The organism is Bacillus sp. FJAT-29937 (genome assembly GCF_001509555.1).
Classification (GTDB): domain Bacteria; phylum Bacillota; class Bacilli; order Bacillales; family Cytobacillaceae; genus Cytobacillus.
In genome coordinates this window covers 297,864-347,732 of record NZ_LMAS01000005.1, presented here as the reverse complement: position 1 = coordinate 347,732, position 49,869 = coordinate 297,864, and the positions used below count along the sequence as shown (strand labels likewise).

Genomic DNA, 49,869 nt, shown 5'->3' with positions numbered 1-49,869 from the left:
TATAATTATTTTGCCCGATATTATTTGGGCGATATTCTTACAACCCTGATAAAATTTGGATTAACAAATTCCGCCCAAGCTATTGACAGGATACAACTCTATACGGCCGCAGTTAAGCTGGGCATTGAATCTAGTCGTTAAGGCGCGCGTTGCATTAAGACCGATATACCAGTCAGCTTCTGAACGTGCGACAGCGGAAGCATATAAATTTTCATATGCTTTACCCGGCTTTAAATTAGCAAAGCCGTCTTTTATCGCTTTATCTGTAACGGATGAAATCCATAGCCGCTTAGTCGGTTTATTGATTTTCACCTTATCTATTATCCAGCGTGCGACTAATTCTCCTTCTCTTCCAGCGTCTGTAGCGATGATGATTTCATTGACTTCCTTTCTAGTCAGCTGACTTTTTACAGCTTGAAATTGCTTTCCAGTCTGCTTAATGACTGTCAATTTCATTCGCTCTGGCAGCATAGGCAGATCTTCTAAATTCCATGTTTTATATTTCACATCATAGCTTTCTGGGTCAGCAAGTGTAACAAGGTGGCCCAGCGCCCACGTAACAATATATTTATCGCCTTCCAAAAATCCATTTCCTTTTTTATTACACTTCAGCACACGTGCAATATCCCGCGCAACAGAAGGTTTCTCAGCAATTACAACACTTTTTGCCATTTTTAAAACATCCTTTCAAATTACGTATGTTAACTATAACATATAGGCTGTTTTTCTGAATAACTCATTGTGAGATACAGCTCTTTATGACAAAAATAGGGATCGTTCACTACTAAGATTAAAAATAGGGGGTTCATGGTGAGCATTTGTAGTGGATTTTTTCAAAACGCGCACTATGAACCATTCATAGTTGGCATTTATGGAGAATTTTTTCCAAAACACGCACTATGAACCTCTCATAGTTGCTTTTATGGGCGATTCTTTCTAAAACACGCACTATGAACCTCTCATAGTTGGCGTTTATGGGCGATTCTTTCTAAAACACGCACTATGAACCTCTCATAGTTGGCGTTTAGGGGGGATTCTTTCAAAAACACGCACCATGAACCTCTCATAGTTAGCGTTTACAAAGGATTCTTTCCAAAACACCCACTATGAACCTCTCATAGTTAGCGTTTAGGGGGGATTCTTTCAAAAACACCCACTATGAACCTCTCATAGTTAGCGTTTACAAAGGATTCTTTCTAAAACACCCACTATGAACCTCTCATAGTTGGCGTTTACAAAGGATTCTTTCCAAAACACGCACTATGAACCACTCTCACCACATCCCCCACAACAATAAAAAAAGAAGCCGCCCCTTAATCCCATATTCCGATTAATAGGCAGCTTCTCAATATTCATTATTTCAATACATCTTCTCTCAAAATAAACTGGGCCAATTCTTCCATTTGATCCGAAATAGCACGGTCGCTTTCTAACGGCGGGCAAATGGCTCTAACTTTTTCTAGGTATTCTCTAGTTGAAGGAGCAAGCTGGCTTTCTGCTTTTTCTAAATAGATGGCTTGGGAAGCACAGATCATTTCAATCGCTATAACTCTAGCAGAATTGTGAATGATTTCCCGCGCTTGGCGGGAACCGATTGTACCCATGCTCACATGGTCCTCTTGGTTAGCAGATGTTGGAATCGAATCGACACTTGCTGGATGAGCTAAAACCTTATTTTCAGATACTAAGGCTGCTGCAGCATATTGTGCTACCATCAGTCCACATTCTAGACCAGGATCTGGAGCTAAGAATGGAGATAAGCCGCTCAATTGCGGATTTACTAATCTTTCCGTTCTGCGTTCTGAAATATTTGCCCATTCTGCTGCAGCCACTTTCAAGAAGTCCATTGAAAGAGCAATTGGCTGTCCGTGGAAATGGCCTCCAGAAATAACTTCACCATTTTCTAGCACGATTGGATTATCCGTAGTGGAATTCATTTCAACCCTCAGGCGCTCATCCACATAGTTAAAAGCTTGCCATGATGCACCATGCACTTGCGGAATACAGCGAATGGAATAAGCATCCTGAATGCGGATTTCTCCTTGTCGCGTAATCCGTTCACTGCCTTCTAGCCATTTTCTCATCCGTGAAGCTACAAACTCAAGCTCAGGATGTGGACGTACAGCGAGTAATTCACTATCAAAAGCGGAAATGACACCATGAAGAGCTTCCATCGTTAAGCATGCTGCCATATCTGCTGCTAAACCGACTCTCTCAGCCTCATTAAGGGCAACAACTCCAACTCCGGACATACACTGTGTTCCATTGATTAATGCAAGTCCTTCCTTTGCTTGTAAGGTAACCGCTTCTAATCCAGCTCTTTTTAAAGCTTCGCCCCCAGGTAGAATCTCACCCTTGTATTCTGCTTTCCCTTCACCCACTAATACGATTGCAATATGAGAAAGTGGCGCTAAATCACCGCTGGCCCCAACAGAGCCTTTGCTCGGTACGACTGGATGCACCCCTTCATTGATCATATCAACAAGCAGTTGAACAGTTTCTTCTCTAATTCCAGAAAATCCGCGAACTAAAGCATTTGCACGCAATGTCATCATTGCTCTTACAACAGGAGTAGGAAGAGGTTCGCCCACACCTACAGCATCTGCTCTTAATAAATTTAATTGTAATTTCTCTATGTCATCAGGCTCAATTTCAATATCACTAAGCTTTCCAAATCCTGTATTTACACCGTAAAGAATTTTTCCGTCATTAAGCTGCTTTTCAATGCGGTTACGGCTGGCACGGACCTTTAGACGGTTTTCCTCTGGGATTGATACTTTTGCTGTACCTCTAACAATCCTTTCTACCTTATGACGATCTAATGTAACTCCATCAAGTTCTACTACATCTAATCCTGCAATTCCACTGTTGCTCATAAGTTGTCCACTCCTCAATTTTAAATAACTAAAAATTCAGTCTCCAAAAAGTATTATAAAACTAATGCGGCAATGACGCCAAATATAAATAATGGGATATTGTAATGAATAAACGTTGGTACACATGTGTCCCAAATATGATTATGCTTTCCATCTGCATTTAACCCAGATGTAGGACCAAGAGTACTGTCTGATGCTGGTGATCCTGCATCTCCAAGTGCTCCTGCTGTTCCAATTAAAGCAGCAGTTGCTAATGGGCTAAATCCAATGGAAATGCAAAGCGGGACAAACACTGCCGCTAATATAGGAACTGTTCCAAAGGATGTGCCAATTCCCATCGTTACCAACAAACCAATAAGCAGTAGTACAATAGCTGCAATAAACTTGCTGCCTCCTACCACAGTATCAACTGCCGTAACCAATTCAGTAACTGCACCAGTTTCCTTTAAAATAGCTGCATACCCTGATGCGATAAGCATAACGAAAGCAATCGCTCCCATTAATTTTACACCATCTTGGACAATCTGCTCCCCTTCACCTAGCGTTACAATTCTGCCAGCAAACATGATAATAATCCCAGCTAACGCTCCAAGAACTAGCGAGCCAAATTGTAATTGCACGATTAATGCCGCAACGACAGCCCCAATTGTAATAAAATCCTTTAGTTGCAGCTTACGGGAAGGCGTTTCTGTTGCCGCACTCACCTCAGCCAAAGCCATCGCTTGATCCTCACCATAATCTCTTGGCTTTCGGTAGGAAATAAAGATGGCAATAAATAGACCAACAAACATACCTATCGCTGGAATGATCATCGCAAGCGGAATTTGTGATTGAGCAATATCAAGTCCACTCGCCTTCATTTCAGAAACTATAATCCCATGAAAAATAATTCCGTATCCTGCAGGAATGACAATGTACGGCATTTTCAGCCCAAAAGTGAGTGCACAAGCCACCGCCCTGCGATCCATTTTTAAATAATTTAAAAATAGTAATAACGGAGGAATTAAGATTGGGATAAACGCAATGTGAACCGGAATTAGCGTTCCTGATAAACAAGCAATCACCGCAAACATCAACAATAGTAAGATTTTGCTTTTCTTCTTCATGGCAAGCAGCTTATTAATAAGAATGGCTGTAATTCCAGAATAAGCTATCATCGCTGCAAATATCCCGAGAAGGATATAGCTTAAAGCCGTTGAAGACTGCCCACCCATTCCATTTATTAATGAATTGATTGTATCTGTTAAAGATAAATTTGCAGTTAATCCTGCAACAATGGCGGAAATTAATAGGGCAAAAATAACATGTACTCTTGCTAGACTTAGAACAGATAAAACGATAACAGATATTAGTACAGGATTACTTAGCATAAAAATCCACCTCTGTTTCTAAAAAATCTATAACTTCATAATCGAATGAATTTCATAGTGCATTAGATGTTGAATACAATATGAAATTTACTCAATTATTAACCTTTACCGCTATTCTTGACTTAACAAGAAACAAGATATAGCGGTAATATATTTTTCGATTATGTTACTTCAAGGCGCAGTCTTTCTATGGATCTATGACCCAAAGTCTCTTAACCTATTTATCTTTATGATTGATATACCATTGTTCGATTAAAGCGGCTGTAAGTCTGCCAGTGTTGACTAGGTTTTCAATACTAATGCATTCTCTGAAAGAATGGATATTTTGGAAGCCCAATCCAAGCGTTAAGCATGTTAGACCGTTTTCATTCAGAACATTTGTGTCTGCCCCGCCGAGTGTTTCTGTTAAATATGGCTTTACATGAATATTTCTTGCTGCTCGTTCTGCATTTTTTACGAGAATATCGTTTTCTGGGATATCAAATCCACTGTATTTCTTTTCAATTTTCACATTTACTTTTCCGCCTTTTTTCTCAGCGGCTTGTTTCATTGCTTCAGCCATAGATCTTAGCTGCTGATCCAGCTTTTCCTTTGAAAAGCTACGAACCTCCCCTGCAACCGTCACACTTCCAGGAATGATTGAAGTCAGTTCTCCACCTTTAATTATTCCAATATTGGCTAGTGTCTCCTCATCAATCGTCCCTAGCTTCATATTTGTTAATCCTTCTGCCGCTATTAAAAAAGCACTATTTCCTTCTTCTGCATTAAGAGCTATATGTGCTGCATTTCCTTCAACTTCCATCCAGATCCGGGAGCTGTATGGACCTTTTAGAATAATTTGTCCTACATCCCCGCTGCTGTCGAAAATATAGCCGGTTTTACTCTTTGCTTTCGAGTAATCCATATATCTGGCACCAACTAAGCCTGGCTGTTCATTTACAGTTAAGATGAACTCTATTGGACCGTGTGGAATCCCGCCTTCAATAATGGCTCTCATTGCTTCCAAATAGGCTGCTAGAGCTGCACGATCGTCAGCGCCTAAAATGGTTGTTCCATCAGAATGGATTACCCCATCTTTTATTACCGGCTTAAGTCCCTCAGTCGGGAGAACGGTATCCATATGTGTTGAGAAAAATAATGGGGGAATGGATGGGTCAGTGCCTTCATGCCAGGCAACTAAGTTTCCAACTTCCCCATCAAAGTTTTTGTGTGCCTCATCAAACTCTACTGTAAAACCAAGCTCCGGCAATGCCTTCACTAAATAATTAGCTACAAGCTGTTCCTTCGTGCTTGGTGCATTTATTTTTGCTAACTCAAGAAATAGTTCCTGTAATCGTTCGGCATTTACAAATTCTGCTGCACTAGAAGCGTGTTTCGTTGTCATTTATGAACCCTCCCATTGTATGAATCTATTGACTAGCGGCTAATGACGACTTTTCCCTTTTTAATGACCGTTTCAACGATATTTGTTCCTAGCTCATAAGCGATATGCTTGTAGGTTGGAACATCCCAAATTTGCAAGTCTGCTAGTTTTCCTTCTTGAATCACTCCACGGTCATCTAAATCAAGTGCCCTCGCTCCGCCATATGTAGCAGCTTTAATCGCCTCTTCAACTGAGAATTTATATAAGCGGCATGCCAAATTAATAACAAACTGCATCGATTCTGTATAACAAGCTGGGCAAAGGTCTGTGGCAAGCGCGATTTCCATTCCTTTGTCTAGCATTTGGCGTGCATCGAAAGGCCGCTTATGGCCAACAGCAAAATCTAAAGCCGGCATTAACACCCCTGTCACTTTTGCTTCAGCTAGCTTTTCCATGACTTCTTCAGGTGTATAATTCAAATGGTCAATCGAAACCATTTTCATTTCCGCTGCTAAATCAGAACCGCCGATATAAGAGTAGGCATCGGCATGAATCTTAGGCTTCATTCCATATTTTAAGCCTGCCTTCAGGACTATCTCAGATTCCTCAGCCGTAAAATAGCCTTCATCACACCAAACATCACAGAATTCTGCTAGTCCTTGCTCTCCAACTTTCGGGATCATATCATTGACGATGACATCCAAATACTCACTTTTCGTCAGATCCTCCGGAAATCCATGTGCACCTAAAAATGTATTTAACACATCTAGCGGAGTTTCATTGTCCAGCCTTCTGCCTACCTCTAAAATTTTAATCTCACTATCTGTCGTTAATCCGTATCCGCTTTTGCTTTCAATAGTTGTGATACCGTGCTCAAGCATGGTCATGACGCGTTTTTTGGACTGCTGGAATAATTCTTCTTCTGGTTCATTGCGTGTAAGCTCCACCGTTCGGCTCGGGCCTGTTGTAATTTTTAGCTGCTGCAGTTTTTCTGGTTTCCCAGTCAGTTTAGCCGCATATTCCTCTACCCGTGTTCCGTAGAAAACTAAATGGGTATGTGAATCAACAAAGCCCGGAGCGACCACTTTACCTTTTGCATCGATAAAGGAAGACTCTTCTAAATCAAAATTACTTTTTACCTCTGCCTCTGTTCCAACCCCAACAATTTTTTCATCCTTAATCGCAATCCATGTATTAGTCAGGACACCAATTTCCTCCATCCCCTCACCGATACATGTAATGACCTCAGACGCATTGCTGATCACAATGTCCACTTTTAACTTGACCTTCGTTTCAGACACTTCGCAAAACCCTCCTTTTAGTTAAACAAGCTGTACTTTATCTAAAAAGAATGAGGGCTCAAAAGGGTTTGACCCTATGAGCCACCTGTTTATATTGAGAAAATGATTAAGCTTTCACATCTTCTTTTTCTAAATCCTTAGGACCAAATGTTGCTTTTGGAGACCACCATAATGGGATTTTGATGCTTTCCTTCGTTAATTTTCCTTTTCCGTTCGCAACATCTTGTGCGATTTCATAGCCAGCCTGTGCATGGCGGACAACCCCAATACCAGAGTCTACAGTCATTGCTACTTCAAGTCTCATATCAGACTCATCTGTTCCATCTGCGATCATTGTTACACCAGTGTGGACTGCTTCACCCATTGAGTAGTTCGCTTGAAGTGCGATTAAGTCGCACATACCAACTGCGTTCAATAGGCCATTCAATACCGGCCAGTCAGAGATTAGGTCAGAGCCATCCTTCATGTTTTCAGATTCAAATGTTGGGTTCACAATGGACCCTGAGTCTAAGTTGTCACGAGAGAATGCAACTGGTCCGGAAAGCTCGCCGCGGCGGATCATATCGTTTACTTCTAGTGCAAATGCTTTACGCTGTCCGAAGCCCATGTAACAAATACGAGCTGGAAGGGCTTCAATCGGAATATGTTTCATCGCTAACTTAATCCAGCGAGTTACTAGGTAGTCATCTGCAAATTTTTCTAAAATCATTTCATCAATTTTTCTTAAATCTTCTGGGTCCCCGGATAAGCATACCCAGCGGAAAGGTCCGCGGCCTTCGCAGAACAATGGACGAATGTATTCTGCTACGAAACCTGGAAGACGTTTTGCTTCCTTAGGATCAAAACCGGCATCAACACATTCTTTACGGTGACTTGTGCCGTATTCAAAGGAGTGAACACCTAAATCCATAAATTTGATTAGCGCTTTCAATTCACGGATCATTGTTTCGCGTGCTTTTTCTAAGTAAAGAGTACGATCTGTGTCACGAAGCTTTTCTGCTTCTTCCACCGTGTAGCCTGCTGGTAAGTAAGAAATTGGATCATGGCCTGGTGTCATGGAAGTTGAGATGTCTGGCAGCCAGCCTTTTTCAAGAACTTCTTCGAAAATATCTGCCGCGTTTCCAACTACCGCAATACCTAGTGGCTTACCTTCTGCAGCCGCTTGTTTCGCCATGGCAATCGCATCATCCAATGAATCTGCTAAAACATCAATAAATTTCTTTTCAATACGGCGCTTAATGATTTCAACGTTTGAGTCACATAGAATCGCTACTCCGCCATGCATCGTCATTGCTCTCGTTTGGTTTCCGCCCATTCCGCCAGCACCAGCTGTTAAAAGGATTTTTCCAACAAGAGAATCATTGTAATGAAGGCGTGCGATTGCTGATAACGTTTCAAATGTACCTTGGATAACTCCTTGTGTACCGATATACTCCCATGGAGCTGCTGTGTAGTTCGCATACATCGTTAAGTTTTTATCTTGTAATTCGTAGAATGTTGGCCAGTCAGCCTTCATGATATTGGTTGTCGCCATAACAACTGTCGGCGCATATTTATGAGTTTTGAATACCGCAACCGGCATACCAGATTGAACAACTAAAGTTTCATTATCTTCAAGTTCTTTTAAGGATTTTACAATCGCATGGTAAGATTCCCAGTTACGGGCGGCTTTTCCAATCCCACCATAGATGACAAGTTCTTCTGGCTTTTCAGCGTTTTCCATATTATTTTCAAGCATCCGCAGAATGGATTCCTGTCTCCATCCTTTACAACGAAGCTCTGGTCCTCTTTGTGCTTTAACGGAATATAAGATTTCTGGTTTCGACATGTGTATTTCCTCCCTGAATGTTTAATTTAAATTTCTTATTCAATACTGTTGCAAGTACCGTGCCAAAAAGGTTAGATAGGATGGAATATTCAATAAAATCAAGACAAGGAAAGTTATTTGACCTGTTTCACACGATAAACTTATTAATAATACTCCTTTTTCTTCCAGTTATAATTAAATTCAAGCAATCTATCGCAGATGAATTTTGCAGATATTTGTGTAAACTTGTAATGTTATCGGTAAAACCCTTGAAAACGATTTCATTTATTCCGTGCAGATGGATTTTGCATGGAGCAGATATCTTATCCATTTCTGCAAATAAAAACATCAGCTTTGCTCAGCCGATGTTTTTAGTCTTATAAAACTTTGCTTAAAAAGGCTTTCGTTCTTTCATGCTGCGGATTTTCAAAGATTTCTTTCGGGGCATTTTCTTCTACAATGACACCTCCATCCATAAATAAAACGCGATCTCCCACCTCTCGGGCAAATCCCATTTCATGCGTTACAACAACCATTGTCATTCCTTCTTTAGCCAATTGTTTCATTACTTCAAGCACTTCTCCAACCATTTCCGGATCTAGCGCTGATGTCGGCTCATCGAAAAGCATGATTTTTGGCTTCATCGCTAGCGCCCTTGCAATCGCAACCCGCTGCTTTTGCCCGCCTGATAATGAATCTGGATAGACATCTGCTTTTTCCTCAAGTCCGACTTTTTTCAGTAGCTCAAGGCCTGTTTTCCTAGCTTCCTCTGCAGATATTTTTCTCACTTGCATTGGAGCAAGCATGATATTTTGAATGACCGTTTTATGAGGAAATAAATTAAATTGCTGAAAAACCATTCCGACTTCAGTTCTTACTTTATTAATATCTGTTTTTTTATCGGTTATATCAATTCCCTCAATCGTAATATGACCACCCGTTATCGATTCAAGCAAATTAATGCATCTTAAGAATGTCGATTTTCCTGATCCTGATGGACCAATAACAACGACAACTTCCTGTGGTTGGATTGAAGCATTTATATCTTTTAAAACTTCATTTTGTCCGAATGTTTTTTTTAAGTTCTTCACTTGAATCATTCTGTCGTCAACCTTCTTTCAAGTCTATTCAATAAGAAGCCTAATGTTGTTGTTAACACAAGGTAAATGAGCGCAGCTGTAAGATATGGCTCCCACACACGGAAAGTTTGACTTGCTAATGCTCGTCCATAGTACATAAGTTCAGGTGTCGCCACGATTGCTGCGAGGGAGGACTCTTTAATAAGGACAATGAACTCATTCCCAAGAGGAGGGATCATTCGTTTGAAGGCTTGAGGTAATATGACATGTTTCATTGCTTGAACATGTGACATGCCGAGAGAACGGGCTGCTTCCATCTGTCCTTTATCAATGGACTGAATACCAGCACGAAAAATTTCTGCAATATAAGCTCCTGCAATTAAGGAGAGCGCAATAATACTAGCCACAATCCCATTCGTATGCCCAATAAATAATGGCACTACCCCGAAATGAATTAATAATATTTGAACAAATAAAGGCGTCCCGCGGAAAAATATAATATAGCAATTAAAAATAAAGGCAAGTGGCTTATTTTTCACCATTTTCCCTAAGCCGATAAATAATCCGAGAATGGTTCCAAAAATAATACCTATAATTGACAAACCAATCGTTAATAATGTCCCCTTTACAAAGAAAGGTATATATTCTACTATGATGTCTATCTTGAAATCCATTGCCCTTCCCCCTATGTAAATCAAAATTGCGTAACCTTTCTTTCTGCGTTACGCAATTCTGATTTAATTATTTATTTTTGCTGAGCTAAAATGGTCTCTACATCTGGTTCTACTCCGAACCATTTCTTATAAATCTCAGTGTAAGTTCCATTTTTCAAGATCTCAGTAACAGCCACATCGAAGTCTGCTTTTAATTCACTGCCTTTTGGAAACATAAGGCCGTAAAATTCATTTTCAAAGCCTTCCTTGTCGCTAATAACATTTAGCTTGTCGTTTGGATTATTTTGGGCATAAGCCTGAACTACTGCATTATCGGCAACGACTGCATCAGCACCGCCACTCGTTAATTCCAATATCGCTAAATTATTATTATCAAATTTCTTGATGTTTTTATTGTTTAAGCCTAGTATTTTCTCAACTGCAGCTTCTCCAGTTGTTCCTCCAAGAACTGCCACTACCTTGTCTTTCTTTAAGTCAGCCGCACCCTTAATATCACTGCCCTCTGGAACTAGAATCTCATTCGTTGACAAATAGTATGGTACTGAAAAATCATATGTTTCTTTTCGCACATCATTAATTGTAATCGCACAAATCCCCATATCAGAAAGCTTGTCTTTTACCTCGACAAATAGAGGATCCCAGCCGACATTGACCATTTCAAACTCATATCCAGCTTCCTTTGCAACAGCATTCATGAAGTCAACGTCAAACCCTTTCATTTCACCTTTATCTAAAAATACAAATGGTGCATAGTTTGCCTCTGTTGCGATTTTAAGTTTTTTCTTGCCTTCACCTGAAGCTGTACTATCACTGCTGCCCTCTGAAGTCTTTTGACTCGTACCGCAAGCTGATAGAATAAGAGAGAAAATCATTACAATAGCAAAAATTGTAAACCTTTTCATTTCATTGCCCCCTTTGGATTTAATATTTTGTCTCACAAAAACTTTCCGTAAAATCTAGTCAGCTATTTACTGCTATCTTTTCAAACAGGAGATTAATCCTTTGAAAGATGCCTCTCTCCTCTCCTAAATGATTTTTTCTAATCAATTAATACCTTTTGCAAGGATTGTGCCAAAATGACTAACCTAATATAATTTCGCATTACAAGGGCTTCTTAAGCCTCATTTTTACTAAATATTCCCTTTATTCAATAAATTCAACGAATAATACTGCAGATGTTTTTTGCTGTTTTATTATTTGCAAGAAGCTTTTTCGTCAAATTCTCTTATTTAGCTATTCTTTAATCATGCAGGTAACTTTTGCATCAGAAGAATAAAATAGCGAGCACTTTAATGAATTTTTGTAGATTATCCGAGAAAATTGATGAAAAGTGTGAATTGGCTTCATATTTGACAAAAGAGCAAAATGTGCAGATGTTTTCTGCATTCTTAACATCTTCCTATAAAAAACAGCCCACTCCTCCATCCAAGGGAAAAGCAGGCTATTTAACTAATTAGACAAATGTAGGTAGGGGAACCTAATTAGAATTATGATTATGCCTTTACTTCTTCTTTTTCTAAATCTTTTGGTCCAAATGTTGCCTTTGGTGACCACCATAATGGGATTTGAATGCTTTCTTCCGTTAGTTTACCTTTTCCGTTCGCAACGTCTTGAGCGATTTCATATCCAGCTTGTGCGTGGCGGACAACTCCGATTCCAGAGTCAACCGTCATCGCTACTTCAAGTCTCATATCAGATTCAGCTGTTCCGTCTGCAATCATTGTTACTCCTGTGTGAACAGCTTCACCCATAGAATAGTTAGCTTGTAGTGCGATAAGGTCACACATTCCAACTGCGTTCAATAGACCGTTCAATACAGGCCAGTCAGAAATTAAGTCAGACCCATCCTTCATGTTTTCAGATTCAAATGTAGGGTTCACGATTGAACCAGAGTCTAAGTTGTCACGAGAGAACGCAACTGGACCTGCAAGTTCACCTTTGCGAATCATGTCATTTACTTTTAACGCAAACTTTTTACGCTGACCGAAACCCATATAACAAATACGTGCTGGCAATGCTTCGATTGGAATATGCTTCATCGCTAACTTGATCCAGCGAGTAACTAAATAATCATCAGCGAACTCTTCTAGAATCATTTCATCAATTTTGCGTAAGTCATCTGCTTCACCTGATAGACAGATCCAGCGGAAAGGTCCACGGCCTTCGCAGAATAACGGACGTAAATATTCAGCTACGAAACCAGGAAGACGCTTTGCTTCCTTTTCATCAAATCCCGCATCGATACACTCTTTGCGATGAGAAGTTCCGTATTCAAATGAATGAACTCCTAGATCCATAAATTTGATTAGCGCTTTCAATTCACGGATCATCGTTTCACGTGCTTTTTCTAAGTAAAGCGTCCGGTCCGTATCACGAAGCTTTTCCGCTTCTTCAACTGTATAGCCAGCTGGTAAGTATGAGATTGGGTCATGGCCAGGTGTCATAGAAGTTGAAATATCTGGCAGCCAGCCTTTTTCTAGAACTTCTTCAAAGATATCGGCAGCGTTTCCAACTACTGCAATACCAAGTGGTTTGCCCTCTGCAGCAGCTTGCTTCGCCATCTCAATCGCTTCATCCAATGAATCTGCTAAAACATCGATAAATTTCTTTTCAATACGGCGATTAATAATCTCAACATTCGAGTCACATAGAATCGCTACTCCGCCATGCATCGTCATCGCTCTCGTTTGGTTACCACCCATTCCGCCAGCACCAGCTGTTAATAGGATTTTCCCAACAAGTGAGTCATTGTAGTGAAGACGAGCAATCGCTGATAATGTTTCGAAAGTTCCTTGGATAACACCCTGTGTCCCTATGTATTCCCAAGGTGCAGCTGTATAGTTTGCATACATCGTTAAGTTTTTATCTTGTAAATCGTAGAATGTTGGCCAGTCAGCCTTCATGATGTTAGTCGTTGCCATTACTACTGTTGGCGCATATTTATGTGTTTTAAATACCGCAACAGGCATACCTGATTGAACAACTAGAGTTTCATCATCTTCAAGCTCTTTTAAGGATTTCACAATAGCATGGTAGGATTCCCAGTTACGAGCAGCTTTACCAATTCCGCCATAGATTACTAGCTCTTCTGGCTTTTCAGCATTTTCCATATTATTTTCTAGCATTCTTAGAATTGATTCTTGTCTCCAGCCTTTACAGCGAAGCTCTGGACCTCTTTGTGCTTTAACGGAATATAAGATTTCTGGTTTCGACATGTATAATTCCTCCTAGATTGAATAATTTCTGACACTCATTATTAGATAATGCAAGGAGCGTGCCAAATAAAAAACGAGTTATGGGGTTTTCCTAATTTTTCATTAAAAAAGCCGACTCTATCAAGTTTTTTTACAGATTAAAACCCTTTTTTGCTAATTGGAATGTGGAGCTTTACAAATAACTTTCCGTAAGGCTCCGCAGATAGATCTTGCACCTTTTTACTAAGACCTTGATTTACACACAATCAAGTGCAATCTAGTTTAATTTAAAAGGATGCAGATAAATATTGCATGCAGACTATTTTAAAAATTGAAAATTAATGTTATATTCAAAAATAGCTATTGAAAGTTTAATGAGTCAGGAGGAGAAGATTTGATTGCAGCATCACTTGGTTCACTAATGAAAGGTCAGGCGGATGGCGTAGTAATTTTAAATGAAAATTACGAAATACTTTGGCAAGACCTAAGCGCAATTAGCTCGTTTGAATTTACTGAAGGCGGGCATATTTCTAATTTTATCCCCTGTGAGCATGTACGATTTATGGATAATGAATCTTTTTCAGTTACACTCAATCAGAGAAAATTTTCTGTTGAGGTTAAGGTGTTTTCTGCCGATCACCCTTATATCATTCTTTGCTTTGAGGATATTTCTGACTTATTAAAGAATCCGAAAATGAGATTATATTGCTTGGAAAAAATTATCGAAACATTAGGTGAAGGGATTATGATGAGCAATCAAAAGGGCGAAATTGTTTTATACAATCTTGCTCAGGAAAAAATGGAAGGGCTGAATAGGAATGAAATTATCGGAAAGCATTTGTGGTCTGTTTATAATTACAATCCGCAAAATTCCGAGCATAAACACACCTTCAAAACTGGGAAGCCTATTTTTTCAAGATATAGAGCTCATTCGACTATTAACGGAGTGCCAAAATATGTGAATTACAGCACATTTCCTATCCAAAAGGATGGAGAAACAATAGCCGTTTATTCCGTTAGTACAAATGAAACTAGACTCAAAGATATGCTCTATCAAACGATTGAGCAGAAGCGAAAAATTACTAATTCTGAAAAAAGCGGATCGGATTCAAAAAATGGCACTACATATACGTTTGAAAATATTAAAGGAAACAGCCTCTCATTAAAAAATTTAATCAAAGAGGCACAAAACATTGCGATTCATAACACCGATGTGTTAATTGTCGGAGAAACAGGAACAGGCAAGGAGCTGTTTGCACAAAGCATTCATAATCATAGTCCAAGAGCAAACAGCCCATTTATCGCGATTAATTGTGCAGCCATACCAGAAAACCTTTTAGAAAGCACCCTTTTTGGTACAGTGAAAGGAGCATTTACTGGTGCGACCAATCAAATTGGTCTCTTCGAACATGCAAAGGATGGCACTTTATTTCTAGATGAAATCAACTCTATGCCCATGACACTGCAATCTAAGCTTATGCGTGTTTTACAGGAACGGTTAGTCAGACGAGTAGGATCAAATGAGGTAACACCCGTGAAATGTACTGTGATTAGTGCTTCGAACGAAGATCCGGAAAGACTTATTTCTGAAGGTAAAATGCGTCTTGATTTATTTTATCGAATTGCACGCACGAGTCTTTTCATTCCTCCTTTAAGAGAGAGGACAGAAGATATTCATTTCTTTATAGAGTATTTCTTAGAATCGTATCAAGACAAGTTTAATAAAGAAGTGCCCAATCTGTCTAAATCATTGCAAACTACTCTACTCCAATACCACTGGCCAGGAAATACGAGGGAGCTTGAGCATTTAATTGAGAACATCATTATTAGAGTGAACGAAACAGATCAATCCATCGAAGTGGATCACCTGCCAACCTATATTAGAAGAAAAATATTTTCCCAAACAAAAAATAAATCGAGTGAAATGAAAGAATTAGAGAAAAAGCCAATAAAGTCTATTTTTGCCAATTCAAAAGAACATTTTATTCTAACAACACTAGAGCAAACGGATTGGAATATCTCAAAGGCAGCCAGAAAACTTGGGATTACCCGTCAAAGTCTTCAATATCACATTAAAAAATACGGGATTGAAAAGCCTAGCTAAGGGTAAAGAATCTTGCTATTCTAGAAGCATTGCAGCAATTGTCTTCTCTTTATCTTTTAAAACTTGTATCTCCTTCAATAAAATGGTAATATTATTTAGTTATTTTGAAGGGAAAATGAGGATACAACATGAGAATAAGAGATTGGGATTCAAATTTAAAGGTACGGTTATTTGGGGAAGCAGCAATCAACATCACCTTTTGGATGTTCTTCCCTTTTTTGACGATTTACTTTGCGGGAGAATTCGGGAAGGATAAAGCGGGATTGCTGCTAATTTTTTCTCAAGTTTTTTCAGTTCTCGCCAATTTAATGGGCGGCTATTGTGCGGATCGGTTTGGGCGGAAGACGATGATGGTTTTATCAGCCTTCGGGCAGGGTCTTAGCTTTCTAGTCTTTGCGCTTGCTGATTCTCCATGGCTGAATTCACCGTGGCTTGGATTTATTTGTTTTGCCTTTGTTGGCATATTCAGTTCTTTTTACTGGCCAGCCAGTCAGGCAATGGTTGCAGATGTTGTCGAGGAAAAGCATCGCAGTCATGTGTTTGCGGTCTTCTATACATCGATTAATATCGCGGTTGTCATCGGGCCAGTATTGGGCGCCATTTTTTACACTAAATACCGCTTCGAGCTTCTGTTAATTGCGGGTATTATCTGTATTATTTTAGCAGTGATTTTAGCAAAAATGACGAGAGAAACTGTGCCCCATCAATCCCATCTAGTTAATGAAAATGATAAATGGTACTCCTTTTTAACGAAGCAAGTGAAGGATTACGGGATTATTTTTAAGGATAAAGTTTTCCTTCTATTTATCATTGCAGGGGTACTGGCGGCACAAACATTTATGCAGCTGGATTTATTAATTCCGATTTATACGAGCGAATTTATTAACAATCAAACACTATTGAAATTCGGTGATTGGGCCTTTACGGTCAGCGGTGAACAAGCTTTTGGCATTCTTCTATCTGAAAATGGCTTTCTTGTCGCCCTATTCACAGTAGCTGTCACGAAAATTATGATTAAATATAAGGAAAGAAATGTTTTTGTGATTTCCTCCCTTACGTATGCGGCTGCCATTTTCATGTTTGGACAAACGACTTGGATTTGGGGTTTAATCATTGCAATGGCACTCTTTACGTTTGGTGAGCTTATGACAGTAGGCATTCAGCAAAGCTTTGTTTCAAAAATCGCCCCTGAGCATATGCGTGGGCAATATTTTGCGGCGGCAAGCCTGCGGTTTACTTTCGGCAAAACGATTGCCCCCATCTCCATTCCTTTGACTGTATGGATCGGGTATGACTGGACGTTTTTAATTTTAGCCGGACTTGCGGTTTTAAGTGCAGTGCTTTACTGGCTCATGTTTTCCATTTCGGAAAAACCAAATACAGTAGTTGCCAAAAAGGGATCTGTCTAGGATTCCTTTTTGTTTATTATTTCTTCAAAGTTTCTTTTTCCAAATAAAAAAGTTACAATTAAAAAGAAGATTTTGGTAAAGGAGACTACATAATGAGTGATTTTCAAACGAATTTAGAGAAATATGCAGAGCTAGCTGTAAAGGTTGGCGTTAATATTCAACAAGGCCAGACTCTTGTGGTCAACACAGCCCTCGATTCGGCTGATTTAGTTCGTCTTATTGTAAAGAAGGCGTATGAGGCTGGTGCTTATAATGTTGTAGTGAATTGGAACGATGATATTGTTTCCCGTACGAAATATGAACTCGCACCTGATGAGGCATTCAATGAATATCCGGAATGGCGTGCAAAGGAATCTGAAGAATTGGCCAAAAACGGTGCTGCCTTCATGTCCATCGTTTCGGCAAGCCCGGACTTACTAAAGGGTGTTAAATCCGAGAGAATCGGTAACTTTCAAAAAGCTGCGGGAAAAGCACTTTCTAATTACAGAAAAATGATGATGGCAGACAAAGTTAGCTGGACAGTAATTGCCGCTCCATCCCCTGCTTGGGCCGATATGGTATTCCCTGATGCACCCGCAGAAAGAAGAGTGCAATTATTATGGGATGCGATTTTTAAAGCCACACGTACAGATGTAGAAAATCCGGTGGAAGCTTGGAAGAAGCATGATGAAACGCTGCATGAGAAAGTAGATTATTTGAACAGCAAACGCTATAAAAAGCTGCACTATAAAGCACCTGGAACTGATTTAACGATCGAGCTTCCTGAGAAGCACCTTTGGGTTGGTGCCGGCAGCATCAATGAAAAAGGGCATGAATTCATGGCCAATATGCCTACCGAAGAGGTGTTCACTGTCCCTCATAGAACTGGTGTTAATGGAACGGTATCCAGCACAAAGCCATTAAGCTACGGCGGAAATATTATCGATCAATTTTCATTAACATTTGAAAATGGCCGTATTGTTGATGTTAAGGCAGAGACAGGGGAAGAAATTCTTAAACAGCTTGTCGAAACAGATGATGGCTCACATTATCTTGGTGAAGTGGCGCTCGTTCCATTCAATTCGCCAATTTCCCAATCGAATCTGCTTTTCTACAATACTTTGTTCGATGAAAACGCATCAAACCATCTGGCAATCGGAAGTGCCTATGCATTCTGTTTAGACGGCGGAAAGCAAATGTCGAGTGATGAGTTAAAGGAGCATGGCCTCAATGAAAGTCTTACACATGTGGACTTCATGATTGGTTCAGCCGAAATGGACATTGACGGCATTACAGCTGATGGAAACACAGAGCCTGTCTTCCGCAATGGGGATTGGGCATTCTAAAAAGAAATGCGGAAGCGCCTTGCCCACCCCCGACAAGCACAAGACGAGCCTCCCGGAAAGGTGTGCTCTTTACCTTTCTGGGAGGATTGGCTTGTGACCTCGAGGGGGTAGGCGCTGAAGCTAGACAATAACAAATGGTGAGAGGCTGTCGACTTTGTCGGCAGCCTTTGTTATGTTTATTTTTTTGATAAATAAATATTTTTCACCTTACCATTCTCATCAGACGAAACTTCTACAACGTATTTATCTGCATTGTAGACAACGCGAATCTCCTTATCCTCATTGATCCCCTCTTGCTTTGGATCTCCAAGTAATTTCTTAATCTCTTCTAAAGTTGTTTTCACCCGCTCGCCGGGAATGGAGACAGCTGTCACCGACCCAGTTGAACTTTCATAATAATAGGTAATTTCCGGGTACATCAAATAAGAGGTACCTTCTCTTATCCCTTCTTCCATAAAATTAGGCTCGGATTTCTTGATGTTAGCAATATTCGTTCCGATTGGATACGGACTTCCTAAAGGGATTCCTTGCTTCGCCTTTTCAACCATATCATGGCTAAGATCTATATTATGGAAAGGGTAGTATAACTCTTTCTTTTCACTCCATCGTTTATGCCATTGTTCACTTAACTTTTCATTTAAAGCAGATTCATCTTTTTTGCTGATTTCCAAAGTTTCATCATTAAATTCCCATGTGACAAACTTCCAAACGTTATTTTCCTGTAAATGGGCGGTTTGCAAATATTTTTGATTAATCGTCTTTATTTCTGTACCCGTCATTTCATCAATTCCGTCTTCTGGTGATACCTTCACAATCTCTCCATCTTTTATGGCATACAAATATGGTTGAAAAGTACCTTGTCCCCTTGGATCAAGTGCAACAAAAACTGAAGTTTTCCCTAATTTTACTGAATAGGCTTGGTTTAAAGTTGGATTAAAATTGAAAGGGCCCCCATTGCCTAGGGCTGCATGTTTATAGGCTATTGATGAATCCTTGTCTGCTAAATAAAAGAAATACATTCCGGTGAATAATTGATTTTTCCCGCCAGAACCGTTCTCCTCTTTTACTGCATTGTGCTCATCCTCCGCATAAAGAAACACCGAATAATCGTTTGAGCCTTCTGACGCTTCAAACTGGTAAAGGGCTTTTTCCTTTAGCCAAGCTGTATCCTTTGTCCCCATCTTATCAACAGATGTTTGTAATGCAGAAGCTTTAATTTGTGTATTCCCTGTAGTATTTAAGGCATTTGTTTCATTTGAGCAGGCTGCTAATATTCCTGATAACATCATGAAAGTAAGTATATATAGATAATTTTTCATTAAAATCTCCCTGTAAATAAAAGCAAAATTTGTATAAACAAGTATTATATTTTCATTACAAAAATGACAAACTCTTTTTGTATGTTAAAAGTGTAACAAATCGCTCGCCATTCTACAAATCTCCCAATATACCCATTTTTCGAAAAACTCTCCTCCACTTATCGGATTATCTTCTGCTTTAAAATAAAAATAATACGCTCATAACTGGCGATTTGCCTAAATAACATAGTATAATTAACGTTAATTTTGTAAGAGAAAGGTGATTTTTCAATCTATGCTAAATGAATTTAAGAAATTCGCATTAAAAGGAAATGTGTTAGACCTTGCAATCGGGGTCATTATCGGAGCTGCCTTCGGAAAAATTGTTTCCTCCCTCGTGGAAGATATTATTATGCCGCTAGTAGGGCTGCTTGTTGGCGGAATTGATTTAACAAAACAGCTTGTTATAACAGTCGGAACGGCTGAAGTAAGGGTAGGGGCTTTTGCTCAGACTATTTTAGATTTTCTTATCGTTGCATTTTCAATTTTTATTTTCGTCAGAATGATCAACAAACGCTTTAAAAAGCAGGAGGAAGCGAAGCCGGCAGTCGATAAGAAGGAAGTTCTTCTTTCGGAAATTAGGGATTTATTAAAAGAAAAATAATTTTTTTTGAAACTCTTTTAATGGACAAACGTATAATTAGTAAGAAAAAATTTATGAGGTGAAGCATAATGTATATGCACCAAACAGCAAACCACAGTTATCTTCCTGCTGTTTTAAGAACATTTGCGATTTCATTAGGAATTGCTTTTATTGGCACAATGGCGGGTGTTTTTGTTCCACCAGCTATGTTTTTGCCGCTCATTATTCTTGAAATTGGAATGCTTCTATTTGCATTTATCATACGAAGAAGAAAGGCTATGTCGTATTCGTTCCTTTTCGCCTTTACATTTATTTCAGGAATGACGACATACCCGATTATTTCTCACTATCTTGCGACAATTGGTCCTAATCCTGTGTTGCTTGCATTAGCCACAACGACTACCGTATTTACAGGCTTAGCGATTTATGCTTCAACAACAAAGCGTGACCTGACTTTCCTAGGCGGCATGCTAATGGCTGCTTTGTTTGCACTGATCGCCATTTCGATCTTTAATATTTTCTGGCCGCTTAGCTCGACTGGAATGCTTGCTTTCTCCTTTATTGGAGTACTTGTATTTAGCGGATATGTTCTGTTTGACTTTAACCGAATGAAGAAGTACGGTGTATCGGCTGAAGAAGTGCCGTTAATGGCTCTAAACTTATATCTTGATTTCATTAACTTATTCATTAATATTCTGCGTATTTTCGGCATCCTTGGAAGCAGAGACTAGGCAGAACAAATCCCCCATCTACGTGCCTGATGGGGGATTTTACCATTTATCCTATATGCTCCTCTTTTAAAATACTATAATAAGTTATATCTATAGGCTTCCCGTCTTTAACAACATGATTCCGGAAAACTCCCTCGTGCTTCATCCCGCATTTTTCCATGATTCTCCACGAACCAGAATTGCTTGTAAAAGCCGCCGCATAAATCCGATTCAGGTTTAATATTTCAAAACCGTATTTAATAACCATTGTCGCTGCTTCCGTTCCATACCCTTTTCCCCAAAATGGCTTGCCAACCCAATAGCCAAGCTCTCCGCGGCGATGTTCCATGACTGGTCCTATACTAATTAACCCTATTAACCCATAATCCTCCTTGCTGACAATGGCAAAAGTGATGGCTTTCCCATTTTGTTCTGCCTCCAGAACCTTGGCAACAAAATCCCTTGCAGAACCTTTCGGATACGGATGAGGAATATATAGAGTTGTTTTCGCTATCTCGTAATCACTCGCATATTCTTCAATCTTTTCCGCATCTTCCAGTGTCAAAGAGCGTAAGATGATTCGTTTTCCGTCTAAAAGCTCCATACTCGTACACACCTTTATTCAAGAGTTACTTAATGCCTCTTATTCTACTGTTACAGCCAGTTCCTTAATTAATAGAGATGGCGACCCAATATAACCTGGAGCGACAAAAGAGAACGAAAAGTCAAGATCAGATCCAATTTGCTCAATGCTATTTAATAGCTCATAGAAATTCCCGGCGATTGTCATCTGTTTGACAGCGAACTGAATTTCTCCATCCTTTACATAATACCCTTTGGCCGCTAAAGAAAAATCACCGGAAACCGAGTCTGCCCCAGAATGCAGCCCTTCCAAATCCGTTATGATGATCCCTTCCTTTAATGATGAAGTTAGCTCATCTAAACTTTTAGTGCCAGGGGTAATATAGAAATTCGTTGGGGAAACAGCTAGAGATCCTTTATAGGAAGATTTATAGGCATTCCCGGTTGACTCGACATTTGCTTTCTCTGCGGTTTTCCGATTGTGAAGAAGAGTAACAAGTTTCCCATCTTTGACAATTTCCTTTTTAGCTGTTGCCACTCCTTCACTGTCAAAGGTTTTGCTGAATAGCCCATTTTCCAGAAACGGGTCATCTACAATTTGTAATGCCGGAACCGCAATGGCTTCTCCTACCTTTTCTTTTAAAAGGGACTGGCCCTTTTGTGCGTTTTCGGCAGAGAAAATCGGCGAAAAGGTTTGCAGGAGACTTCCAGCTGCGGTATTTCGTAATATTACCGGATAGCGTTTACTAGCTGCTGTCTTCGCATTTAACTGAGAAAGAGCCTCTTCAACCGCATATTTGGCAATCTCTTCTGGAACTAAAGAGGAGAAATCTCTTGTCACGTTTATATATAAACCGGTTTTAATTTCATCCCCCTGCTTCACAACAACCGAAATAAACAGACCGATATGGTTAAGCCTTTCCTTAAGTGAGAGACCCTTGCTATTTATGATTGTTCGCTCTGAATCTGAGCTTTCCAGCATAAAGTAATTCGTCCCGGTCACTCTTTCATCATAATCATAAATATGCTTTTCGATAGTCTTTAGCAGTTCTACTTTTTCCGGAATCGTTACTTTCTCCAGTTCATTTGAATAAAAACTTCCTTCATAATAGGAGTCGCTTCCAGCAAACATCTCTTCCTTTATGTCTTCCTCAGAAATTAGGGCATTTTCCTTTGCATTTTCTATTAAAAATAATATGGATTCTTCATCTAACTTCTCTGTAAACGCGCTGCCTGCCTTACCATTAAATAGGCCCCGAAAAGAAACTCCAGCGATTTCAGAGCTTTCATAGGAATCAAGCTCTCCTTTAAACAAGCTGCAGCCAAATTTCTCTTCCTTCTCATAATAAAGCTCCATGTCGGAAAAACCATGCTGCTCACCAAGTGAAAAAAGCTTTTGCTTAAAATCCTGGATCATCATCCTTACTCCGCCTCCTTACTGCCGCCAACCGTCATTTCACTTACACGAACCATTGGCTGGCCAACATTCACTGGGATGCTTCCGCTTAAAGAGCCGCACATTCCCGCACCGTGAGCTAAATTATTGCCGACCAGATCGACAAGCTTTAATGTCTCGGCACCGTTTCCAATTAATGTAGCCCCTTTTAGCGGTCTGCCTAGCTTCCCATCTTTCACTGTATAGGCTTCCATTACAGCAAAGTTATAATCACCAGTTGCTGGATTAACGGAACCCCCGCCCATATATTTAGCATAAATTCCATGCTCTGTATTGGCGATAATTTCTTCTGGAGTAGATTTTCCTTCTGCAATATACGTATTCGTCATTCTGGAAGTTGGAGCAAAGCGGTAGGATTGCCTTCTGCCAGAACCTGTTGATGGCATGCCCATTCTTCGGCTGTTAAATTTATCAATCAAGTAACCTTTTAATATCCCATTTTCAATGAGAACATTTTTTCGTACTTTTTCACCTTCATCATCGATTGTAATCGATCCCCACTCGTTTCCTAGTGTGCCGTCATCAATATATGTAACGGCATCTGAAGCAACCTTTTCACCTATCCTATTCGCAAATACAGAGTTATTCTTCGCAACCGATGTAGCCTCAAGTCCATGACCACAAGCCTCGTGAAAAATAACCCCGCCAAATTCATTATCAATAATGACCGGGAACTTTCCGCTTGGACATGGTTCGGCACTTAGCATTGTCACAGCAATCCGAGAGGCTTCCCTCGCATAATGCTCAAGATTTAGATTTTCAAAAAATTCAAATCCCTTGTGGGCACCCGGACCGTAGAAGCCAGGCTGAATTTGGCTGCCTTCAGAGGCAATGGATTGGATGGCCAATCTGCTCCTCACTCTCTTATCCTCTACAAATTTCCCGTCACTATTGGCAATCAGTACATTTTGCTCTTCATCTATATAACGAATCAGAACCTGCTGAATACTTGAGTGATAGTTTTTTGCTATCTCATAAGCTTTTTTCATCACGTCCATTTTGCGGAATTTTTCGGTATCTTTCGGATTGATCTCGATTGGATGGGCACACTTAATAATCTCTTTATCGAGAGGCTGCGGCTGGACCATCTTATCTCCAGTAATGGCGTGGGCTGCATTTCTTGCTGCTTTTAACAATCCTTCTTGTGAAGCATCGGTTGTATACGTATATACACTTTGTAATCCTTTAAATACCCGGATTCCAATTCCAAAATCTCTGCCTGACAAACTATTTTCCATTTTGCCGCTCTGAAGTGTTAGATTGTTTGTATACCGGTCTTCAACAAATACTTCAGAAAAATCACCGCCGGTTGCAAGCGCAGCGGCAAGCACATCCTCAATGACAGCCGTTGAAAGCATGATACTCCCCCTCTTTAATCAGATTACTCTAAACAATCAAACAATTAAATTATACTAGTTTTTTCCTGTTTTTACTACTATTGTAGTTATCGATATCATAGTGGTTTGCTTATTTTTCCTAAAAAAAAGACTGCCCAGCAAGCAGGAATAATCGACTTACTGGACAGCCTCCCTTATAAAACCCCTGAGAACAGCCTTGCAAAAGACTCTTTCGATCTTTCAACAAAGCCTCTTTTGAAATATTGAACTGGACTGATTTTTTCGCTATATTCCATATCTTCTTCGTAATGGGCAACGAGGTCGCGGATGGAACTCGTCCCATACAGGAATACATTGACTTCAAAATTCAAGTGGAAACTGCGCATGTCCATATTCGCCGTTCCAAGCGATGCAAGATTGCCATCAATAATAATAATTTTCTGATGCAAAAATCCTTTCCTATATGAATAAATTTCTGCCCCATAACGAAGCAGTTCAGGGAAATAGGATCTGCTTGCATATTGGGTAAGGAAACCATCATTTATTTCAGGAACCATGATTCGAACCTCTATTCCTTTTCCAGCAGCAACTCTTAATGCAGTCCGAATGGCTTCATCAGGTACAAAATAAGGACTCGCAATCCAGATTGATTTAGTAGCAGAGGAAATCATGGAAAAATAAAAATCACTCATAAGTCCCTGCTGAGTATCTGGACCACTAGCAACAATTTGTACTGCACCGTCCAGGACATCCTCTTCTATTTTTGATTGAAATGACGTATATTTTCCAAGAAGCTTTTCCCTGCTGACATATTCCCAATCAAGTAAAAAGACGGTATGAAGGGAATACACAGCCTCCCCCTTAAGCAGCATATGAGTATCACGCCAAAATCCGATCGATCTATCCTCACCAAGATATTCTACCCCTACATTCAGTCCACCTACAAAGCCAACCTTTCCATCGATCACAATAATTTTACGATGATTGCGAAAATTAATCTTTTGATTGAAAAAACCGTACTTTAATGGGGAAAATGACTTTACTTTTATCCCAGCCTTCTGCATAGCCTGTAAATCCCCTGCATCCATTTTTCTGCTCCCGACTGCATCGACCATAAACAAAACCTCTACATTGTTTCGCGCCTTTTCAATAAGAATTTGAATAATTTCCTTACCAAGACGGTCGGAACGGTATATATAGTACTCCATATGAATAAAAACTTCCGCTTCACTCAGTCTTTTCTTAATTTCGGAAAAAGTTTCTTCTCCATCTTTTAAGATTATTGCCCGTGAGGCTGTACTTATCGGAGTAGGAGATGCATTGCTTGCATACTTTAAAAAAGAATGCTGGGTGTCTTGCAAAAATGAAAAATCAGGGGAAGATTCCTGCTGCAAAAGCTTCTTCCATTCATCCCGATCCCTTTTTCGTTTGCTTTTAAAAAGATACCCTTTTAAATAAAGCTGTCCGGAAAATAAATAAAATAAATATCCAAACACCGGAAAAAACACGAGAACATATACCCATAGAAGAGTATGCTGGGGAGAACGATTCTCGAGCATTAAAGAAAATACACTAATCGCGAGCGCAGAAAAATATAACAGTGAAATCGCGGCTTTAACTTCCAAACCGTAATGGCCGAAAAGGATCATATATAGGGAAAGTATTAAAACAAAAGCAATTAAAAACTCAAGCCGGCGCTTTCTCATCTCATCGCTCTCCATGACTCAGAAATAGTTAAAACCGTATGCCTATTATTTCCTATATACCCAAAATTAAATATGAAAAAACTTGGGATTAATGTACACTAAATAGAATTAGAGTTCGCGAGGTGAAGTTATGAATATTAGGCTTTTAAATCCAAATGATGCTGTGGCTTATCGTGATTTAAGATTAATTGCATTAAAAAATCATCCAGCCGCTTTTGCTTCCAGCTATGAAGAAGAGAAAGACCGTCCTGCAGAAGTATATGGAGAAAGATTTCAATCGGGGGATTCCTTTACTTTCGGTGCATTTGAGAATGAAGCTTTAATCGGTTCAGTAACATTGTTTAAAGAATCGAAGTTGAAGCTTAAACATCGGGCAAATATTTTCGCCATGTACGTTTCACCTGAAAAGCGTAAAATGGGAATTGGAAAGCATTTAATGGCTTCAGCATTAAAAAAGGCTAGGGAGTTAAACGAAATCGAACAAATTTATTTAACGGTTGAGGCAACAAATGAACCTGCAAAAAAACTATACCAATCCTTTGGTTTCGAAACATTTGGAAGAGATCCAAAAGCGTTAAAAATCGAGGATGTGTATTTTGATGAGGAGCATATGGTGTTGTATTTGTAATCGACTAGTTGTCCATTACAATTTGATCAAATCGTTATAATAATGGCGGACTTTGCACAGCTGACCTATTCGGTCTAAGGAAAAAAATCGTTCAAATATTTTTTCCATCGAACAAACTTTACAATGAAAATAATGAGAAGCAAAACCGTGCATACTTATATTTGATACAAATTGTATTAACATTTTTTAAAAATAAACTTAAAACAGTATTAAAATTTTGTTGTTATGATTAATCTTGTATATATCAGATCAGATTTATAGGAGGGCAATATGGAAGAGTCAAAAAAATGCAAGGATTCATTTGTAGTCAAAACTAGTATCGTTTTGCCGCCAGATACAAATGCTTACGGGACGTTGTTTGGCGGAAAATTAATGGCGTACATAGACGATGCAGCCGCGATTTCGGGCATGCGGCATGCAAGGAAAAATGTTGTAACAGCTTCAACGGATTCGGTTGATTTCCTCCATCCCATTCATCAAGGTGATGCAGTTTGCCTAGAAGCCTTTGTCACATATACAGGAAGATCCTCTATGGAAGTATTTGTAAAGGTTATAGCAGAAGATTTATTAACAGGGGAAAGCAATGTTTGTGCCATGTCTTTCCTAACAATGGTGGCGGTTGATAAAAACGGAAAGCCTACACCGGTTCCAGCAGTTATCCCCGAAACAGATGAGGAAAAAAGCTTATATGATTCAGCAAAAGAGCGTGCGGAAATTCGAAAGAAGCGGAAACAAGCTAGTATGGAGAGGATAAATTCATACAAACTTGACTTTCCATAAGAGTGAGCAGCCATATACAACTTGGCTGCTCCTCCTTTTTCATCTAAAGCGGACTGGAGAAAGCAATATACTAACACCAATTTTCTTACAAATGGTCAGGTAATGCATAAGAAATAAGAGTACAGCCCCTGCATTCATTCCAATAATAATGCCATCCATCTGGAAGCTATGCATGGAACCGAGTACGTACATGACAGAAAAGGATACAATCGTCGACCAAACAAAATGGTAAAAAGCCTCTTTCATAAGTCCCAAACCAATTAGGAAGGCCTGCATAGGGATAATGAAATAATGCAGCAAGAAAAACGGCCATAGCATTTGCAAATAAATAGCAGCATCAGAAGAATGGAAAAAGTTTAGTGTAATCGGTTCAGCGAAAAAGTAGAAGAAAGTGACAGCTGGGATTCCGTATAGAAATGTGATCATACTTACTTGCTTCAGAAGGCTTTGGAGCTTGTCAATATTTTTTTCGGAATAAGCTTCAGAAACGGTTGGAATGAGCATGATTAAGAAGGAATGAGCAATAAATGCCGGAAAAAAACCTACCGTCATCGCGATTCCAGCCAGCATACCAAAATGCTCAGTTGCTACAATCCCGCTCACTCCAGCATGTAATAAAGCTGCCTTAATGAGAAAGGGCTCCACCGCATGTGTCAAGGCATGGAAAACTCTCAATGCCGTTGTCGGAATAGAAACGGCCATCAAGCTTCTCCATACTGTCCCTCCGCTCATTCTTTCGCGCGGTTCTCTTTTTACTTGCTGAAATTGCAAGATAAACATATGAAGCAAGTAAAAGAAAACAACAATCTCGCTCCCTATGAAGGTACAAAAGGCAATTAAAACAGCCGTCTCTGTATCGAATTGAAATATTTGATATAGGAAAACTAGTAATAAAAGCTGTACAAGCTTTTTCATAAAATTATAAGTGGCGATTTTCCCCATCTGTTGCTTTCCCATAAAAAACCCTCTTGTAATCGAGGAGAAAGATACAATCGGGATAAAGGCGATAACAACCCATCTAAGATAAGGATGATACTGATCAAAAACAGAGATAAACGGGATAATCACAATGGCCAATGGCAGTAAAATGGCTGTGAAGATAATGGTTAATTTAATGACATGATTAAGCATGCTAAAATGATATTTCTTGTCTTTTTCGGCAATAAACTTTGAAATAGAGATAGGCAGTTCAAAGCTCGCCAGCAAGACAATCAAAAAAATCGTTGGAAGAATGGACATATATAGGCCGAGTCCTCTCTCTCCAAGCTCACGCGCCAATACCATATTCACAACAAATTCGATGCATTCTCCCGCAAACGCGGCAACAGCTAACAATAATGTTCCTTTAAAAAATTTATTCATTTAGCCTCTCCTTATACATCTGCCAAGTATCACTGGCTGGATTGCCAGAATCCTATTGTATAAGATATGAGACAAGTCTTTGGAATATTATTTTGTTGGAAAAGATTTTAGCGACCAGAGAATCCGCATTTCTATAAAACTCGTTAACCCTGGCCACGCTTCTCCTATTTCTCCAGCATCAATTTCAAAATAAGCTCATCTGTTTGACGGGTGCCTTCATTTCCGAGCTTGCAAAAGCTTTCGATGCTTTTCTCAACGTCATCGTGGATAAATCCGTCAGTAGATTGAATTTCTTGGTGATTGAGTGCTAATAATGCGGATTGGACAGCTACGTTCGAACAGGTAGATACCTTCATTGCACACCCCGCCTTTGCCCCATCGCATATCATCCCAGATACATTTCCGATTGTATTTTGTACCGCAGCTTTAATTTGCTGAAGATTTCCGTCCAGCAAGTAAACAATGGCGGAGCTTGCCCCCATTCCCGCAGCTGTTACTCCACATAAGGCGGACAGCCGGCCAAATTTTGATTTAATATGGATTGTGATCAGGTGACTTAATGCAACAGCCCGTATCATTTTATCCTCAGACACGTTCAGTTTTTCAGCTACAGCCACGACAGGAAGAGTCACCGCAATCCCTTGGTTCCCGCTGCCCGTGTTTGCCATAACTGGAAGTGTCGAACCTGCCATGCGCGCATCAGAGCCAGCAGCGGCAAGGGACATCGCAGCAGTTGCCAAATCATCGGAAAGCAACCCTTTTTTCACATTCTCTTTAATCGTTCTTCCAACATTTAAACCGTAATTACCGGACAAGCCCTCCATCCCGATAACCCGGTTTAACTCTATACTCCTTTTCACCAGTGATAAATCCTTTACATCAGCCTGAAGAACCCAATGATAAATTTCATCAATGGTTAAACTTTCTAATTCCTCTTCATCCGTTTGAATCCCAATATTCTCGCAGCCTCCAAGGAACACAGCCTTGCCATCTACTTCAATTAACGTAATATTGCTATGATTATCCGAAATCACTACTTTAGAAGTCTGCTTATCTGTTTGAATCGTTACTTCGATATATAGTCTTTTTGGTGAATCAGCCTGCCCCGCTTTCACTTTCCCCTCATCAATAAGCTTGAAGGCCAAAAGCTCATCTTCCTCCGTTAATCCCTCTAACAATTCCAATTTCTTCTCATGGTTTCCCGCAACCGCTCCGAGCGCTGCAGAGAAGTCCAGCCCTTTCCCGGACATCCCAGGTATGCCAACGGACTTTGCATTTTTGATAATATTCCCGCTTGCCTTCACGCAAATTTCTTGGATTGTTCCTTCAACATAGCTTTTTGCCGTTGCTGCAGCCAATGCAATGGCTACTGGTTCTGTACATCCTAATGCAACGAAAAGTTCTTTTTCTAAAATTGTTAATATTTTATGATTGTCCATATTTTCGCCACCTGTCTAAATACTTACTTAATTTTAACATAACATTTATTTTTATGTTCCACATGTTAATAACACTATCTGGAAAATAAAAATGTACACCAATTGCACTCATAACTTCTTCATTTTGGAAAAATAATAGTACTAGCATGAATCTAATTCACTTTTAATGAGGGACATTGTAATGAGCCTGTTACATTTAACGGTTGACCTTGTTGTTGGTTTCTTTTTTTTGTTTATTATCGTCAAAATTGTCGGGAGAAAGATTATTAAACAAATCTCTCCCTTTACATTTATTTCCTCGATTGTTTTAAGCGAAATGCTTGGAAATGCAATGTATGAGGAGAAGGTTGGCGTTCTTTACATCATATACTCGATGAGCCTATGGGGGGCATTATTATTTACAGTAGAACTCCTTGATCGAAAATTCCTCTTTTTCCGCGGAATTTTCCAAGGAAAACCGATTGCCCTCATTAAAAACGGCGTAGTCGACAGGGATGCCCTGAAGAAATGCAGGTTGAATCTTAACCAGCTTCAAAGCCTGCTCCGTCAAAGCGAAACCTTTTCTATTCGCGAGGTAGCATTCTGTTACTTAGAAAGCAGCGGATCCATTAGTATATTAAAAAAGTCTCGCTATCAAAAAACGACACAAGAGGATTTCAATTTTCCGGGAAAATCCATCTACGTCCCTATAACACTCATACGTGACGGGACCGTGTTGTGGGAAGAACTTGAAGACATTGGCTTTAAGGAGGAATGGTTGAAAACACAGCTATCCTCTCAAGGGATTACAGAATATAAAGATGTTTTTCTAGCTGAATGGCTTGAAGGCGACGGACTTTTCGTACAATCCATCCATCCGCCAAAACAGCCACACCATTAAAAAAGACCTTCTCTAAAAAATTGAGTTGGTCTTTTCATCGCTATTCTGTAAGTGAATGCTTAAAGGCATAGATTACAGCCTGAGTCCGGTCCTGAACGTGGAGCTTGCTGAGAATGTTGCTGACATGCGTCTTTACAGTTTTTAAAGCGATAAATAGTTCATCAGCGATTTCCTGATTGGTCTTTCCTTCCGTCATGAGCAAGAGTATTTCCATTTCTCTGCCGGTCAATTCTTCATGAGGAAGCTGTTGGTTCCTCTGCCTCATTTTCACCATCATTTTTCCCGTTACTTCCGGTTCTAAGACAGATTGCCCCTGATAAGTGGATCGGACAGCATCAGCAATTTCACTCGCTTTTGAAGTTTTCAGCATATAGCTTGTTGCCCCCGCTTCAAGAGCAGGATAAACTTTTTCATCGTCTAGGAAGCTTGTTACAATAATAATTTTCGCATCTGGCCATTGTTCAATAATATTTCTCGTTGCTTCAATTCCGTCCATTTCCTTCATGACCAAATCCATTAATATGATATCCGGACGTAAATCTAATGCCATATCAATGGCTGTTCTCCCATTGTCCGCTTCCCCAACTACTTCAATATCGGGCTGTGCAGACAAATAGGAGGAAACCCCGATTCTCACCATTTCATGATCATCAACAAATAAAACTCTAATCATTGGCCTCACCCTCTTGCTTCATAATAGGAATTTTCACTTCAAGCCGTGTACCGCTATTTTTCAAACTAATGATTTTGAGCGTTCCCCCAACTTCCACCGCACGTTCATGCATATTCTGCAGACCATAGGAACCAGCTTTTGCTTCTTCAACGTCAAAGCCAATCCCATCATCCACCACTCTTAAAATAACAAACTCATCCCTTTGAATTAGCAATACTTCGAGCTTCGATGATTTTGAATGACGGAGGGTGTTAGAAACCGATTCCTGAAGAATGCGAAATAAATGATCCTCTATTCCTTTATCAAGAGGGAAGTCCTCGACTTTCCATTTAATATCCATCGTTACTTTTTGTGATAATTCGACAAGTAATTCCTTTATTCCTTCTTGAAGGGACTTTCCTTTTAGAGCAGCAGGTCTTAAATGAAGCAGAAGGGCTCTCATCTCGAGTTGAGACTGATGAATCATTTCCTCCACCATTTTCAATTGCTTCGTTTCCCTTTCATTTGTCTGAGGCTTTGCTTCATTGATTGCTGACATTAACATTGAAGCCGCGAACAACTGCTGACTGACAGAATCATGAAGCTCCCTTGCCAAACGATTTCTTTCCTGCGAAATTACTTCCTGCACACGGCTCTCCATATCCTCCGCCTTTTCTGTTGCCAGCTTTTGTGACAGCTTTGCCTGTTCGGCAATTTGCTTCTGAATTTTGCCTACTCTGTTTACAATCGAGTGCAATTCGGGAGGGGCATTCAATTCCTTCGTTTCTATTTGACGCCCTTCTTCAATATGATAGAGCCAGTTATCTACTGTTTGAATTTGCTTCTTCCAATTAAATCCCGAGATTAAACCAAATAAAATCCCAATAAAAATACTGACACTCGGAACAAAAATAACATAGGGAATATCCATGACATTTGTATCCCAAAGTTCTTTCCAATCAATCAGCGGAAAACGAAATAGAAAAGAAATAATAAAGAAGCTGCAGATGAGAATAGATGCAGCTACTCCGATAACGACTTGACGCTGAACAATACTCATACGCGCTTCACCTCTAAATCACCTACAGGGATCGAGGTGAAAATTTTGACACGTTGTTCAGCTTGATCAAATCCTGGAGTTTGGACTTTCAATGTCTGATTAAAAACCTTTGGTTCCTGAGTTCCAAAGATTTCTATTGAACCAGCTAATACAGAGTGATTGACACTTATTTCTATATCATAAGGAACGAGGACTTGAATGTTTCCAATTAGATTTCTTATATAAATAACCGTTTCCCCTTTTGGGAGAACCGTGTAACTTAAATCAATAACGGTATCCCCGATCCCTGTCTGAATATTAATATCGCTCCACTCATAGACATGATCGGGAGTCTTCTGTTGTCCGAATAGTTGATTGCCGAATAAAGGCTTATGTCGAATGACCTTTTCCTTCTCCAGATTCAAACTTGGTTCCTTCAATTCAGGCTTGATATGTGCTGGATTTTTCTTAGCCTGAACGAATTGGATTAAGAAATGGATGAGAATGGCCAACAGAAAAAATTTAAATGTAATCATACTAAAAATACTAATAATTAAAAAGATAATTCCAAGCCAAAACAGGAGTTTTCCGGATTTACGAGGCATCCATTTTCTCCCTAGATAAATCATGCCCACTTCCACAAGGAGGGAGAAGATCAATCCCCGATTAAAAAACGTAAATTCCAAAAAGAGAACAACTGCCCCTAATAACAGTATCCAACTTATATATTCACTCTTCACTCTATTTATCATGGGTCCCCCCACCCTCCCTCCTTATAAAAAAAACACAAGCGCAATGATAATGGATGGATGTAAAATATTCGCTATGAAATTTCCAAAAAAGGCGCAGTTTTCCACGCCTTTTTAGAATACCATGTTTCCATTAAGAAATAGAATGGGTTTGTTCTTTTTTCAAATCTTTTTCTATTTGTGCAATGCGTGCGTCAATCGTACTGCGATAATAGGAACTGTTTACTTGATTTTCTAAACGGTCTAAATACGATTCAATTTCTTGGAAACGGGAAGCTGACTTATTAGATGAGATGTCTTGATCAAGCACCTGATTCATTTTCACTTGAGCTCTCGTCATATTTTCACGGCCCATTAGTTCCATGCGGCGAATATGCATATCTTTCAGCTTATGCTTCATTTCTTCATATTTTCTTTCTAATTCAGCAAGCTGCTGGTTGGACTGGTTCAGCGCATCCTTTAGGCGTGCCGTACGTTCCTCATATTGTGCATGCTCCGCAGAAGCAAATAAGTAAAGTTCATTTTCTCCAGCCTGTGAAGCAATTTCAGCCTGACGTTTTCTTTTTGTTGCTAATTCCTCCGCTTGGCGATATTCCCTGCTGAATTCTTCCTTCAATGCATATTGGCGTTCCAGCAGTTTGCGAACCTTTTCTGTTTCCTTTTCACTATCACGTAAATATTGATTTAAGAGCGTAATTGGATTTTTCTTTTCCTTTTGATCTAATGCCTCATTGATATCTGCTAAAACAGTGTTTTTAATACGAGTAAATAGATTTGTCATTTTTCTCTCTCCTTTAGGTTGTTAGTTTTTCTTTATTTCAGCCCATTGTTTCTCAAAACTTGTGAATGGGTCACCGTTTTCTTCTACAATCACTGACTTTTTTTCATTCCATTTTTTATAAACTAGGTACAAAACATATGCAGCGGCAATACCGAGGATTGCTGGTATATTGGAGGCAGTGGCCATTAGTGCAATAAAACCAATGATCCCCCAGCCAATTTTCATTAATGTTGAATCTGTTTTTAGAAATTGTTTAAACACGTAGTACAGAATGACGATGCTGATTCCAAGCGCCACCAATGGTCCCAGATTTGACAATAATACAAATGCAGCAATTCCTCCTGCTAATAGTAAACCGAATTTTTTCATTTTCGTTTCCTCCTTTCTTGATATCATCTTACCTTGATTTCATTCTTCTCATAACGAGCCTGAGCTTTATTTTCTACTAGGTCCAGAGACCGAGCGTATGAACGGACTGAAGGTAGAGTACCTGAAAAATTAACAGAAACAGACGTCCAATTTTACCTAGCGGAACTATAAATAAAACATGAGAATCTTACATTGAATTCTCTGCTCTAAACCATACTAGATTTAGGAGGTGTGCCAACATGTACCTTGCTTGGCTATACGGAATTTTACTATTCATCCAGCCTGCTCAACCGCCTGAAGACTTAACATTTGAAAGCAAGGGAGAATTAGTCCTTACGGTTAATCGAATAGATTACACAACCCCTTTTCCGGATATTCCTTTAATCGATATAGAAAAACTAAAGAATCTTCTTGAAGAGGTAGATAAACAAACATATGAAGCACCGAAAAATGCTTATATTAGCCAATCAGGAAAAGTAATAGCTGAGGAAATCGGCAGGAGATTACACCAAAGGGCCTTTATCGACCAGTTTTATACATATTTTTACAACAAGAATGCTTCCAAAATGGAAGTGCCCATACTTCCGATTCACCCACGAGTGGATCGGGATTTATTGCTGCATATTCATGTCAAACGGATTGGAAGGTATGTGACTTTTTTTAATCAAGGCAATAAAGCGCGCTCTCATAATATTACCCTTGCAGCTGAAGCCATTAATAATCAAGTTGTTTTTCCGGGTGAAACTTTTTCCTTTAATCGTGTAGTGGGAAAGAGAACAAAGAGTAGAGGCTATTTGCGGGCGCCTGTTATTGTTCGAGGGGAGTTAGCTGAGGATATTGGCGGGGGAATCTGCCAAGTCTCATCTACCTTATTTAACTCAGCCGACCGAGCTGGTTTGAAAATTATCGAACGCTATTCCCATTCCAAAAGCGTTCCTTATGTACCAAATGGAAGGGATGCTGCGGTCAGCTGGTATGGACCCGACTTCTGCTTTAAAAACGAATATAGCTTTCCATTATTAATACGGGCACGAGCATCAGGTGGACAAATTGCCATCCACATTTATTCGTCTGATGAAATCGAATATGAGCCCCGGATCGTTCCTGGTGCTTCGAAAACTCTACCTGAGGAAATCCCGAGCAACGGAGGAGAAAGCTGACTATTATGGTCAAAAACCAAAGAGGCCACCTAGGGCCTCTTTATTTTTTAGATCAGTTCTTTAGAGCTCAATACGATTCCGTCTTCATCCGCATAGATGTAATCGCCAGGATTCCAATCAATCCCTCCAAATGTAACAATAATATCGATTTCTCCCTTCCCATCCTTTTTGCTCCTCAATGGGTTACTTCCGAGTGCCAGAATTCCTATATCCATTTTGGCCAGCTCTGCTGTATCCCTAACACATCCATTAATAATGATACCTGCAAGCTTCCGAGTGACAGCAATTTCAGCCAACATATCCCCAACCAACGCGCATCTTTTCGAACCGCCACCGTCCACAATAAGGACATTTCCTTCTGGTATTCTTTCTAATGATTGTCTCACTAACACATTATCTTCAAATACTCTTACTGTTGAGATTGGGCCATAGAACTGCTTCCTTTTTCCGTACGAGCGGAATTCTTGCTGGCACACTTCCAATTCTTTTCCATATTTATCACAAAGATCGGCTGTTTTATTCATTGTCCTTCAACCTCCTAAGCTATTTTGTTTCTCATCTTCTATTAATTTCATTATTAATAACGATAATCCCTTTATTATCGGAAAAATATGTGTTTACCGAGCATATATCTTAAATGAGTCACCTTTTTTAGTAATCGAGATTAACCGATTTAGGCTTACAAGGATCGCAAAAAAAGGAGGCATTATGATGATATTAATGATTGTGACAACACTCGGTTTTGTCATTTCTTTAGGTATTGTTGGACTCATTCTGCATTATTTTACGAATAAAGCACTCAATCATGATGACGCAAAGACGATTGATCCTTTACCAAACGATGAAGCGACTGAAAGCAGTGAATAAAAAAGTGATGAACATTAATTTGTTCGAATGGATGAGCTGGCTATTTTATCATAGCCGGCTTTTATTCAAATAAATAATATCTTATCGTTATTCCTCCTACTACTTGTATACAAATGTCACCTATTGGAAAAATTATGGATGAAGAAACCTATAGGAGGAAAGGTATGTCATCTAATAATAAAATGCCCCAATTTCCTGAGTCTTATTGGAGAGAAGCTCCCCTTCCGTCATTCGGAAAGCTCACTGAACATACTTCTGTTGATATCGCCATTGTCGGAGGCGGGATTACCGGAATTACAGCAGGTTCCCTTCTGGTGAAAGAGGGGTTAAAAGTAGCTATCCTGGAGGCTGGAAACATTCTAACGGGAACAACTGGCCATACTACGGCAAAGCTAACCGCCCAGCATGGATTGATTTACGATGAATTTATTAATCACTTTGGTCTGGAAAGGGCAAAGCTTTATTACGAGGCGGAAATGGGTGCGATCGATTTTGTTCGCAGCCAAGTACAGGATAAACAGATTGATTGCGACTTTAGTGACCAGCGTGCCATCATGTATGCAACTTCAGATCAGTATGCCAAAAAACTTGAAACGGAAATGGATGCATACGAAAAGCTCGGGATTAACGGCAATCTAGAGAATAGCATCCCTTTTAATATTAATATTAAATCGGCCCTTGCGATGAATAACCAGGCTCAATTCCACCCAGTGAAATATTTAAATACATTGCTGCAGGATTTTGTCGATGCTGGCGGCATTGTATATGAAAATACAACTGCGGTTGATATCGGGGAAAATGACCATCCTGTCGTGATTACAAGGGATGGACACCGAGTAAAATGTAAACAAGTCATTGTTGCGTCTCATTACCCATTTATAGACATAATGGGATTTTATTTTGCAAGAATATACGCCAATCGCTCTTATGTACTCGGGATCAAAACAAACACAGATTTCCCTGAGGGTATGTATATCAGTGCTGATGAACCAACTCGCTCTCTCAGATATACACCATTTAATGGCGATAAATTAATTCTTGTTGGAGGCGAAAGCCATAAAACAGGACAAGGTATTAATACAATGAAACATTATGAAGCGCTTGAAAGCTTTGCCGAAGAGGTTTTTGGAATTACGGAATTCGCATACCGCTGGTCAGCGCAAGATTTGATTACATTGGACAAACTCCCTTATATAGGCAGAATTAAGGCCAATAAACCTAATATTCTCGTTGCTACCGGTTTCCGAAAATGGGGAATGACGAATGGAACTGCGGCAGCTATGCTTCTAAAGGATATTATTATCGGAAAGGAAAATCCTTATGAAGAGTTGTTCTCTCCTTCTCGATTCCAGGCAGATCCAAGTCTTAAGAAGGTTATTTCTATTAATGCTGATGTGGCTGGTCACCTCATTAAAGGAAAGCTCGCCGTTGATGCCAAAGAGCTGGATGAGATCGAGAATGATGAAGGCGCTGTAGTGATGATAAATGGAGAAAGAGCCGGTGCGTATCGCGACAAAGAAGGAAACATTCATCTCGTTAATACATCTTGCACACATATGGGCTGTGAAACAGAGTGGAATGATGGAGATCGAACATGGGACTGTCCTTGCCATGGGTCAAGGTATAATTATGATGGAGAAGTACTAAACGGACCAACGAAATTGCCGCTTAAGAAAATCGATTTACAGTAAAAAAAGAAAAAATCCTCTACATAAAGAGGATTTTTTCTTTTTTCTTAAAAATCATTTACTCTTGGCGGCGGTTTTTCTGCGGATTATCGTGGCCTGTTGTAAACTCGACTAACTCTGAGCTCGTCCGATTGCCTTTTTTCGCATTCTTATTGCGTTCCGCATTTGCATTCCCTTGTTTTTTTCTGCCCATAGCTTCCTCGACTCCTTTTTACTATTTCAAAAAGTAGTATGGGCGAATATTTAAACTTTATTCTACTGATTATTTTCGCTGGTCCGGATCGACTATTTTACCAGCACGCATGACTTTCTTTGAAGCTTGGATACCAAGCTCCTTCGTAAATTTCCTAAGTTCTCGTTCCTCTCTCTCTGTAACTAAGGAAATAACCGTTCCGCTCGCACCGAATCTTCCAGTTCTTCCTGAACGATGAACATATTGCTTCAAATCCTTTGGGAAATCGAAATGAACGACATGGGTGACATCTTTAATATCCAACCCTCTTGCCGCTACATCTGTCGCAAGCAGCATATTAGTCTTTCCTGTTCGAAAATCCTTTAAGGCATTTTGCCGATCGATTTTATTTAAGTCACTGTGAAGGGAGCTTGTTAAAATGTTCTTATAAGCTAACTTCTCTGACATGACTGTTAAATTTCCTATATCTTTTACAAAAACAAGTGCTTTAATCTCATCCAACCTTGAAATTTTTTCGAGCATCATGATTTTGTCTCTTTGCTCCGTCATAAAGTAAATATGATCAACATTTGCAGCGTTGATTGTTTCATCTTTTTCAACTCTGATCATTTCAGGTTCGGCTGCTAATTCGCGTGCCAACTTTTCTATGCCTTGTGGCAATGTAGCAGAGAATAATATTGTTTGACGATCACTTAAAGCGGATTTTACGATAGTTCTGACTGTTTCCAAATGCTCAGGAACAAGCAGCTGATCTCCCTCATCAAGCACGATTGTCTTAACTTCATGCATCTTTAGCTTTTTCTGTTTGATTAACTCAAGCATTCTTCCTGGCGTTCCTAAAGCTATATGGGGATGCTTTTTCAATTTTTCCAGCTGCCTCTTCACATTGGCGCCTCCAATAAAGGAAGCCGCCCGAATTCCGCTGCCCTCAGACCACTTTTGAATTTCTTCAAAAATTTGCATGACAAGTTCTTGGGAAGGGGCAAGAATCACTGCCTGTACGCTCTTTTGATCGCTTTCAATTTTCTCTAAAATCGGTAATAAATAAGCTAGCGTCTTCCCTGTTCCTGTCGGTGATTCAGCAATAAGATCCTTACCTTCAAGCGCAGCAGGAATTGCCTTCGACTGAATCGTTGTAGGCAGCTGAAAATTCGACTTTTTCCATACGTCTTGGATAAATGGCTTTAGTTCGCTAATTAAAGTTTGTGTCATAAAGGACTCCTTATATGTAAACATTCATTTTTTGAAAAGTATTTTCGCTACTGATACTAGCGTATCAAGCATAAGATGTCTAGTCTTTGTCAGCTTTTATGAAGAATAGTGAGACACCTGTCCGGTCATATTATTAATGAGGAGGTGAATCCTTTGCACCGTATAGTTTTCAGCTTGTTATTTATAGGATTACTTGTTTATACTTCACCTATTCATGCCAGGGAACAGAGTGAGAAGATTGAAGTGTATCATATAGATGAAGCAAAGGTTATAGAAGAAATCACTCCTACTGAAGGCGTACGTTTGGAAGCAGAAAAATATTTATCCAATATATCTGGTGTTTATAAAAAAATAAATCCCATTCCGAAAAAAGGGTTTATTGTTAGGATTCCTCTTCATCCTCCCCTTAAAGTTCAAAATCAATGGATTCATACACTCGCAGATGAAGTGAATATTTTTTATCCTGCTGGTGAAGACCCTTACATCATGATGTATGATGATGAAAATAATGTTTACTTTTTTACGCTTAATCGAAACAAATTGGAATTTACCAAAATGGCTAAGTACTTAGGAATAACACCATAAAAAAAGGTGAGACCTAATGTTAATAGGTTTCACCTTCTTTAACTTTATATTGCTAGAGCATAGATATATTCTGCTGTATTAGCTTTTAGCGCCTTCTCTTGTGCTCTGATTTGTTTGAAAGCTTTAGTTTCAGCTAGATATATTAAGATACCTTTTCTTTTTCCTCTTGGTAGCCGTTCTCCCAATACTCAGCATTTTTGATGCCAAGTTTTGTTGAGTTAAATGTAGGATCGAGTCCTTGTTTCTTTTGTTGTTCGTAATCCTTTAAGGCAATTATTGCTGGTTTTGCCAGAATGCAGATTGCAATCATATTCAGCCACACCATTATCCCTAATCCTGCATCCCCAAATGCCCAAGCAAGATCTGCTGTTCTAATTGCACCGTAGAAAGTTGAAACTAACAGGACTATTTTCAAGATAAACGTTGGCCATTTTGCATTTTTAAACAAGTAAGTAACGTTCGTCTCTGACATATAATAATATGCCATGATTGTAGTAAAGGCGAAAAAGAATAGTGAAATCGCAACGAATCCAGCTCCAAATCCTGGGAAAGCGGTTTCAACAGCAGCCTGAGTATAACCCGGACCCGCTTCAACACCAGGGATATTGTTAACAATCATCGTTTCTCCATCTGGACCAACTGTATTGAACGTTCCTGTAAATAAAATCATAAATGCAGTAGCTGAACAAACTAATAATGTATCAATATACACTGAAAACGCTTGCACTAAACCTTGTTTAGCCGGGTGAGATACTTCAGCAGCTGCCGCAGCATGCGGACCTGTACCTTGACCAGCTTCATTCGAATAAATACCACGTTTTACTCCCCAAGCTATTGCACTACCAACGAGTCCGCCAAACATTTCTTCAGCACCAAATGCACTTTTGAAAATTAATGCAAAAACATTTCCTACTTCCCCAATATTCATAACCATAATAATAAGTGCAACAAGAATATATCCAAGAGCCATGAATGGAACTACTAATTGTGCAACATTGGCAATACGTCTTACTCCACCAAAAATAATAAATCCTAATAAAGCGATGATAACTAAACCAGTGATCCAAGTTGGAATTTTAAAAGCATTCTCCATACCTGCAGCAATTGAATTAGATTGAATACCTGGCATTAATAAAGATAATGCTAGAACGGCAGAAATAGCGAATAGAACGGCAAACCATTTGACACCCATACCTTTTTCAATATAGAAGGCTGGACCCCCGCGATATTGGCCATCTTTTTTCACTTTGTAAATTTGAGCTAAAGTTGACTCTATATATGCTGTAGCAGCACCGATGAATGCCATAGCCCACATCCAGAATACTGCCCCTGGTCCTCCCATTGCGATCGCAGTCGCAGTACCAGCAATGTTACCAGTTCCAACGCGGCCAGAAAGAGCAATAGATAAGGCCTGAAAAGATGAAACGCCCGCTTCGGAACTTTTTCCTTGAAACATGAGTACGATCATTTCTTTAATATGTCTCACTTGTAGGAATCTAGTAAAAATCGAAAATAGTAAACCTACGCCTAGACAAATGTAAATAACAGGTGTACTCCATAAAATATTATTCAAACCATTAACAAAAGCTTCCAAATAAAATCCCCCTTTGTAATTGTATTCTGAATCTTTTTCCTATTACGAATTATAAAACAAGCATTTAAAGAAAACAATCATTATTTTTAAAAAATCTTTACACTTGTCATTAAATCTATTATACTGAATTTTTAGCTAGCAATATCCGATATATCACATTTCGGTTACTAGATTTAAAGCGTAATTTTTGGCATCCTCACTTTACACTAGACAGCTCTATCCCCGAAACAATGCCCACTTTGCATATTCCTTCATATTTTCGTAATCTGATGTATACTATATTTAGGGAAACGAAATAAAAAAAGGAAAGAAGTGTTTGAAAGGAATGAATCCTGATTCAAAACGGAATTTATTCATAATGTGGTTCGCCAATTTCTTCGTGGCTGGCAGCATGACAATGGTTTTGCCATTTATCTCTCTGTACATTGAGACGTTTGGGAACTTTTCTCCGACTTATGTACAGCATTGGTCTGGATGGACATTTGCCATTACATTTGTTGCAGCTTTTCTCTTCTCGCCGATTTGGGGAAGAATTGGTGATTTATACGGGAGAAAGAAAATTCTCATTGTTTCAGGCTTAGGAATGGGCTTATCCATTTTCCTCATGGGATATGTCACTTCTGTCTGGCAGCTTTTCATGCTCCGGCTTTTTATGGGGATCTTTACAGGCTTTATTCCAATGTCTCAAGCATTTATTTCAACGCAAACCCCAAAGAAAATAGCTGGAAAAATAATGGGGACTTTACAGACCGGCAGTATTACAGGGTCGTTAATGGGTCCTATGCTAGGCGGGGCTTTAGCGGATGTATTTGGCTATGCTGATACATTTAAGTGGACTTCGATTTTCATATTTATTTCTGCACTGCTCGTCATATTAACTAAAGAAATGACCCTACAAAATAAGGAAGATAAGCAGACAACTTATTCTAGTAAGGAAGTCATTCTCCATATTATTCGCCACCCTGTTCTGCTAACCGTTTTGCTCATCTCAGCTCTTATTCAAATGGCTCATTTTAGCATCCAGCCCATTCTATCTTTATATGTAAGTGAGCTTCATGGTACGGAAAACCTTGCATTTTTTGCCGGAATCGCTTTTTCAGCAGGCGGGCTTGGAAACTTGATGATGGCTAGAAAATGGGGGAAAATTGCGGACCGCTACGGCTATATCAAAATCCTAGTTATTTTGTTATTTCTAGCTGGCCTTTTCTATCTGCCAGGAGGATTTGTCACGAATTATTGGCAGCTAGTGCTCATTCGATTTACTCTTGGTGTAACAATAGGGGGGATCATTCCCGTTCGGATTGCTTATATCAGGCAAGAAGCTCCTATCTCCATGCAGGGTGAAGTTCTTGGGTACAACACAAGCCTTCGCTTTTTCGGAAATATTATTGGTCCCGTGATGGGCGGACTTATTTCAGGATATTTTGGCTTTTCAGCAGTATTTATTATAACAAGCCTGCTCCTGATCTTGAGTGGTTTTATTTTGTTAGTCGCTATGAACCGCAATTCGGAAGTGGCTGGGTTAAGCTTGAGTAAAAAAAGAATGCCCTCATAATTTCGGGGCATTTTTTGCTTTTTATTTTTCCTTTGGATAGAGAATGAAGGTTTCCTTTTTCCCATCCCATTCCACTGTCACTTTTACCGTTTCATCCTCTTGCATCATTGCTGCTCCACGATTAGGCCCGGAATGATTTGAAAAAGACTTCATATCCATTTCTTCTAATGATCTGCCTCCTGAACCTGAGTTTGTTTCAAAGCTATATGACAAGGGTTTTCCCTTTATATCCGCAAAGTCACCCTTATACTCCATATTAAAAAATTCTTCCGATTCACTTTCATAACCAGTAACTCCATTTTCCTTTTTGAAAAATACCCCTTTTCCATTGAACTTATGTGTGGCTCTCCAATGTTCGCTTTCCCCGGAATATAGGTAATCGTGAATAATGATATTCTCTTTTTTCTCAGCAGCATTTTCATTGGACAGGAGTGTTTTATCATTTGTTAAAAAATATATCGCTCCGACAGTAAGGAATATACAAATAGCCCCGCTTAATAAATATTTTATTGGCAGAGTGAAGGTTTGCCTCTTTTTTGGCAGATTCGAAAGGGTATGATGGACTCTATTTTTTACTGCAGGATGTGTTTCAAGCTTCTCTTCTTTTATGATTTTTTTGATATCTGCATCAAATTTTGAGTGGTCCATTTTCATCTCTCCCTTCTTCATTCACCTTGTTAAGATCGTTTGCGAGCAGCGCCCGTGCACGGTTTAATCTTGATTTCACTGTGCCTTCCCTAATATTAAGAACAAGTGCAATATCCTTTATGGAACAATCTTCAAAATAAAATAACACGACAACCGTTCGGTATTTTTCACTTAACTTTGATATAGCTGCTCTTAATTCATCAAATTCATTTTCAGCTTTTTGAGGATTAGCCAAGTTGTCTATATGATTCAACGAGAGGATTTTTTTCTTTTTCTTTAACATATCGTTGCATTCATTTATTAAAATTCGAATTAGCCATGTTTTGAAATAGGCTGGATTTTTCAGCTTAGAAATTGAATGATAGCTTTTCAAAATCGTTTCCTGTATTGCATCTGCACAATCCAATTCTTCTTTCAGAATCCCCTTTGCCACCCGATAAAGGGAAGACTCGCAATTTCTTATTAATCGTATAAAAGCCTCCTCGTTCCCTCTCTGGGCAAGAAGAACATCATTTTCCGAAAGCACCATCATCCCCCCTTGTGCTCATTAGACCTCAATTGGTGCGAAAAGGTTCCAAAAACTTTGTTGAGTTTCAATTAAAATCGTGGATTTTTTGTGTGATGGGTATGAGCGTGGTTATTTGCGGACAGACGATCCTTTATTTCAATAAAAGTCGCATTTTTGTCAATGAGTAGGACACAGCATCCGTTATTTATAAAAAAAAGTGGAAAATAGCTTTAATTTCATGCGATAGCGGAACGAGAGTCCGAAACGTCTTGAAAAACACTCATTCCAGAGAATTAACGGAACCAGGGTCCTCTTCCGAGTAAAACCAACAAAAAAATAATCAGGAAAGGGGGTATATCCCTTCCCTGATTTACTTGAATACGAAAGTTACCTCGTAATGATGATCGGCTCGCCTTTTGTAACGACAATCGTATGCTCACATTGCGCCACCAAGCTCTTGTCAGGGGTTACGAATGTCCAGCCGTCACTAAGCTCCATTACCTCTTCCGCTCCCATTGAAATAAATGGTTCGAATGCGATGACCATTCCGTCTTTCAGCAATTGGGAATCCCAAGGCTCAAAATAGTTTAAAATATGGTCGGGCTTCTCATGAAGAGATTTTCCAATTCCATGGCCAGTTAGATTTTTTATAACCGTATACCCATTCTCATTGGCTACTCGGTTAACCGTTTTTCCGATCATGCTTAGCTTGGAGCCTGCTTTTATCTTTTTCAATCCTTCTTCAAATGCTTTCTGTGCGGTTTCACATAGGTGGAGCAGCTTTTCATTTGAATTTCCAACCACAATCGATAATCCAGTATCGGCGAAAAATCCGTTTTTGGATCCAGAAACATCTATATTGACTAGATCCCCATCATTAATGATTCGATTCCCCGGGATGCCATGCGCCACTTCCTCGTTTACACTGATACAAGTAAAACCCGGAAAGTCATATTCCCCTTTCGGACCTGATATCGCACCATGTTTTTCAAAAAGCTCTCCTGCATAATCATCCAGTTCTTTCGTCGTTACGCCAGGCTTCGTACGTGCAATCAGTTCATCGCGGATGACCGCAACGATTTTTCCAATTTCTTTTAATGCCGCTAATTCTTCATCATTTTTGACAATCATATGATTCCTATCCCTTCAATAATTGGTTTCTTCTATATATTATATTCTATTTTTCGAATAACGTAAAAACACCTCAAAAAGATCGAGGTGTTTTAAAAGCCTTAACTTATTTTAAACCCAATTTTACCAAATTGATTGGCTTGTTCCATTCTGTTAAATGCTTGTTCAAATTGATCAAGGGTAAAAACTTGATCCATCACTGGCCGAATTTGGTGGCTCTCGACAAATTGCAGCATTTCTTTATACTCTTCTGCACTTCCTAATGTAGATCCAAGAAGATTTTGCTGAGCATAGAAAAAGGTGCGAAGATTTATTTTGACTTCATCTCCCGCAGACGCTCCGAATGTTACAATTGTTCCGCCTGTACGGAGTATCTCTAGCGACTTATTAAAAGTAGCGGCCCCGACAGATTCAATCACAAGGTCCATCTCCAGTCCTTCAAGTGCCGTATTCCAATCTTCATGACTATCAATGGCTCTGTAGGCTCCAATTTCTAACGCCCTCTCACATTTCTCCTTCGAACGCGAGCTCACATATACTTCAGCTCCGGCGGCTTTCGCGAATTGCACCAAAAATGTAGCGACCCCGCTCCCGACTCCCGGAATAAATACTTTCATTCCCGGCTGTACTTTTCCTCTTGTGAACAAAGCCCGATATGCAGTCAGACCTGCCAATGACAGGACACCCGCTTCTTCCCAAGTTAAATATTCCGGTTTTCGCTCCACATTTTCCTCTGGCAAAATAATATACTCGCCAAAGGTTCCATGGAAAGGAAGACCGACAATCTCAAATCCTGCAGGCGGTGCATCACTCTTTTCCTTCCAGCCAAGCCCAGGATTGATCATGACCTCATCCCCAACTTGTACAAGGGTCACACCTTCCCCGACTGCCTCTACGATTCCCGCCCCATCAGAACCAATGACTAAAGGGGGCTCAGTAGACTTGTGGCGCTCAAGAACAAAGAGGTCCCGATGGTTTAATCCTGCTGTTTTAAGCTTAACCTTAATTTCTCCATCCTTTGGCGCAATGGATGCTATTTCGCCATATGTAAGTCCCTCTAAACCAGTCTTTTCCGTATGAATAACTGCCTTCATCATGATCACTCCTAATTATTTATGTAATTATATGATACTTGTAAATCTACTGAATTTGAAATATTTCAACTCTTTAAGTTATTTTTTTGATGGCCAATTGGTTTAGTTACCCAACTTTGTTAAACTTATTTTATTAATGATTCTACGGAGGTTATCAAATGGGATGGGCTGAATTTGAACAAGTCAAAAGGGAATATACCGATTATTACAAAAAAATGGACGAAGAAATCATTAGATTATTATGTGAAAGAAAAGCTGCTGCAAAAGGAAAGCGTTATTCTCCCCCTGCTGAACTATTGAAGGAATGGTCACAGAAATATCAGATGAAGGTTTCAGAGATTGGCTGGCTCGTGCACCAATTAAATGATGGAAGCGGCCCATTTTACATGCCTGATGGACCCGGTGAGCTGCTATGTGTTATCCAAATTATGCAAAAATCAACGGTCGGAGATTTTGAATATATATTAACTCACGCGATGCAACATGAACACGGGAGCATCGTGACGCTAGAAATCAATTACAAATATAAAGAAAACGAAAACATAGGACATATTATTCCGCATTTAATGCTTGAGGTAACAGGAACTACCGATTATAAAGTAGCAAAAAATGGTTCGCGCGGCGGCGGCGGGAATACTCAAATGAGCTTTCTCATCTCCCCTCCTCTGCCATCGGATCTTAATGAGATTCATTTTGCATTAAGTCCCTTTGCGCCGCCTATGGAATTCCCTCCAAAAGAAGTGGTGCTGGATCAGGGAGTTATTTTCCGAAAAAGCTGACCAAATTAGATGATTCTACAAAACCCTTTCAAATCAGACAAATTGAGCATGTTTATTTTCTTGTTATGGTCATATATTTGTACAAAGCCCGAATCAATTTTTTCGTGGAACTTAAATGAGGCTAACAAGAACAGCTCGGTTGGGAGGGTTTTGAGTGCTTGTAAAAAGAAGAAGGAGATGGAATGTCAAAAAGGGGCCGCTCCCCTTTAAATATGTTTTTCTGATTACATTTGTTATTTTTATCCTAATGACCATTTTCAGTGTGATTATCATAAACAGAAATCTTGAACCGGCATTAATGGGGATTGCCGAAACGAGAGCCCGCCAATTCGCAGTTCAGGCAATCAATGATGCGATTGCCAAAAAAGCTACGGAAAGCATTGATATTAATGAGTTAATCATGAAGCATGAAAATGCCGGTGATGCCAGTTACAGTTTCAACCCTCAGTATAATAAAGTCATTTCGGAATTGACGATTAGGGTACAGGAATATTTAGATTTGGTCGAAGCCGGAGATTTAGAGCAGCTGGAAAACTTTAAGAATAATATTAATATTGATAAAGAAAAAACGAAAAGCTCGAAAGGTATTGTTTATCACATCCCATTAGGAATAGCTACGAAAATGACGTTGCTTTCCAATCTTGGGCCTGAAATCCCCGTCAGGTTGGAAATCCTTGGAGACGTCACTTCAGATTTAGAAACAAAGATTGTAGAAACAGGCATTAATAATACGTATCTCGAAGTCTATATAAATGTAAGAGTGCATATGAACGTCATTATCCCTTTAGTTGAAGAACCGATAGAAGTGACTAACCAGATCAAAATCGGCGACTGGTTCCATCCTGGTGAAGTGCCTCAATATTATAATGGAGGTGGAACTGGCAGTCCCAATCCAGTCATCATACCGCCGGCAAATAATTAATGGGACTTTTCATTTCATGGAAACTTCAAAATGAATTATTATAATATTAAGACAAACTAGAAGTTGCAGAAGGATATCTACTTAGGGGGTATTAATAAATATGAAAATATTAGTCGTAGGAGCAGGAGCAGTTGGCGGTTATTTCGGCGGACGCCTAGTTGAAAAAGGGGAAGATGTTACCTTTCTCGTTCGAGAGAAAAGGAAGCAGCAGCTTGACCGTGATGGATTGATCATTGATAGTATTCATGGTTACTTATGCCTAAAGCCTAAAACACTTTTATCAGGAGAAAAGGCTGACCCGTTCGATGTTATTATTCTTTCAACGAAGGCTTATCATTTGGATGGGGGCATAGAAAGTATTCAGCCTTATGCCGGAGATGAAACAATGATCCTCCCACTACTTAATGGGATTGCCCATATTGAAAAGCTTGTTGAGGTGTTCGGAGAGGAACGGGTTATTGGAGGATTATGCTTCATTGAATCTACTCTTGATGGCTCCGGAAAAGTTTTGCAAAAAAGTAAGGCGCATGACCTTGTATTCGGAGAAAGAAATGGCGAGAAAACCGAACGTATTTTAAAATTGCGGGATGCCCTATCCGGAACTAAAGCAAACTTTCGTTTATCTGAAAATATCATGCAGGAAATGTGGCATAAATATTTATTTATCACAACTGCATCAGGGGTTACTTCCCTATTCCGTTCGCCAAGCGGCCCCATTTGCGAACAGGAGCTTGGCCTTCAAACGATCGAAAGAGTTCTTAAGGAGACAGTCAGCATCATGAGAGCCATCGAAGCACCTGTTGCTGAGAAAATTGAAGAAGTTCAATTATCACAAATGCAGAAACTCGGCTATGAATTTAAATCATCCTTACAAAGAGATATGGAAAAAGGGCTGCCGATTGAAGCAGATCATTTTTTCGGTTACTTATTAAAACAAGCACAAGCCGCAAATATTCAAGCACCAACATTAGAAATCATTTATGCAAATCAGAAAATCTATGAATCTAGCATTTAATAAAG

General features: G+C 39.5%; 45 protein-coding genes and 1 pseudogene. 16 read left to right on the top strand and 30 right to left on the bottom strand.

Going from position 1 to position 49,869, the window contains the following annotated elements; translation table 11 throughout:
* Nucleotides 1-96: 96 nt before the first annotated feature.
* From AR328_RS13695 to hutU (AR328_RS13640), 10 genes and pseudogenes are all read right to left on the bottom strand, one after another.
* Nucleotides 97-672: pseudogene (locus AR328_RS13695) on the bottom strand (toprim domain-containing protein); the annotation flags it as partial.
* A 683-nt stretch (nucleotides 673-1,355) separates the two neighbouring features.
* Nucleotides 1,356-2,876, bottom strand: coding sequence for a histidine ammonia-lyase (gene hutH, locus AR328_RS13690; protein ID WP_066295863.1), 1,521 nt, complete (start codon nucleotides 2,874-2,876; stop codon nucleotides 1,356-1,358).
* A gap of 53 nt (nucleotides 2,877-2,929) precedes the next feature.
* The gene (locus tag AR328_RS13685; protein ID WP_066295855.1) at nucleotides 2,930-4,246 is read right to left on the bottom strand and encodes a Na+/H+ antiporter family protein; all 1,317 of its coding nucleotides are present in this window, start codon (nucleotides 4,244-4,246) and stop codon (nucleotides 2,930-2,932) included.
* 217 nt (nucleotides 4,247-4,463) lie between these two features.
* A complete protein-coding gene (locus AR328_RS13680; RefSeq protein WP_066295852.1) occupies nucleotides 4,464-5,630 on the bottom strand; it encodes a M20/M25/M40 family metallo-hydrolase in 1,167 nt (388 codons plus the stop codon).
* A gap of 32 nt (nucleotides 5,631-5,662) precedes the next feature.
* On the bottom strand, nucleotides 5,663-6,910 hold the full coding sequence (hutI, locus tag AR328_RS13675; protein WP_066295846.1) for an imidazolonepropionase: 1,248 nt from the start codon (nucleotides 6,908-6,910) through the stop codon (nucleotides 5,663-5,665).
* A gap of 106 nt (nucleotides 6,911-7,016) precedes the next feature.
* Nucleotides 7,017-8,738, bottom strand: coding sequence for a urocanate hydratase (gene hutU / locus AR328_RS13670; protein ID WP_066295840.1), 1,722 nt, complete (start codon nucleotides 8,736-8,738; stop codon nucleotides 7,017-7,019).
* 356 nt (nucleotides 8,739-9,094) lie between these two features.
* Nucleotides 9,095-9,817, bottom strand: coding sequence for an amino acid ABC transporter ATP-binding protein (locus AR328_RS13660; RefSeq protein ID WP_066295835.1), 723 nt, complete (start codon nucleotides 9,815-9,817; stop codon nucleotides 9,095-9,097).
* Nucleotides 9,814-10,470: an amino acid ABC transporter permease gene (locus tag AR328_RS13655; protein ID WP_066295833.1), complete on the bottom strand. Its 657-nt coding sequence runs from the start codon at nucleotides 10,468-10,470 to the stop codon at nucleotides 9,814-9,816. Before AR328_RS13655 ends, AR328_RS13660 begins: the two co-directional genes overlap by 4 nt.
* Nucleotides 10,471-10,541: 71 nt before the next feature.
* Nucleotides 10,542-11,372 carry a basic amino acid ABC transporter substrate-binding protein gene (locus AR328_RS13650; RefSeq protein WP_066295831.1) on the bottom strand — a complete coding sequence of 277 codons (831 nt, stop codon included), beginning with the start codon at nucleotides 11,370-11,372 and terminating at the stop codon, nucleotides 10,542-10,544.
* Between the two features lie 591 nt (nucleotides 11,373-11,963).
* Nucleotides 11,964-13,685 carry a urocanate hydratase gene (gene hutU, locus AR328_RS13640; protein WP_066295813.1) on the bottom strand — a complete coding sequence of 574 codons (1,722 nt, stop codon included), beginning with the start codon at nucleotides 13,683-13,685 and terminating at the stop codon, nucleotides 11,964-11,966.
* A gap of 373 nt (nucleotides 13,686-14,058) precedes the next feature.
* On the opposite strand from hutU (AR328_RS13640), the gene AR328_RS13635 reads away from it, so the two are divergent.
* The 3 genes from AR328_RS13635 (at nucleotide 14,059) to AR328_RS13625 (ending at nucleotide 18,502) form a co-directional block, all read left to right on the top strand.
* Nucleotides 14,059-15,768, top strand: coding sequence for a sigma-54 interaction domain-containing protein (locus AR328_RS13635; RefSeq protein WP_066295812.1), 1,710 nt, complete (start codon nucleotides 14,059-14,061; stop codon nucleotides 15,766-15,768).
* Between the two features lie 128 nt (nucleotides 15,769-15,896).
* On the top strand, nucleotides 15,897-17,177 hold the full coding sequence (locus AR328_RS13630; protein ID WP_066295811.1) for an MDR family MFS transporter: 1,281 nt from the start codon (nucleotides 15,897-15,899) through the stop codon (nucleotides 17,175-17,177).
* Between the two features lie 92 nt (nucleotides 17,178-17,269).
* Nucleotides 17,270-18,502 carry an aminopeptidase gene (locus AR328_RS13625; RefSeq protein ID WP_066295810.1) on the top strand — a complete coding sequence of 411 codons (1,233 nt, stop codon included), beginning with the start codon at nucleotides 17,270-17,272 and terminating at the stop codon, nucleotides 18,500-18,502.
* Between the two features lie 176 nt (nucleotides 18,503-18,678).
* On the opposite strand, the gene AR328_RS13620 is transcribed toward AR328_RS13625, so the two are convergent.
* Nucleotides 18,679-19,821, bottom strand: coding sequence for a hypothetical protein (locus AR328_RS13620; protein ID WP_066295808.1), 1,143 nt, complete (start codon nucleotides 19,819-19,821; stop codon nucleotides 18,679-18,681).
* A gap of 274 nt (nucleotides 19,822-20,095) precedes the next feature.
* Here AR328_RS13620 and mscL point away from each other — a divergent pair, with 274 nt between their 5' ends.
* Nucleotides 20,096-20,464, top strand: coding sequence for a large-conductance mechanosensitive channel protein MscL (gene mscL / locus AR328_RS13615; protein ID WP_066295804.1), 369 nt, complete (start codon nucleotides 20,096-20,098; stop codon nucleotides 20,462-20,464).
* A gap of 68 nt (nucleotides 20,465-20,532) precedes the next feature.
* Complete coding sequence (locus AR328_RS13610; protein WP_066295802.1) at nucleotides 20,533-21,174, top strand: Bax inhibitor-1/YccA family protein; 642 nt, start codon at nucleotides 20,533-20,535, stop codon at nucleotides 21,172-21,174.
* Nucleotides 21,175-21,220: 46 nt separating this feature from the next.
* Here the strand turns inward: AR328_RS13610 and AR328_RS13605 are convergent, their stop codons facing one another.
* The 4 genes from AR328_RS13605 to cls form a co-directional block, all read right to left on the bottom strand.
* Nucleotides 21,221-21,757 (bottom strand): GNAT family N-acetyltransferase, encoded by a 537-nt coding sequence (locus tag AR328_RS13605; RefSeq protein ID WP_066295800.1) that lies wholly within the window; start codon nucleotides 21,755-21,757, stop codon nucleotides 21,221-21,223.
* A 39-nt stretch (nucleotides 21,758-21,796) separates the two neighbouring features.
* On the bottom strand, nucleotides 21,797-23,155 hold the full coding sequence (locus AR328_RS13600) for a TldD/PmbA family protein (protein WP_066295797.1): 1,359 nt from the start codon (nucleotides 23,153-23,155) through the stop codon (nucleotides 21,797-21,799).
* A gap of 2 nt (nucleotides 23,156-23,157) precedes the next feature.
* Nucleotides 23,158-24,549, bottom strand: a complete 1,392-nt coding sequence (locus AR328_RS13595; protein WP_066295794.1) for a TldD/PmbA family protein — start codon at nucleotides 24,547-24,549, stop codon at nucleotides 23,158-23,160.
* A gap of 173 nt (nucleotides 24,550-24,722) precedes the next feature.
* On the bottom strand, nucleotides 24,723-26,234 hold the full coding sequence (cls, locus tag AR328_RS13590; protein ID WP_066295792.1) for a cardiolipin synthase: 1,512 nt from the start codon (nucleotides 26,232-26,234) through the stop codon (nucleotides 24,723-24,725).
* A 130-nt stretch (nucleotides 26,235-26,364) separates the two neighbouring features.
* Here cls and AR328_RS13585 point away from each other — a divergent pair, with 130 nt between their 5' ends.
* On the top strand, nucleotides 26,365-26,862 hold the full coding sequence (locus tag AR328_RS13585) for a GNAT family N-acetyltransferase (RefSeq protein WP_066295790.1): 498 nt from the start codon (nucleotides 26,365-26,367) through the stop codon (nucleotides 26,860-26,862).
* A 270-nt stretch (nucleotides 26,863-27,132) separates the two neighbouring features.
* The gene (locus tag AR328_RS13580; protein WP_066295783.1) at nucleotides 27,133-27,642 is read left to right on the top strand and encodes an acyl-CoA thioesterase; all 510 of its coding nucleotides are present in this window, start codon (nucleotides 27,133-27,135) and stop codon (nucleotides 27,640-27,642) included.
* Between the two features lie 39 nt (nucleotides 27,643-27,681).
* Here the strand turns inward: AR328_RS13580 and AR328_RS13575 are convergent, their stop codons facing one another.
* Together AR328_RS13575 and AR328_RS13570 are read right to left on the bottom strand one after the other, a co-directional pair.
* Nucleotides 27,682-29,004: a polysaccharide biosynthesis protein gene (locus AR328_RS13575; protein ID WP_066295781.1), complete on the bottom strand. Its 1,323-nt coding sequence runs from the start codon at nucleotides 29,002-29,004 to the stop codon at nucleotides 27,682-27,684.
* Nucleotides 29,005-29,168: 164 nt separating this feature from the next.
* Nucleotides 29,169-30,443 (bottom strand): L-cysteine desulfidase family protein, encoded by a 1,275-nt coding sequence (locus AR328_RS13570; RefSeq protein WP_066295778.1) that lies wholly within the window; start codon nucleotides 30,441-30,443, stop codon nucleotides 29,169-29,171.
* A gap of 181 nt (nucleotides 30,444-30,624) precedes the next feature.
* Between AR328_RS13570 and AR328_RS13565 the strand changes: the two genes are divergently transcribed.
* Complete coding sequence (locus tag AR328_RS13565; protein ID WP_066295776.1) at nucleotides 30,625-31,323, top strand: DUF421 domain-containing protein; 699 nt, start codon at nucleotides 30,625-30,627, stop codon at nucleotides 31,321-31,323.
* Nucleotides 31,324-31,363: 40 nt separating this feature from the next.
* Here AR328_RS13565 and AR328_RS13560 read toward each other — a convergent pair whose 3' ends face one another.
* The 5 genes from AR328_RS13560 to AR328_RS13540 form a co-directional block, all read right to left on the bottom strand.
* Nucleotides 31,364-31,996, bottom strand: a complete 633-nt coding sequence (locus AR328_RS13560; RefSeq protein ID WP_066295772.1) for a response regulator transcription factor — start codon at nucleotides 31,994-31,996, stop codon at nucleotides 31,364-31,366.
* Nucleotides 31,989-33,035 carry a sensor histidine kinase gene (locus AR328_RS13555; RefSeq protein ID WP_066295768.1) on the bottom strand — a complete coding sequence of 349 codons (1,047 nt, stop codon included), beginning with the start codon at nucleotides 33,033-33,035 and terminating at the stop codon, nucleotides 31,989-31,991. The genes AR328_RS13560 and AR328_RS13555 overlap by 8 nt, the downstream gene beginning before the upstream one ends.
* Nucleotides 33,032-33,766 (bottom strand): cell wall-active antibiotics response protein LiaF, encoded by a 735-nt coding sequence (gene liaF / locus AR328_RS13550; protein ID WP_066295966.1) that lies wholly within the window; start codon nucleotides 33,764-33,766, stop codon nucleotides 33,032-33,034. The genes AR328_RS13555 and liaF overlap by 4 nt, the downstream gene beginning before the upstream one ends.
* A 130-nt stretch (nucleotides 33,767-33,896) precedes the next feature.
* Nucleotides 33,897-34,544, bottom strand: coding sequence for a PspA/IM30 family protein (locus AR328_RS13545; protein WP_066295766.1), 648 nt, complete (start codon nucleotides 34,542-34,544; stop codon nucleotides 33,897-33,899).
* A gap of 21 nt (nucleotides 34,545-34,565) precedes the next feature.
* Nucleotides 34,566-34,913: a lmo0954 family membrane protein gene (locus AR328_RS13540; protein ID WP_066295764.1), complete on the bottom strand. Its 348-nt coding sequence runs from the start codon at nucleotides 34,911-34,913 to the stop codon at nucleotides 34,566-34,568.
* A gap of 239 nt (nucleotides 34,914-35,152) precedes the next feature.
* Here AR328_RS13540 and AR328_RS13535 point away from each other — a divergent pair, with 239 nt between their 5' ends.
* Entirely contained in the window at nucleotides 35,153-36,073 is a 921-nt protein-coding gene (locus AR328_RS13535; RefSeq protein WP_066295759.1) for a VanW family protein, read from the top strand.
* Between the two features lie 47 nt (nucleotides 36,074-36,120).
* Here AR328_RS13535 and rraA read toward each other — a convergent pair whose 3' ends face one another.
* Nucleotides 36,121-36,597, bottom strand: coding sequence for a ribonuclease E activity regulator RraA (gene rraA / locus AR328_RS13530; protein ID WP_066295753.1), 477 nt, complete (start codon nucleotides 36,595-36,597; stop codon nucleotides 36,121-36,123).
* Between the two features lie 187 nt (nucleotides 36,598-36,784).
* Between rraA and AR328_RS22575 the strand changes: the two genes are divergently transcribed.
* Both AR328_RS22575 and AR328_RS13525 read left to right on the top strand, forming a co-directional pair.
* The gene (locus tag AR328_RS22575) at nucleotides 36,785-36,940 is read left to right on the top strand and encodes a hypothetical protein (protein ID WP_231734836.1); all 156 of its coding nucleotides are present in this window, start codon (nucleotides 36,785-36,787) and stop codon (nucleotides 36,938-36,940) included.
* Between the two features lie 164 nt (nucleotides 36,941-37,104).
* On the top strand, nucleotides 37,105-38,631 hold the full coding sequence (locus AR328_RS13525; protein ID WP_066295752.1) for an FAD-dependent oxidoreductase: 1,527 nt from the start codon (nucleotides 37,105-37,107) through the stop codon (nucleotides 38,629-38,631).
* Nucleotides 38,632-38,686: 55 nt separating this feature from the next.
* Here AR328_RS13525 and AR328_RS23315 read toward each other — a convergent pair whose 3' ends face one another.
* On the bottom strand, nucleotides 38,687-38,821 hold the full coding sequence (locus AR328_RS23315) for a hypothetical protein (protein ID WP_269433520.1): 135 nt from the start codon (nucleotides 38,819-38,821) through the stop codon (nucleotides 38,687-38,689).
* Nucleotides 38,822-38,890: 69 nt separating this feature from the next.
* A complete protein-coding gene (locus tag AR328_RS13520) occupies nucleotides 38,891-40,033 on the bottom strand; it encodes a DEAD/DEAH box helicase (RefSeq protein ID WP_066295751.1) in 1,143 nt (380 codons plus the stop codon).
* 153 nt (nucleotides 40,034-40,186) lie between these two features.
* On the opposite strand from AR328_RS13520, the gene AR328_RS13515 reads away from it, so the two are divergent.
* On the top strand, nucleotides 40,187-40,618 hold the full coding sequence (locus AR328_RS13515; protein WP_066295750.1) for a hypothetical protein: 432 nt from the start codon (nucleotides 40,187-40,189) through the stop codon (nucleotides 40,616-40,618).
* Between the two features lie 142 nt (nucleotides 40,619-40,760).
* Here the strand turns inward: AR328_RS13515 and AR328_RS13510 are convergent, their stop codons facing one another.
* Complete coding sequence (locus AR328_RS13510) at nucleotides 40,761-42,212, bottom strand: alanine/glycine:cation symporter family protein (RefSeq protein WP_066295746.1); 1,452 nt, start codon at nucleotides 42,210-42,212, stop codon at nucleotides 40,761-40,763.
* 325 nt (nucleotides 42,213-42,537) lie between these two features.
* On the opposite strand from AR328_RS13510, the gene AR328_RS13505 reads away from it, so the two are divergent.
* Nucleotides 42,538-43,767, top strand: coding sequence for an MFS transporter (locus tag AR328_RS13505; protein ID WP_066295964.1), 1,230 nt, complete (start codon nucleotides 42,538-42,540; stop codon nucleotides 43,765-43,767).
* 21 nt (nucleotides 43,768-43,788) lie between these two features.
* Here the strand turns inward: AR328_RS13505 and AR328_RS13500 are convergent, their stop codons facing one another.
* The 4 genes from AR328_RS13500 to AR328_RS13485 form a co-directional block, all read right to left on the bottom strand.
* The gene (locus tag AR328_RS13500) at nucleotides 43,789-44,415 is read right to left on the bottom strand and encodes a hypothetical protein (protein ID WP_066295745.1); all 627 of its coding nucleotides are present in this window, start codon (nucleotides 44,413-44,415) and stop codon (nucleotides 43,789-43,791) included.
* Entirely contained in the window at nucleotides 44,396-44,941 is a 546-nt protein-coding gene (locus AR328_RS13495) for a sigma-70 family RNA polymerase sigma factor (protein WP_442854450.1), read from the bottom strand. Before AR328_RS13495 ends, AR328_RS13500 begins: the two co-directional genes overlap by 20 nt.
* Nucleotides 44,942-45,310: 369 nt before the next feature.
* The gene (map, locus tag AR328_RS13490) at nucleotides 45,311-46,054 is read right to left on the bottom strand and encodes a type I methionyl aminopeptidase (protein ID WP_066295744.1); all 744 of its coding nucleotides are present in this window, start codon (nucleotides 46,052-46,054) and stop codon (nucleotides 45,311-45,313) included.
* A 101-nt stretch (nucleotides 46,055-46,155) separates the two neighbouring features.
* Complete coding sequence (locus AR328_RS13485) at nucleotides 46,156-47,148, bottom strand: zinc-binding dehydrogenase (protein WP_066295740.1); 993 nt, start codon at nucleotides 47,146-47,148, stop codon at nucleotides 46,156-46,158.
* A gap of 158 nt (nucleotides 47,149-47,306) precedes the next feature.
* Between AR328_RS13485 and AR328_RS13480 the strand changes: the two genes are divergently transcribed.
* From AR328_RS13480 to AR328_RS13470, 3 genes are all read left to right on the top strand, one after another.
* Nucleotides 47,307-47,927: a hypothetical protein gene (locus AR328_RS13480; protein ID WP_066295739.1), complete on the top strand. Its 621-nt coding sequence runs from the start codon at nucleotides 47,307-47,309 to the stop codon at nucleotides 47,925-47,927.
* Nucleotides 47,928-48,081: 154 nt separating this feature from the next.
* Nucleotides 48,082-48,849, top strand: a complete 768-nt coding sequence (gene yunB / locus AR328_RS13475; RefSeq protein ID WP_066295738.1) for a sporulation protein YunB — start codon at nucleotides 48,082-48,084, stop codon at nucleotides 48,847-48,849.
* Between the two features lie 100 nt (nucleotides 48,850-48,949).
* Nucleotides 48,950-49,864 carry a ketopantoate reductase family protein gene (locus AR328_RS13470; RefSeq protein ID WP_066295737.1) on the top strand — a complete coding sequence of 305 codons (915 nt, stop codon included), beginning with the start codon at nucleotides 48,950-48,952 and terminating at the stop codon, nucleotides 49,862-49,864.
* Nucleotides 49,865-49,869 lie beyond the last annotated feature (5 nt).

Coding starts and splice junctions, on each gene's coding strand:
- cls (WP_066295792.1), bottom strand. CDS start 26,234: ATGAGAAAGCGCCGGCTTGAGTTTTTAATTGCTTTTGTTTTAATACTT.
- AR328_RS13575 (WP_066295781.1), bottom strand. CDS start 29,004: ATGAATAAATTTTTTAAAGGAACATTATTGTTAGCTGTTGCCGCGTTT.
- AR328_RS22575 (WP_231734836.1), top strand. CDS start 36,785: ATGATATTAATGATTGTGACAACACTCGGTTTTGTCATTTCTTTAGGT.
- AR328_RS13620 (WP_066295808.1), bottom strand. CDS start 19,821: ATGAAAAATTATCTATATATACTTACTTTCATGATGTTATCAGGAATA.
- hutH (WP_066295863.1), bottom strand. CDS start 2,876: ATGAGCAACAGTGGAATTGCAGGATTAGATGTAGTAGAACTTGATGGA.
- hutU (WP_066295840.1), bottom strand. CDS start 8,738: ATGTCGAAACCAGAAATCTTATATTCCGTTAAAGCACAAAGAGGACCA.
- AR328_RS13485 (WP_066295740.1), bottom strand. CDS start 47,148: ATGAAGGCAGTTATTCATACGGAAAAGACTGGTTTAGAGGGACTTACA.
- AR328_RS13660 (WP_066295835.1), bottom strand. CDS start 9,817: ATGATTCAAGTGAAGAACTTAAAAAAAACATTCGGACAAAATGAAGTT.
- AR328_RS13540 (WP_066295764.1), bottom strand. CDS start 34,913: ATGAAAAAATTCGGTTTACTATTAGCAGGAGGAATTGCTGCATTTGTA.
- AR328_RS13600 (WP_066295797.1), bottom strand. CDS start 23,155: ATGATGATCCAGGATTTTAAGCAAAAGCTTTTTTCACTTGGTGAGCAG.
- mscL (WP_066295804.1), top strand. CDS start 20,096: ATGCTAAATGAATTTAAGAAATTCGCATTAAAAGGAAATGTGTTAGAC.
- AR328_RS13545 (WP_066295766.1), bottom strand. CDS start 34,544: ATGACAAATCTATTTACTCGTATTAAAAACACTGTTTTAGCAGATATC.
- AR328_RS13605 (WP_066295800.1), bottom strand. CDS start 21,757: ATGGAGCTTTTAGACGGAAAACGAATCATCTTACGCTCTTTGACACTG.
- AR328_RS13595 (WP_066295794.1), bottom strand. CDS start 24,549: ATGCTTTCAACGGCTGTCATTGAGGATGTGCTTGCCGCTGCGCTTGCA.
- AR328_RS13525 (WP_066295752.1), top strand. CDS start 37,105: ATGTCATCTAATAATAAAATGCCCCAATTTCCTGAGTCTTATTGGAGA.
- AR328_RS13520 (WP_066295751.1), bottom strand. CDS start 40,033: ATGACACAAACTTTAATTAGCGAACTAAAGCCATTTATCCAAGACGTA.
- AR328_RS13505 (WP_066295964.1), top strand. CDS start 42,538: ATGAATCCTGATTCAAAACGGAATTTATTCATAATGTGGTTCGCCAAT.
- AR328_RS13555 (WP_066295768.1), bottom strand. CDS start 33,035: ATGAGTATTGTTCAGCGTCAAGTCGTTATCGGAGTAGCTGCATCTATT.
- AR328_RS13650 (WP_066295831.1), bottom strand. CDS start 11,372: ATGAAAAGGTTTACAATTTTTGCTATTGTAATGATTTTCTCTCTTATT.
- AR328_RS13655 (WP_066295833.1), bottom strand. CDS start 10,470: ATGGATTTCAAGATAGACATCATAGTAGAATATATACCTTTCTTTGTA.
- hutU (WP_066295813.1), bottom strand. CDS start 13,685: ATGTCGAAACCAGAAATCTTATATTCCGTTAAAGCACAAAGAGGTCCA.
- AR328_RS13625 (WP_066295810.1), top strand. CDS start 17,270: ATGAGTGATTTTCAAACGAATTTAGAGAAATATGCAGAGCTAGCTGTA.
- AR328_RS13480 (WP_066295739.1), top strand. CDS start 47,307: ATGGGATGGGCTGAATTTGAACAAGTCAAAAGGGAATATACCGATTAT.
- AR328_RS13470 (WP_066295737.1), top strand. CDS start 48,950: ATGAAAATATTAGTCGTAGGAGCAGGAGCAGTTGGCGGTTATTTCGGC.
- AR328_RS13570 (WP_066295778.1), bottom strand. CDS start 30,443: ATGGACAATCATAAAATATTAACAATTTTAGAAAAAGAACTTTTCGTT.
- AR328_RS13630 (WP_066295811.1), top strand. CDS start 15,897: ATGAGAATAAGAGATTGGGATTCAAATTTAAAGGTACGGTTATTTGGG.
- AR328_RS23315 (WP_269433520.1), bottom strand. CDS start 38,821: ATGGGCAGAAAAAAACAAGGGAATGCAAATGCGGAACGCAATAAGAAT.
- AR328_RS13610 (WP_066295802.1), top strand. CDS start 20,533: ATGTATATGCACCAAACAGCAAACCACAGTTATCTTCCTGCTGTTTTA.
- AR328_RS13680 (WP_066295852.1), bottom strand. CDS start 5,630: ATGACAACGAAACACGCTTCTAGTGCAGCAGAATTTGTAAATGCCGAA.
- rraA (WP_066295753.1), bottom strand. CDS start 36,597: ATGAATAAAACAGCCGATCTTTGTGATAAATATGGAAAAGAATTGGAA.
- AR328_RS13500 (WP_066295745.1), bottom strand. CDS start 44,415: ATGGACCACTCAAAATTTGATGCAGATATCAAAAAAATCATAAAAGAA.
- AR328_RS13685 (WP_066295855.1), bottom strand. CDS start 4,246: ATGCTAAGTAATCCTGTACTAATATCTGTTATCGTTTTATCTGTTCTA.
- AR328_RS13535 (WP_066295759.1), top strand. CDS start 35,153: ATGTACCTTGCTTGGCTATACGGAATTTTACTATTCATCCAGCCTGCT.
- AR328_RS13585 (WP_066295790.1), top strand. CDS start 26,365: ATGAATATTAGGCTTTTAAATCCAAATGATGCTGTGGCTTATCGTGAT.
- AR328_RS13560 (WP_066295772.1), bottom strand. CDS start 31,996: ATGATTAGAGTTTTATTTGTTGATGATCATGAAATGGTGAGAATCGGG.
- AR328_RS13580 (WP_066295783.1), top strand. CDS start 27,133: ATGGAAGAGTCAAAAAAATGCAAGGATTCATTTGTAGTCAAAACTAGT.
- liaF (WP_066295966.1), bottom strand. CDS start 33,766: ATGATAAATAGAGTGAAGAGTGAATATATAAGTTGGATACTGTTATTA.
- AR328_RS13565 (WP_066295776.1), top strand. CDS start 30,625: ATGAGCCTGTTACATTTAACGGTTGACCTTGTTGTTGGTTTCTTTTTT.
- map (WP_066295744.1), bottom strand. CDS start 46,054: ATGATTGTCAAAAATGATGAAGAATTAGCGGCATTAAAAGAAATTGGA.